Raw genomic sequence first — 57,671 nt, forward strand, 5'->3', positions numbered from 1 at the left:
TTGAAACTTACCCTTATGAACAGATTGGATGCCGAGGAACGAGAACTGATGCAGCAAATTCAAACGTATGAAGCTTGCACGATGGCCGTCTTAAACATGGCAAGCGATCAAATAAGGCCATTACATAAATTTGCAGTTCCGTCAGATAGCCGTAACACGCAACAAGAAAGAGCCGCGTAATCCTTACTTTCATGCTTACTATGAGCAAAAGCTGACAGCAGGAAAGACAAAGCAGCAAGCCATTGTGTGCATTATGCGTAAATTGGTCAACGTGGTCCATTACCTGATGCGAACGAAAGCAGCATACAGAATTCCGGAAGTATCCATAAAGCAAGCAGGATGATATAATGATAGATGGGCGGCAATTGGAAAACAGTTGTTGCCCTTTTAATTAGATGGGCCGCTTTATCAACTAGGATACGTATGAAGGGGATATTTCCAATCCGCTCAGTTTGAATCTTTATACGTATGCACATAACAATCCGTTAATTTATACTACCCAACTGGTCATAAAATTTGGCTAATTCATGGCACATTTAGTAAGCCGGAAACTTGGACACCGGAATTTAGAGAGTATATTGGTGGCTTCTATTATGAAGAGGTTGATACACACCGTTGGTCGGGTGACAATACTGACTCAGCTAGAAAAGAAGGCGCTAAAACATTAGCTACTGAAATTCTAAAATGGAGAGAAGAAAATCCTGATGAACCCATTAGATTGGTGGGGCATAGCCATGGAGGAAATGTTGCAATTATGGTAGCGAATCTTTTGGGTGAAAAGGACATAAAAGTTGAAACTCTTGTCACAATTGCAACACCAGTTAGAGGATATCAGCTTAAACAAGAAGTAGGGCAGCATCTTCATGTTTATAATGAACGTGATGGAGTTCAAGTTAATGGAGGTAGTATATGGTTACTAGGAAAGGCACATCGCACATTTGATGGAGCAGCCAATGTAAAAGTTGAGGTTGATAAAAAATATAATGGGATTGAGTCCCATTCAGTAATGCACTCTAATATAGATGTTTGGAAACAGTATATTCAGAAACTACTAGCAGATTTTTATGTAAAACCATAATTAATTCGTTAATTCGTTGGTATATACGGATTGTGATTAGCAGTCCGTATATACAATTACGAGTCATACATCATAAATAATTTTAAAGGGTAGTGAGTGCTATTGCTACAATTAATAAGAGTTATATGGGCATTAGTTATTTTGGTTAATTTATCTGCTGTTATGTGGTTTATACTTGGAACGACAGCAAATTTTCAACGGGGAATAGATTTAGTGTCAACAGTCGTTTTGGTTTACTTTGGAATCCCATCAATATTACTAATTATTTTATCGATTATTTTATTGTTCAAAAGGTGGCCTTCTTCATCATCGTGGAGCATAATAGGTGTTTTTATAATAATTATATGTATGTTATCATTAAGTTCTATATTATTTAAGAATGTAAATACGAGTGGTTGGTTAACTGAGAATATAACAACGGATACACTTCAAACAACAGCAGATGGTCAGTATGAATATCAACTTGAACTAATTAATTTGTTCCAAAAAAACAGCTACGCTCGGCTCTACTTAAAGAACGTTTCTACCGGTGAAGAAATACGTATTCCTTTGGAAATACCCGTAACTAATATTAGGGGGCTTTCTGAGGGAAAGGTAAATTACTGGATTGCGTTGGAAGCGACTTCTAAGAGAGATGTTTTTATCTTATATACGACATCAAAATTCCCTTTGCCGAATGAAAAATATGAAATCGATGTAAAAATAGGAAAAGCAATGAAGGTACAGTGAAATGCTATCCATGCGTCAGTTTAATGTAACTTGAAGTAAATATTTTACCACAATGCGACTAACCCACGCGTATTGTGGTTTCTTTTTGCCCGGACAATACAAAAAACACTCAATATGTTTACGCGGCGGAGGAAACTCTGGCTTGAGTGGATATTGCCTTGTATACAAATAAAAACGTGGGGTGAATAGGCAAGCAATGAAGAAAGCTAGACGAGGCAAGATTGGGAGTAAGCATGTCGGGGAAGATTAATGAGTTAGTAGAAGGGAAGAAACGCCCGTTATTAGACAAGATGATCGACGAAGGAAAATCAGCAGCCAAATGTGTGGAATGGTGTAAGGAAAATCGTCTTCCGTTGTCCATACCGACGATGTACGCTTACATCAAGTGGCGCAATGAGGCTATTGTGAACGGGCTGACCATAGAGCTTCTACAGCCCAACTAGGAGTTCATGGAGAAGAAAGCAGAGGGCATGAAGAAGGCCGGGAGAATGCAAATGGTACAGGCTTCAAGACGCCCATCAGAATCGTAATGAGGAGCGTGCTGAAGCTAAAGCGAAACTTGCTCGGCCTCTGGCAGAGCAGGAGAGCGCAAATCGCATCCGGCATGATCTTCAGTACGAACGTATGTACCATGCAGCTGCGTAATTCTCTCGATTCTATATGTCCAATCTATTGACAGTAGTCCAGTAACAAGTTAAAGCTTTAATAAAAATGGAGAATTACCACAAATATAATATGGCATAGAGAATTTACAAGAGAACAAGCGCATGAGGGGCAATTATCGCGCTATACATTAAACTCTCAAAGTTTTCGTTAAATCTTTTAAATCCAAATTATGGGGTTTTTGAGTCTAGGATTTTAACCTAACTGCTAAGCACGGACTCCACATGTGTTGGAAGCGACGAAAGAGAAATACTTACTAAACCCCCTATATACAGACATCATCTGCTAAAGGTATAATTTAGCAGGAAAATTTTCATGAGCCTATAGAACTAACTACAGTTTGATGTTTTGGGGGATAATTTTATGTACATTTCCGATCACAGCAAAAAATCGTTTTACATGATTTGTTTAAGCTTAGCAATAATCTTGATTTTCCTTCCTAATAGTGAGTCTAATGCTTCTACTAATGCTACGGAATATAACTACGATAACTCGGGGAGATTGGTATATACCGACACGAATAATGGAATGGCCATTATCAATCGCTATGATAATGCAGGCAATCTTATTATTAAAAAAGTAGTAAAAATCCCAAGTGTCGAAGCGCCAGCGGAAGTGAGTCTGTCCAACGCTTCGTATGACGTGTACGCGTACGGGATAGCAAAAGGCGCAACCTCTGTAAGCTTCCCAACATGGACAGAGGCCAACGGAGGCGATGATCTGGAGAATAGGCAAACATAACTATGAAACAGGCCTTTACTATAACGACGTATGGGTGGATGGCAAGTTTTTTGGCGGGGCGAAGACGATCGTCAAAGAAACTACGTCCTTACGGGCCCCGGAAAAAGTAGGGTTCAAAGCCGGTTTTTATGAGGTGGTCCTCGAAGGGGTCAGCGATCAAGTGCAGCGAGTAACGTTCCCGACGTGGACGGAAGCAAATGGACAAGACGATATCAAGCATGTGGAGGGCCAAAAGCAGGCAGACGGAACTTGGAAAGCGACAATTCCTTTCAGCGAACATAACTACGAGACAGGAACCTATACCACGCATGCCTATTGTTACGATCAGTACGGCAATAGTATAGGAATCTGGGGTGCGAGTATTCAGGTTTTACCTTAAATCTTCCTTTAATATTTCTGCGCTGGCTAGTTCACGAAAGTTATGTTTCTATCGAGTTAAAGTTGAAATAATATTCAAAACAACGGTAAACATTAAAACATTAAATAGCTCCCTGTCTCTAAACACGCAGCAGGAGCTACATAATGTTTTCATGATCCTTTAATTAATTTTTCGTATCGAAAATCTTAATTTATTTTCACCAATTTCCACTTTTGTGCGGTGGTTCCGTTATCACCCCATATTTGTACTAGTGTTCCATCGGCAGTACCGCCCTGCGAAACATCGAGTGCTTTACTGCTATTGGCATTAATGAACTTATAGGAACCATCGCCATTATCAATCAGACGCCATTGTTGCGATCCTGTACCATTATCACCCCATATTTGTACTGGTGTTCCGTCCGTAGTACCGCCTTGCGAAACATCAAGCGCTTTACCGCTGTTTACATTAATGAGTTTATATAAATCGCTTCCAATGTCATAAATGCGCCATCTTTGAGCATATGTACCATTATCATTCCATAATTGAATGCGCGTTCCATCAATAATGCTACCCCATGTAACATCAAGCGCTTTTCCACTACCAAGGTTAATTATTTTATATTCTGAACCATTGGGTATAGATTTAATCAGTTTCCACTTTTGTGCGGTGGTTCCGTTATCGCCCCATATTTGTACTGGTGTTCCATCGGCAGTACCACCCGACGAAACATCAAGTGCTTTACCGCTGTTTGCATTAATCAATTTATGGGAACCATCGCCAATGTCAATCAGACGCCATTGCTGCGATCCTGTACCATTATCACCCCATATTTGTACTGGCGTTCCATCCGCGGTACCGCCTTGCGAAACATCAAGCGCTTTACCGCTGTTTACATTAATGAGTTTATATGAATTATTTGCTGCATTACAAATCAACCATCTCTGAGCATTAGTTCCATTTTCATTCCATATTTGCACACGAGTTCCCTGAATAGTCTCGCCCGATGATACATCGAGGGCTTTGTTGCTACCAACATTTATGAGCTTATATTCTGAAGGTAAACAAATTAAATTAGTCTTACTTTCCAAATTCCCATTTCGATCAAATTGATAATTTATAAATTTCCCGTTGGAAAAGTCAGCTAATACTAGTTTTCCAGAGCCAGAATATACGTATTGAATTGCAGATGCTGTTTGAGTATGAACAAATAGCAAAACGCACAGAAATATAACTATTGTGATTTTTTTCATGAGACGTACCCCTTATTTATATTTGGTATAGCACATTCACTAGTTTAAACTAGATAGAACTTGTCTTCCATATTTTTCTGAATTCCTGTGATTTGTTTTCCACTAGACTTATATATTCGATTCCACAATCCCCATTCTAAAGATTTTACAAAGATGCTCACTTCCTGCAACCATTCATCCGAAGATACGTTAAAGACCACAAGCGGACTCCAAATCTAACGGATCCTGAATGCGAGGAGGATGGGGAGGACAACAGCGATGCTTCATGTACTAATTGTGGAGCCTTATACGGGTAAACGCGCGAGAATCAAAAAAATGGTGCAGGAGATGGGGCATATCGTCGTCGGAGAGGCCCGTGACCGGGAAGAAGCTCTAGGATTGATGGAGCAAGGATGGCCGACGCTTCTCCTGACCGATCTTATGCTCCCCCGGCTTGAGGGACTTGCCTTGGTAAGTCAAGTGTACGAACAGCGTATTCCCGTGGTAACGATTGTGCTGAGCGACTGCACGCGTTTTGACTACGTACGGCAGTCTATGCAAGCAGGCGCCATCGATTATTTGCTTAAGCCGGTGAAGGCCGAAGAGCTTAGGCGTGCGCTGCAGCGGGCGGAAGAGCGGGTGGGGTATTTCCATACCGCACATCGCGAGTTCGTTCAGGCGCAGCAATTTTTCGAGAGGCTGGACCTTCTCCAGCCGGGCGCGGTCATTCAGAGGCATGCCGAGATGATCCAAAGCATGCAAAGCTTCGAGGAGGGCCAGCAGGGGGAGCGGCTGGGCCTGTTTCGCATGCTTTATGCCAAATGGCACTGCGTTCTCAGGAAACGCGGGCTCAATTTCGACGAGCCTTTTTTATGGGAGGGCGAAGAAGAGGCTATCGCTTATTTTCAGAGGCTGTGCGAATTCTGGATCGCCCAGTCCGCCTCGCCGGCCGATAGCAGCGTGAAGCTGAATGTGAAGCGGGCCTGCGACTATATCCGGGAGAACTACCGGAGCGATCATACGCTGGTTGAGGTCAGCGAGCGCTTCGGGATGAGCGTCTCTTATTTCAGCGTGCAGATCAAGAAGTATACGGGTTATTCGTTCGTCAATTATTTGAACCGCATCCGGATCGAGAAGGCGAAGGAGCTGCTGCTGCAGCCGAACCTGAAGATTTACGAGGTGGCCGGCGAAGTGGGATACGACACGTTGCAGTATTTCAATAAAGTATTCAAGCAAGCCGTACATATGACGCCGGGAGAATACCGGAGAAGATTTGGGATTTGAGAGGACTTTTAAAGATTTCGTTAAGAAGAAAATCGGCTCAGAAACAATAAGATCGATTCATTACTTTTCCAGCCTTGCATATTATACTAGGACAGGTCGTTCAGGCGACCGGAATCCAGCGAGGAGGAAAAGAAACGAGATGAAACGAAAGACACGCAGTATGGCTTTGTTGCTCAACCTTTTTATCATGTTCTCTTTGGTTTCTCCTTTGGGACAAGCTTTGGCGGCGGACAGTCTCCAGGCAGCATTCGGACAAGTTCTGGATTCTCGCCAAATGGAGCTCGGTCCGGGTGCGAAGTACACCTGGCAGGATATGAAGCTGCCGCAGGGCTTGGAGAAAATTCATTCTGTCGAATTTGATCCGAAAAATAAAGCGCTCGACCTGCAGCCGGGCAAAACGAACGGCAAAGTATACGGGATGCAGGGCGTAACCAAAATGGCCGACGATGCCGACGCCCCCGGCAACCGGGTCATTGCGGCCATCAACGGCGACTTTTACGATATGGCGACCGGCGTTCCGCTCGGTTTGTTCATGGGGGACGGCGAGATTCTGACCAGTCCGCCGGAGAAATGGGGCTGGCTTGCCTTCGGTCTGAAGAACGACGGCACGACGATTTACGGCTTCAGCCCGGAGCTGACCCGGACGCTCACGATCGGGGGCAAGACGATCCCGATCTCTCACATCAACCGGATGCGGGAAAATACCGAAGCGCTCATGCTGTACACCGCTTCCTTCCATACTTCCACGATGACGAACGATCTCGGCGACGAGATTGTGCTCGATGTGCTGGAAGGCGAAGTGAAGAGCGGCAAGAGCTTGAAGCTCAAAGTGGTCGAGATTCATAAGGATAAAGGAAATACGCCTCTGAAGGCCGGACAAGTCGTTTTGTCCGCATCGGGTAGCCACCGGGCCGAACTGGCCGGACTGAAAATCGGCGACGAGGTGACAGCAAGCTTCGAGCTGGAGGACGACTGGAAAGACGTCAAGATGGCGATGGGCGGCGTCTTTATGCTGGTGAAGGACGGCGTGGCGCAAACTCACGAAGACAAAGCTTTGTACCCTCGGGTCGGAATCGGCACCAAAGCGGATGGTTCGATTATTATGATCGAAATCGACGGCAGAGCGCCGGGCTTTAGCGAAGGCGTGTCTTATGACGATCTCGCGAAGATCATGAAGGACATGGGCGCCGTGAACGCGCTTTGTCTGGACGGCGGCGGCTCTGCGACGTTCGTAGCGAAGCTTCCGGGAGAAACGAAACGGCAAATTCTGAACCGGCCTTCCGACGGCTCGGAGCGCAAGACGGCGAACGGGCTTCTGCTCGTGAACAAAGCGCCGGAAGGCGCCGCTTCCAAGCTGGTCGTGCAGCCGAACTTGGAGCGGGTACTGGCCGGCTCTTCCGTTACGTTCAAAGCGGCTGCCGTGGATGCAAACGGTCATCCCGCTTCGTTCGGCGGAACGCCGGAGTGGAGCCTGAACGCTCCTCTCGGAACGATCGATACCACAGGGAAGTTTACTGCGGGCAACCAACCAGGGATGATTGACGTGACAGCAACCGCAGGCGGATTAACGGGTAAAGGGCAAGTCGAAGTTGTAAACGAACTGACGGAGCTGAAGTTCTCCGATGCGGTGAAAACTTTCACATCCGGCGAAAAAGTTACGCTGAGCATCAGCGCTCTCCGCAACGGTCAACTCATTCGCGCGCAAAACAACAAGCTCGAATGGCGGGTAGAGGGGCCGATCGGCAGCATCGATGCGGACGGCACGTTTACCGCGACAAATGCAACGGAGCAGAGCGGCAAAATTTTCGTGAAATACAACAATGTTGAAGCGTCGATGGACGTCAAGGTCGGACTTCCGCCGGTCGTGCTGGAGGATTTCGAGAATGGCACAGGCAAATATTTGGTCGAATCCGGCGCACGTTACAAGACGATGAAGCTTAGCGAAGAAACGAATGAGGACTTCGTCCGTTTAGGGAATAAAGCGGCGAAGCTGGAGTATGATTTTACGGAAACAATCGGGACTTCCGGAGCTTATATCACAGCGAAAGATCTGGAAAGCAATATTCAAATTCCGGGCTATCCGGAGAAAATCGGCTTGTGGGTGTATGGCGACGGCAAAAAGCACTGGCTACGCGGACAAATCCGTGACGGTAACGGATCGGCCGTCGGCATTGATTACGTAGATCAAACGGTTGGCGTCGATTTTACGGGCTGGCGGTATTTGGAGGCCGTTGTGCCGAAGGGGCGTCCACTGCCGCTGCGCATGGATCAGCCTGTACGTTACATGGAAACGAAAAACGACAACAAGACGGCAGGTGTCCTCTACATCGACCAAATCCGGGCGGTTTACGGGCCGACCAATGACGATAAGGACCCACCTGTGCTGAAAGACTTCAAACCTGCGGAAGGCAGCACCGTCACGACGAATACGCCGAAAATAGAGGCCATCGGTGAAGACTATGGCTACGATCCGGTGAAACATCCGGGAACGACGCTGATCGACCCGGACAAAATCCGCTTCTACGTCGACGGTGTCTTGGTGCAGCATACGCTGTATCCTCCGAAAGGACAAATTCACTACACACCGAACGTGCCGTTGGCCGATGGTCTTCACTCGGCGAAGATCAAGATTAGAGACTTGTCCGGCAACGTGACGGAGAAGGAATGGACATTTACGGTAGATACGGGCTCATCGAAGATCGTCTATGACGCTCCGACAACTGTTTATGCAGGAAATACGTACACCGTCGATATTAAAGCGCTGAAAGCGGCGGATATTAAGGGCGGAACGATGGAATTCAGCTTCGATCCGGCGAAGGTTGATAGATTGCACGTGTTGAAAGGCGGCAAGCTGACGGAAAGCCAACTCGTCTCTACGGTAGACGAGGCCACAGGCGCCGTAAAATTGAATTTTAATGACATTTATACGGCAGGCTTGACCGATCAAGATCTGCTCGGCCAAATTCAGTACCGGATTAAGCCCGATGCCAAGGATGCAGTCAAGATTGCTTTTAAAACGGGAGCCATTACGTTTAAAGATAAAGGCGATATAAGCTTCGGCTTCTTCGGCTTGGCGGTGGAAGCGGCCATCAAGCATCATTTGCAGCTAAGCTGGGATGAGCACGGCGTCGTTCAAGGGATGCCTACCACGTTCAAGGTAGTCGGCGAGAACGGAACTCCGGTCGAAGGAGCGAAAGTAACCGTCATCGGCGGTACCGAAGTTGGTGTGACCGACGCTCAAGGTACGCTGATTACGGGGGCTCTTACTTCTGAAGTGAAGGAGTACCAGCTTCAAGCGGTCAAGGGCGACTCCTACAGTCCGATCTTGAAGTTTAAAGTCTCGAAGCTGGCAGGCAGCCCGGTTCCGAGCAACGTCAGCGTGACGATGGGAGCGGACACGACGACCTCCAAAGCCTTCACATGGCATACGGACCCGGCTACGGGTGATACGGTGGTTGAGGTCGTGAAGAAGTCGGAGTTTACGGATTTCAACGCGCCGAACGTGAAGCGGTTTACCGGCACCAGCTACTTGTTCAACACCACGGATACGGGAACCGTGCAAGTTCATAAAGCCGTTGCAAGCGGTTTGGAGCCGGGAACTCAATATATGTTCCGTGTAGGCGACGGCCACGGCAACTACAGCCCGCACGGGTCGCTTCAGACCGCGGCTGCCACGGGCGAGCGCACAAAGTTCATTTTCCTGGCAGATTCGCAGGCGTCGAACGAAGCGGGTTTCAAGCTGTGGGGAGATATTTTGAAAAAAGCGATGACGGATCATCCGGATACGGAGTTCGTCGTGCAGGGCGGCGACTTGGTCGAGGACGGCTTTAAGGAAAACGAGTGGAATATGTGGTTCAATGCCGCTCAAGGTATCCTGATGCAAACGACCGTTGTACCTGTCGTCGGCAACCATGAAGTGACCGGTACGCGGAAAACGGAAGATTACCTGGCTCATTTCAACCATCCGCAAAACGGGATCGACAGTCTCAAAGGAAGCAACTTCTCCTTTGATTACAAGAACGCTCATTTTGTGGTGCTGAACAGTGAATATGATTTTGAGCAGCAAAAGGAATGGATGCGCAAAGATCTGGCCGCGACCGACAAAAAGTGGAAGATTGTCGCGTTCCACCGCGGACCGTTCGGCAGCATGTACGACTCCGAGCATATCCGCAACACCTGGACGCCGATTTTTGACGAGTTCCAAGTCGATCTGGTCATGAACGGTCACGATCACGTATATGTGCGGACGTATCCGATGAAAGACAAGAAGCCGGTCGCCGATGGCGAAGGCACGACTTATATCGTCGGCGGGTCGTCCGGTCCGAAGTTTTACCAAGTATGGGCAAGAGATTGGCAGCGGGTGACGGACGGCGAGCAGGTACAGATGTACGTCGCTGCCGAGATCGACGAGGACGAGATGAAATTTGTCGTCAAAACGATCAACGACCGCGTGGTGGATCAGTTCAGGCTGCTCAAAATTCCGCCTCAATCGGTCGTGATCGATAACCCGAAGGTCAATCTGGCCGTGAACGAGAGCGTTCAATTAAAGGCTACCGTGCTGCCGGCCAATGCCAGCAATAAGAGCGTAACTTGGTCCGTTTATAGCTCTTCTGCGGACAATGTTGTTAAGGTGACCGCGGACGGCTTGGTGACCGCACAAAATTTAGGCAGTGCCGTCGTCCGGGCAACGAGCGTATGGAGCAACGTATATGCCGACAGCTTTATTATGGTGGATCGGCTGCCTCAGATTCGTGTGGAAGAAGTGCGGCTGGACCAAACGAGCGGCAAACTGAAAGTTGGGCAAGGGCTTCAATTGAACGCAACGGTTCTTCCGACGAATGTAACCCAATCCGTCTATTGGACCGTATATGGCGAATCGTCGAAAGGGATTGCCACCGTCAACGGCAGTGGTCTGGTTAAGGCGGCTGCGCCTGGAATAGCGACGATCCGTGCGAAGAGCGCAGTGGATGCGACGAAATTTGCGGACTTCCAGCTGACGGTGGAAGAAGCGGATAAGCCGACCAATCCGCCAGTGAGCGAGGTTTGGCTGGATCGCGAGGTCGCGACGCTGAAAGTGGAAGAAACGCTGCAATTGTCAGCAAAAGTGCTGCCGGAGAACGTGCTTAACAAAAACGTCATCTGGTCGGTGGACGATCCGGCGGGAGTCGCTAATGTCACCGACAAAGGTCTGGTTACCGCATTGAATCCAGGAACGGTATCCATTCGCGCGACCAGCCAGATGGACCCAACCAAGTACGCGAAGATGGTGCTGATCGTGAAAGAAGCGGACAGACCAGAGCCTGTCGTGGATGTCGCGGAAATTAAGCTGGATAAAGTAAAAGCGGAACTCAAAGCCGGAGAAAAGCTGCAATTGACTTCTACCGTGCTTCCGGAAAATGCAAGCAACAAATCGGTCACATGGGCGGTCTACGATGTGGCTTGGTCCGGGGTGGCTACCGTCACCGACCAAGGTCTTGTCACGGCGCTGAAGCCGGGATCTGCAATTATCCGTGCCGTCAGCCAGCAGAACCCTGAGATCTTTGCCAGCCTCGAACTCACTGTTAAAGAAGCGAACAACTCTGACGACTCGGATTCCGGAAGCTCCGGAGATTCTGGCACGCCAGTAACGTCGGGCAGCTCGGGCAATACCAATACGCAGCCTCCGGCCGTTACGCCGGGCAAGGCTACAGTAACGCAGGGCAGCATCTCTGTCGAGGCGAAGGTCGAAGCGGGAACCGCAAAAGTCGAGATTCGCGCAGAAGATTTGGAGCTTGCGCAGAAGGAAGCCAAGTCGGACTCAGACGGCGCTAAAGTGGTCCGTGTCGAGGTGAAAGGTGCCCAAAACGCGAACCACTTGGAAATATCGCTGCCTAAGAAATCGGTAACGAAGCCGGCGCCGGACAACAAGTTCGAGATCGTGACGCCTATCGGCAGCGTGACCGTGCCTTCGGACTTTCTGAAGGACAAGAACGTAGCGGATACCGACTTCGTAAGCTTGGTGATCAGCAAGGAGGACCCGTCTTCCATTAGCGAAGAGGCCCGGAAAGAAGTCGGCAGCCGACCGATCATCAATTTGGAGGTTAGAGAAAAAGGGGCATTCCGCGCATGGAACAACCCGGATACGGTCGTACGGATCGCCATTCCGTATAAGCCGACAGCGAAGGAGCTGGAGAAACCGGGCAGTATTGTCATCCGGTACCTCGATGCGGCGGGTCGTATTCTTCCGGTGCCGAGCGGCATCTACGATCCGGCAGCAGGAACGGTACGGTTTGAAGTGAAGCATTTTAGCAAATATGCCGTAGCGTTTGTCGATAAGACGTTTGCCGATATTGCGGCTTACGCGTGGGCTAAACCGTCGATCGAGGCTTTAGCGGCGCGCGACATCATCCAGGGCATGGATGCGAGCACGTACGCCCCGGCGCTGAACATGACGAGAGCGGACTTTGTCGCGATGCTCGTTCGAACGCTGGAGCTGAAAGCATCCGTGACCGGAAACTTCAAAGACGTGAACAGCGGCGATTATTATTACGAAGCGCTGGGCACGGCCAAGGAACTGAAAGTTATTGAAGGAACCGGCGACGAGATCTTTCATCCGAAAGAAAAAATTTCCCGCCAAGACATGTTTACGATCACGGCAAGAGCGCTGAGCACGGTCAGAAACATGAAAATGACCGCAAGTGCCGAGGCGTTAGCCGATTTCGCGGATCGTGCGAAGGTCGCAGCCTATGCGGCGGACAGTCTGGCCGGGATGGTCAAGGAAGGTCTGATCCAAGGCGACGGTCAGGCGCTGAACCCGGAAGGTAACGCCACGAGAGCGGAAGTCGCCGTGTTCATGTACCGCATCTTGAACAAGATTTACAAGTAAGCCGACATCGAAAAAGAGCCCAATCCGTACGCCGACAGCGTGCGGATCGGGCTCTTCTATTTTCAATAAGACTGCGGCCGATAGCGGCTACGGCTGCTTTGCGGCGGCGTCAATCATTTGCGGCGGCTTCACGCTGCGCAGGATGCTAACCTCGACGCGGCGGTTTTTCGCACGGCCGGCTTCGGTATCGTTCGTATCGATCGGCTGGTACTCGCCGTATCCGATGGAGCGGAAGCGCTCCGGACCGATTTTATCGTTTTCGAGCAAAATTTTCATGAAATTTAAAGCACGCTTGGCGCTTAAATCCCAGTTGGTTTCGAATGCCGCGGTTCGAATCGGCACATTATCCGTATGGCCGGCGACCTCGATCCGATAATCCGGATATTGGGCGAGCATACCGGAGATCGTGCCGGCAAGCTGCTTCGCCTCCGGCTTGACCGTGGCCGATCCGGACGAGAACAACGCGTTGTCGCGAATCGTAAGCATCAGGAGATCTTCGGTCAGCTTCGTTTCCAGTTGGGTGGACAACTGGTTTTCGGCTATGTACTTGTCCAATTTTTCTTTCAGCTGCTGGAGGTCAACTTGCTCCTTTGCCATTTGGCTGTTAAGCTGTTCCTGCTGCTTCTGCTGCTGTCCCGAAGTGTTCGGCGTCGCCGGATTAGTCGGCTGATCGTACTTCTTTTGGTCAATGTTCGGTTCCGTCGTCAGCGGAATGAGATTCGAGAAGTTAAATTGTCCTATCCCACCGGTAAAGGCGGAGTTGAACGATTGCATGATGGTCTGGTATTTCTTCTGGTCCGTCTGACTGGCGGCGAACAAAATAATGAACAGCGCAAGCAGCAGCGTCAGCAGGTCGGCGTAAGGAATCAGCCACGATTCGTCAACGTGTTCTTCGTGATGCTCTTGTCGTTTTTTACTCATCCGCTTTCACCGCATCGTCATTATTTTTTTCCCGCTGGGACGTCGGTATGAAGACCATAAGCTTCTGTTGGACGGCGGTTGCGGAAATGCCGGTCTGAATGGAAAGCAGTCCTTCCACCATCATCAGACGCAACTCCACTTCTTTCTTTGACTTTTGCTTCAGCTTATTTGCGATAGGGTGCCATAATACGTACCCCGAAAAGATGCCAAGCAGCGTAGCGACGAATGCGGCGGAGATCAAATGTCCGAGCGCCTCGATTTCGCTTAAGTTGCTGAGTGCCGCGATCAAACCGACCACCGCCCCGAGAACGCCGAGGGTCGGTGCGTAGGTACCGGCTTGTGTAAAAATTTGCGCGCCCGTCCGATGCCGCTCCTGCATCGTATGTATATCTTCCATTAATACGTCGTGAACGAACTCCTGATCGTTCCCGTCGATGATCATCCGCATCCCGTTGCGCAAGAACGGATCGGGGATTTCTTCCACCTTGCTTTCCATAGCCAGCAAGCCTTCGCGGCGGGTAATCGCTACCCAGTCCGTGAACATATCGATCAGTTCCATTTTCGAGATCGTCTTTTGCTCGGTAAACACAATTTTCATTAATTTCGGAAACAATTTCATCTCTTCCAGGGAAAACCCGATAAAGAGCGCTGCTGCCGTTCCGACGAAAATGATGAGGATCGCCGCCGGATTGACAAGTGCGGACAGGCTTGCCCCCTTTAATACCATGCCCACCCCTACTGCGATAATTGCGAGAATAATGCCGATGATTGTTGATTTTTCCACGCGAGGAACACCTTCCGCTTCTGTTTATTCTGGCACGATATGCCATTAGATGAGCAGTCACTATTTCGACATAAAATGACACAAATCCTGCCGAATCGACTTGGCGGAATTTAAATTTTTTTAGAATCTGGGAAATAGAAAGAGCCCCCCGTTTTCAACAAGAGAAAACGAGAGGCTCGTCGGGAGTTTGAAATAACAGATTATGGCTTCACCCGGCGTTCGCAGCTTCTTCGACAGCAGGCAGCGGAACCGTTTTGCGGCTTGCACGGACGTAGCTTAGAGAGACGAGCAGGGAAACGGCAGCGACCGCAGCCATGACCCAGAAGATGTTCCGGTAAGCGGCTTGCAGCGGAGCGGACGCTTGCCAGACGAGCGAAGCACCGGTGAGCGCCACGCCGAGTGCGCCGCCAAAGAACTGCGTCAGCTGCGCCATGCCCATCCCGCCGCCGATCTCATGCTTCGCCAGAATGCGCGACATTTCGTTCGAGACGCTCGATCCGATGGCGGACACCGACACACTCATCAGCATGTACGCTGCGGTGATGGCGTACAAGTACTGCGTGGAGAGCAGCGCGAAAACGAAGGTGGCGGCAAGCAGCGTCGTATGTCCGGCCAGAATAACCGGGGAATTGCCCACCCGGTCGATCAGTCGGCCGATCCGGGGGGAGAGCAGCGCGGTCAGAATCGCCCCGGGGAAAATCAGGAATCCGGTGACGGCGGAACTCTGCCCGTATAGGCGAATGATCACGAGAGGCATGAGAAACAACGTGGCAAAATGAAGCACGTAAGCCACAAATCCCATGACCGTCAGGTTCATGTACGGCCGGTTGCGCAGCAGCGAGGGCTGCAGGAAAGGCTGGTCGACCCGGTGAATTCGAATCCAGAAGGCGACCAGCGACAAAATTCCCAGCACCAGAGCCCACCAAGGATGCAGGGTCAGAAAGAGCAGCAGCCCGGTGACGCCGACGCCGATGAACAGGGCCCCCCATCCGTCAAATTGAATGCGGGAATACGGCTGCTCGGGCAGATTGCGGTAAAATACAGGGATCGTCAGCAGCACCAAGGCCGTTACGACGAACAGCGAGTTCCAGCTGAAATACTGCGTCATTGCGCCCCCGACAATCGGGCCGAGACCGAAGCCGAACGACGCCGCGGAAATAATGACGGACATCGATTTGCCCCTGCGCTCCAGCGGGATATACCGGGTAACGAGAACGATCCCGAGACCGGGTGCGGATGCCGCTCCGATCGCTTGGAGCAGGCGGGCGGCCAGCACGGCGTAGAAGTTGTGCGCCAGCAGGCCGATGACGGAGGCGATGCCGAGCAGCACAAGGCCGATGATCAGCAGCGTCCGTATCGGGACGAAGTCGGTCAAGCGGCTGTACGTGATGGACGAAATGGCGAATAAGATCGAGTAGCCAGTCACGATCCACGAAGCGGCTGTCGAGGTCAGCCCCAGATCATGGGCTAGGGTCGGCAGTGCGACGTTGAACATGGTCGTGTTCATGACGACCAGCAGGACGGTGAGACCCCACAGGGGGATTATTAGCGATTCCCGAAACGACGGGCTTGCGGCCTCAGGCTTCATAATAAATGGCAGCCTCCTTATGAGAAATGGAAGTGAATACTTTTCGAATAATACTATTCTAGAAATAGTATTTGTGCTAAAATATATATCACACGCACGGATGTTGTCAACGGGGTCTTTGTTAAATTTTTCTTTTGTCTCATGTATAGTGTAGTATGGAAAGAAGAGAACGATTTTAAGGTGGGTCGCTTATGCCTTCGAATTCCATGAATACGTTGTGGCACAGCCTTCTGGATATGAACCGCAAGCTGAACCAGACGCTGTGTTTGCTCAGCTCGGCGGAGGAGGTTCCGCCGTCCGCGGTGGCGCTGATCTTTAAGCTGGAGCATAAGGAATCGATGAAAATCAACAAAATTGCCGAGGTACTGGGCATTACCATCGGCGCAGCCTCCAATCTCATTGACAAGCTGGAAGAAAAGCAATGGGTGGAACGGGTGCGCTCCGAAGAGGACCGGCGCATTATGAATGTCCAACTCACGAAGCAGGGGAAGGAACAATTGCTTCACTGGAGGCAACAGTTTTCCGAGCACGCGGATGTTATTTTTGCGCAGGTGCCCCTGGAGGAGCTGGATCATTTTAGCGAGCGGGTTGTTCGTTTAAGCCAACACTTAAGCGATTACAATCGCCGCTTGGAGAGCGGGCGCTCCCGCAAGGACGGGTAACAGCAGGGAGGGAAAACATCGGATGAAGCATGTCGTGGCGATGTGGGGCACGAATTGCCGCTCGGAAGAGGAGCTTGCTGCTTTCGCCCGGCTGGGATATACGGAGGATGGGGATGCTATCCCGTCCGAATTCATGAGCAGCACCGGGTTGTCCTGGATCGATGAGGATTTTATGGAGGTTCATCTGCTGCCGGATGAGGAGAGCCGTGAGGCGTTTGTGCAATATTTGAAGCAGGATTATGCCTCTGATCCGGACCGGTTTGCGCCGCAGGTCCCGGATTCGCTTGGGGAGAGCATGGCGCCGTACCCTTCGGTAATCGTGCTCCATGGCAACGATTCGCGGTATGGCTCCGTTAACGAAGTGTTGTTTTCATTGGCCGAGAGCGGCTCAGAGGTCGGACAGCAGCCTGTCCCGCTTATTGCGAAAATCGTTTACGAAACCGAAGAGAGGTAACAGGGGATTAAGGGATGAACGAAACCGTGGAGTCGATCGAAAAAATTAAAAGCTGCTTGAAAAGGCCGGCCGTCGTGTTCGAAATCGGCGGCTTTCGTCCGCCGGAGGACCCGCTTGCGCCTTGGTTCGGCAAGGTAACGGTCGCCGCACACGACGAAAAGTGGCCGACGCTTGCAGACGGGACGCCGATGTGGGCTTTGGGCCAAGTGAACTTGTCCACGCTGGATTGCGTTCCCGAGGCGCTCAAGGACGTAGCGTTTCTCGCGATCTTTTTCGGGCCCAAGCATCCGCAGCAGGAAGACCCGAACGGAACGAACTGGCTGATCCGTACCTACGCATCGTTGGAAGAGCTGGTGCCGTTAGAGCAGATGAAGACGAGCTCGCATTTGAAGCCGTTTCCGATGCGGCCGGGTGAGCCGGTCGAAGACTATCCCGTCTGGGATGGGGGAGACATTCCGGAGGACATCTCGGATTTGATCCTACGGCTGGAAGACGAAGGCAAGATTGAGGGCTACCATGATCTGATTGAGCTGCATGGCGGCTTTAAAATCGGAGGCCACCCTTGCTTTATCCAGCCCGGCACGTCGGTTAGCGAGTCGTTCGAGTTCGTGCTGCAGATCGATTCGACCGAAAAAGGCAACCTCATGTGGGGACACGACTCCGGCTGCGCTTACTTTTTCCGGGACCCGCGAACGAACGAATGGTGCATGACCTGGGACTGTTATTGAGCAGCCGCGGGATGCGGAAACATACACAAAAATAGCCTGATCCTATGCCACAGTAAGTCGGATAGGACAGGCTATTTATGCATATTGGAATGGTTCCATTTTGTCGTAACCACACCCTCCATTTTCCAGTAGGGCTTAGGGCTAGTAACCGGTTTCAACTTGTGCCATAATTACTAGCAAACGATTGTTCGGGGGGCCCGGGGGACATGGCGAACTGGATACACAAGCTTAAGAACAACCTGCTGGGAACCAGCCTACAAACCAAGCTGCTATTGGCGGTATTGCCGCTTGCCATTATTCCGCTCGCTGTTTTGGGAACGTTTTCATATAACAAATCGGCGCAGGTCGTACAGCAGCAGGTATGCCAGACCATTCTGGAAAGCTTGTCGCAGGTGAATTACAGTTTGGACTATTTTGTAAAAGATATCGAGCAGCTCACGATGTACATCTACAGCAGCCGCGATATTCAGGACGTGCTGTCCAAGCCGGCGGACCGGCCGCTTGCGGAGAAGCACCAGGACAAGCGGAAGGTGGGCGAGGTGCTAGACACGTTTCTCGGCTTCAAAAACTGGGACATTGCCATTTATTTGCTGGGGGAAAACGGGGACCGTTATTTTACCGGCGATCTGTTGCCTGGCGCTTACGACGATTACAACGCCTCCTGGGGGCTTTTCCGGAAAATGAGGCTTGCGGGCGGCAATGTCGTCTGGGATACGCATTACAGCATGAAGAAGACGGACGATTTCGGCATCGTGCTCAGCAGCGGCCGGCTCTTGAAGCGGATCGATACGAATGCGCCGCTGGGCTATCTGGTCGTGGACATGATGGAAAATGCGCTCGCGGACAAGTACAAAAAAGCCCATTTACAGCCGGGCGGGCAGATGCTGCTGCTGGACCGCAACGGCTATATCATCTCAAGCACGCCGTCCAAGCACAAGGTCGGGACGAAGCTGGAGGAGCCGTTTGTGGACCGGGTGCTGGCGGGCGGCAAAGGCTTCTTCGAGCAGGCCGGCGAAGGAACGCCGCCCGTCATGGTCGTGTACGACACGTCGGAGGTGACCGGCTTCAAGTTGGTGAACGTGCTGCCGGTGGCGGCGCTGACGAAGGAAAGCAGCAGCATCCGAAATCTGACCTTGCTGGTCATCGCGGTCGGCGCGGCCGTTTCGTGCGTGCTGGCCTATCTGCTTTCCGTGAACATCACCCATCCGCTGCGCAAGCTGAAATCGCTGATGCGTACGGTGGAAACGGGCAATCTGGACGTTGCCTTTCCGACGAAGTACAAGGACGAGGTCGGGCAGCTCGGCCGCAGCTTCAATGCGATGGTGCATCGCATCAAGCAGTTGATCGACGAAGTGTACAAAAAGCAGCTCATGCTCCAGGAAGCGGAGATCCGGGCGATTCAGGCGCAGTTCAATCCGCATTTTCTGTACAATGCGCTCGATTCCATCAACTGGATGGCCCGCATTCATAAGCTCGATCACATTAGCCGGACGGTCGTTTCGCTCGGCGAGCTGCTCCGGTTCAGCATCCGCAAAGGGCAGGCGCTTATTCCCGTACACGAGGATATGCAGCAAATCCGCAATTTTCTTACGATCCAGCAGATGCGCTACGGGGACAAACTGGAGGTGCATATCGAGCTGGACGAGGAGGTCGAGCGGCTCTACACGCTGAAGCTGATACTGCAGCCGATTGTGGAAAATGCGATCACGCACGGGCTTGAGATGAAGCGGGGCCCGGGGCGGCTCTTGATTATCGGCAAGGTGGTGGGGGAGCGGGTCCGCTTTGAAGTGCGCGACGACGGCGTCGGCATCCCGCAGGAGAAGCTCGAACGCATCACGTCGGGGCAGTTTGTGTCGGCCGACGAGCGGAAGACGGGGATCGGCTTGGAAAATGTAAAAAAGCGGCTGCAGCTCTACTTCGGAGACCGCTATGTACTGAGGATTAGCAGCCGGCCGCAGCAGGGGACGACAACGACGATCGAGATTCCGATCATTCGGACGCCGGGGGAGGATACGCATGTATAAGGTGCTCATCGTGGAGGACGAATGGCTCGTTCGGGAAGGGCTTAAGCATACGATTGACTGGGAAGACGTCGGCTGCCGAATCATGGGCGAAGCGTCCGACGGCGAAATGGCGCTCCGGCTGATGGAGGAGGAGACGCCGGATATCGTGCTCACGGATATTCGGATGCCGGAGATGGACGGCATTCAGCTTGCCGCGGAAATTGCGTCCCGGTATCCGGGGATGAAGGTCGTATTTTTGACCGGCTTTGATGAATTCGCGTACGCCCAGCAGGCGATCAAGCTGGGAGCCGCGGATTACGTGCTGAAGCCGACGAATCCGGACGAGCTGACGCAGCTGATGGGGCGCATGGCGGCCAAGCTGGACGAAGAGCGGCAGCGGCGTACGGAACGGGAAAGGCTGGAGCATAAGCTGGCGTTCGGCCAGCCGCTGATCGTCGAGAAGATGCTGTACGACTTGATGCTGGACCATGCGGGAGCGATGGAGCAGGAGCTGTTTCTGGAATATGCAGCCGAGCAAGGGGAGGTATTGGACGCGTTCCGCATCGCCCTGCTCTATGCGGAGCCGTCCCCAGGTAAATCTGCGCCACCGGGCGAGTTGTACCGGAGCATCGCAGCCTGGAGCTCCGGTCTATCGCCGTATCCGCTCGTGCGCATGAACGACGCCAAATATGCGCTGCTGCTGGACCGGGAGACGGAGCGCGCGGAGCTGCACCGGCTGTTGGACTTGGCCCGTTTCAGCGCGTCACAAGCGACGCAGCGGCAGTTGATGCTTGGGGTCAGCGGGCGGCACAACCGGCTGGATCAAGTGCCGGCTGCGTTCCAGCAAGCGACGCACGCCTTGGTAACGTCGTTCTTCTGGGGCGGGGAACGGATCGCCTGGTTTGAGGATACGGAGCGGCTTGCGGCGGAGGTGCCGGCGCTGCCCGGTTTGCTGGAGGAGCTGATCGAGGCGGTCAAATGGGGGAGGGAAGCGTCCATCCGGGCGAAAAGCCAAGCTTGCTTCACCTGGATCATGCAGCAGCACCCGACGAACGAGCTGGAGGCGAGAAAGGCGTTCTTCGGCTGGATCGTATCGCTCTACACCATGCTGCTTCACGAGGACGAGCTGCGGCTCATCGTGCAGGATTCCGCGCTTCTGTTAACCTCTCTGGACCGGACGGTCCGGCTGGAAGACGGACTGGAACGGCTGAACGGGATGCTGCTTTCCTGGAGCGTGCGCTATCAGGAACAAACGAAGCCGCAATCGAGAAGCGGCTTCGAGGAGATCGAGGACTACATTGGGCGGCATTACGCCGAAGACATCACACTCCAGAGCATTGCGGAGCGCTGCAATATGAGCGAGAGCTACTTTAGCCGTTTGTTCAAAAAGCAGGTCGGCACGAGCTTCGTCGATTATTTGACCGGGTTGCGGATGCGCCGGGCGAAGGAACTGCTCACGAACCCGCGGCTGAAAATATACGAGGTCGGGCTTCAGGTCGGCTATCAGGACTCGCGCTATTTCAGCCAAATTTTCCGCAAATATACCGGGGAGACGCCGACGGAGTTCCGCAAGCGGCTCGGTATCCCGAACGTTCCGATCTGAGTGCTTCGCTTGGCAGCTTGAGGCCGCCGGACGCCCATGTCTCCGGCAGCCTCGTTAATCTGCCGATAATAAAAAGCTGCTTAGCTGTGTTCCGAGCTTGCCGCTCTTCGCGGCCAAGGAGATGGATCTTTTAAAATCCGCAATCGGCAGAGCAAAAAGGTTAAGATGGCCTATGTTCTTGGCCACGAGTTCAGGCACAATCGCAAATCCCATGCCAGCCATAACATAGCCAAATATAAAGTCTCCGAAGGATACCTCATTCACGATATGGGGCTTGTGCCCAAGCGCCTCCATTTGCCCATGAATATGGTTTCGCGTATCGCATGGAGCTTGATGGACAATGAGCGGCTCCCCGCACAGATCGGAAAGGGTCACGGTTGTTTTCGACCGAAAACGATGGTCTACTGAAAAAACCGCATAATAACGTTCCGTAAACAATTCGCAATGCCACACCGAATCGTCGGTATACAAGCTATCCACCAACACGGAATCCAGTCTTCCTTCCTTCAACGATTGTAAAAGGTCCCCGGATGTGTTTTGAATCATTAACGTATGAGAGCGTTGTAAGGCTTTTATTCTTGAAGGCAGGTAATAAGTAGCCAGACTGGGAAGACTACCCAACGCCAAGTGATCCGTCTGCCGATATTGTTGCAGCTCCCGGCGAATCGAAGCCAGATCGGAAATGACCGGAACAATTCTCGTATAGAAGCGTTCGCCCGCTTCGGTAAGCTCGATCCCGCCGGACGTTCGATAGAACAAGGTCACATCCAGATCATGCTCCAGATTCCGAATGTGCTTGCTTAAGGCCGGTTGCGAAAGATTGAGCTCTTTTGACGCCTTGGAAAAGCTTTTTAACTTAGCCGCTTCGGCAAAACTGTGCAGCCACTCCGTATTCATCGATCTATCCTCTCCCATAACGATACGTTATATCCCTATAGCATAATGATTGTTCTGTATGCATTGAAGGTATGGTACCTTTTTATAGTGATCCGATCTTCTTCATCATAACATAACGTTATAGGGTTCGGTCTACGAGTAATTCAATCCACTATAACGGATCGGTGTATAAAAGGAGGATAACGATGAACAAGGTTCTGCTTCTTACCATAGGCATGTTTGCTCTTGGATTTGACGCTTACGTGGTTGCAGGCTTGCTGCCCGATATCGGCGCGACGTTTCACAAAAGCGATTCCCAGGTGGGACAAGCCGTTAGCGCTTTTACTTTATGCTACGCGCTGGCGGCTCCCATCTTTGCGACGCTGTTGGCGGGAAAGTCCGTTCGGAAGAGCTTAATTTTTGCGCTTGCCGTATTCTCGGTCGGAAATGCAGCTAGCGCTCTCGCTCCTAATTTTTCCTTGCTGCTTATCGCACGGGCTGTGGCGGGGATCGGAGCCGGTCTGTTTTCCCCTTTGGCTTCGGTTGCGGCGGCATCTCTGGTTCCCACGCAAAAACGCGGCCGGGCGCTCGGGATGATCCTGGGAGGAATGAGTACAGGAACGGTGGTAGGCGTTCCAATCGGGTTATTCGCTGCCGAGAAAATTGGCTGGCAAGGAACGCTTTGGCTCATTACCGTCATTGGTCTTGGCGCCATGATCGGGATTTTATTGTTTTTTCCGAACTTTTTGGCCGCGGCTCCGCCGTCCTTACGCCAACGTGCCGCGATGCTGACCGATAAAAAGGTATTGGCGATTGTCGGGATTACCTTTCTGGCCAGTATTGCGAGCTTAGGTCTTTACACGTATATCTCTTCCGTCTTGTATGAAATCGGTAGGATTGCCAATACCGCTCCCTATCTGTGGGCTTGGGGGATAGGCGGGGTTGCGGGAAGCTTTACCATAGGATTTCTGATCGATCGAACGGGCCGTCCGGCGCGGCTCATGGCTGTGCTCCTGTCCATCCTGGCCTTAGCCATGTTCGGCATCCCCTTCGCGCTTAACATCCCGGCACTGGGCTTTCTCCCATTTCTGTTGTGGGGAGCGGCCGCATGGGCTTCGTTAGCCCCGCAGCAGCATGCCTTGCTCCATGCACAGCGCGATCACGCTGAAGCGGTTGTGGCCCTAAACAGCTCGGCCAACTATTTAGGTAGCGCCGTGGGATCATTTGCCGGAGGCGTTGCTCTGTTCGGGGGTTTTCGTCCGTCCTTTCTTCCTTTTGCCGCGGGAAGCGTGATCTTACTGGCCATTCTCGGCCAATTAAGAATACTCGCGTCTGCACGTGCGGACGCGGCCAAGTCTACTCCTGCGCACCGATAAACCGTCCATATTTATGGACGCAGAGTGTCGAGAAAGTGGTCTCCAAATAGAGAGGAACATACGAAGGTGGGGTATGCACTGGAGGAGCGATAGCGTTCGCCTTTGTCCGCGGGAAATATCCGCTGCGAAGCGGCTTCAAATCAAAATTTCCTGCGGACAAGAGTGACCGGAAGTGGATGCCCCACCCCCTCGCTAACCTCTATCATCCCATTTCTCGACAAGCTCACCGTCCATACTCATGGACGGTTTTTCTGCTATGCGACAAAATTAGTGCAAAAAATTAAACAAAGAAGAAATTTCACCGCATTGAGAGCGTTTACTTTAGCGATTATAGTTAATAACAAGAACAAGAACAAGAAATCCGGCGGGACACATCAAGCGAAGCAGACGAAAGCGCTTTTTTACAAAAGCAAGGTCCCGTTGTCCCGGATTTCAAGCCATATCAAATATAAAACGGAGGGGTTCTACAGATGAAAAAAGCGTTTACGGGCATTCTCGCCTCGCTGCTTCTGGTCACGACGCTGGCAGGCTGCGGCACGGAGCAGGCGGCACCGCAAAACACCGCATCAGGAGATACGGGCACGAAAAACGAAGCGAAAAAAGGAGGCAAGCTGACGCTGTACTCGCCTAACGCCGCCGAAGTCAATAACCCGATCATCAAGGAATTCCAGGACCGTACCGGCATCGAGGTGCAGCTGATCTCCGGAGGCACGGGCGATCTGCTGAAGCGGGTGCAGGCAGAAGCGGTTTCCCCGCAGGGCGACGTGTTCTGGGCCGGCGGCGCCGACTCGCTGGAGGCGTACAAGAAATTTTTCGAGCCGTACAAAACGAAAGAAAACGACAATCTGCTGCCGGAGTACGTCGACAAAAATGGCGTATGGACACCGTTCGCCGCGCTGCCGATGGTCATCATGTACAACAAAGAGCTCGTGAAGGCGGGCGAAGAGCCGAAGAGCTGGAACGATCTGCTCGATCCGAAGTGGAAGGGTAAAATCGCTTACGCCGATCCGGCCAAATCCGGCTCGTCGTATACGCAGCTCGTGACGATGCTGACCGCTTTCGGCAAAGACGACAAGGGTTGGGACTTCGTCAAGAATTTCGTGAAAAACTTGGACGGCAAAGTGCTGTCGGGCTCGGGTCTCGTGTATAAAGGCGTCGCGGACAAAGAGTTCGCGATCGGCATTACCCTGGAAGAAGCGGCGCTTCGTTACGTGGAAGGCGGAGCCAAGGTAGGCATCGTATATCCGTCCGAAGGCACGTCCGCCGTACCGGACGGCGCGGCGATCATCAAGGGCGCGCCGAACATGGAGCAGGCGAAGCAGTTTATCGATTTCCTCGTCGGCAAAGACGTGCAGTCCCTGATTCAAAAAGAATTCAAGCGCCGCTCCGTCCGCAAGGACGCCGAGCCGATCCAAGGCATCGTCCAAACGAAGGACATCAAGCTGGTCAACTACGACTTCGACTTCGCCGCGAGCAAGAAGGACGACAATATCAAGCACTTCTCCAAAATTATAACCGGCGCGGAATAACGCAATCCGCCTATGTTCTAAGGGTGCCTTTGACGATCGTCCGACGAGGCGCCCTTTTTTTCCAAAGAAACGGAGGCTCGATCCATGCAAAAGATCGTATTTGACCATGTCACCAAATATTTCGGCACGCACAAAGCGGTCAACGACGCTCATTTTACGATAAACGAAGGCGAGTTTTTTACCCTGCTCGGTCCGAGCGGCTGCGGCAAAACGACGCTGCTGCGCACGATCGCCGGCTTTTATCGCCAAGAGGAGGGCGGCATTTACTTCGGAGACAAGCTGATCAACGACGTGCCGACCCATCAGCGCAACATCGGGATGGTGTTCCAAAACTACGCAATTTTCCCGCACATGACCGTGTTCGAGAACGTGTGCTACGGGCTCAAGGCGCGCAACGTCCCGAAAAAGGAAATGGAGGAGCGCGCGATGGAAGCGCTTGAAATGGTGCAGCTGGCGCACCTGCGCGACCGCGTTCCTTCGGATATGAGCGGCGGGCAGCAGCAGCGGATCGCGCTTGCCCGCGCAATTGTCATTCGTCCGGGGCTGCTGCTGATGGACGAGCCGCTGTCCAACCTGGACGCCAAGCTCCGGGTCAAGATGCGCTCCGACATCCGGCGGCTGCAAAAGGAGCTGAACATCACGACCATCTACGTGACCCACGATCAGGAAGAAGCGCTGGCCGTCTCCGACCGGATTGCCGTCATGAGCGAAGGCGTCATCCAGCAGATCGCTTCTCCCGAAGACATCTACTCGTATCCCGCGAACAAGTTCGTGTCCAATTTTATCGGCACTTCGAATTTTATCGAAGGTCATTGCTCCGGCTATAACGAGGCGGCGCAGGAAGCGAGCCTGCGGCTGTTGGAGACGCATTGGAGCCAGAAGCTGTCGAGACCGTACGAGGGCAAAGTGCTGTTCTCGATTCGCCCCGAACGGATCCGATTGCGCGGCGAAGAGCCGGGAGAGCGTCTGGTCCGGGGGACGATCGACAGCGTGACGTTTCTGGGTGAGAAGGTCAGCTATACGGTCCGGCTTTCCAACGACTCCGTCATCGAAATTCAGGAGCATGCGATCGAGCCGCACCGGATGAGAAAAGCGCATCAAACCGTGTACGTCGATCTGCAGCTCGACAAGGCGACTTTGTTCGACGAATCGGGCAAGGAGGTTTTGTACCGTGCAGCCTACTAATGCCGCCCCGGCACTGCGGCCCAATCCGTTCAAACGCCTGCTTCAACCCAAGCAGTGGGATTTCTGGACTTGGGTCACGGTGATCGTGTACGTATTTCTGCTGGCATTCATTTTGTACCCGCTCGTGTCGTTGTTTTGGAACAGCTTTTTCAATGACAAAGGTGATTTTTCTCTAGAAAACTATGGAAATTTCTTGAAGCTAAAATATTACTACGGCTCGCTATGGAACAGTTTGAAGGTGTCGGCGCTGGCGACGGTATTCGCGATTCTCGTCGGGGTTCCGCTTGCGTACGTGACGGCCCGGTATAACGTCAAATTTAAGGGTTTGATCCAAATTCTCGTCATCATGTCGCTGCTGTCCCCGCCGTTCATCGGCGCCTATTCGTGGATCTTGATGCTCGGGAACAACGGCTTCATTACCCGGTTCCTGCAGGATATCGGAATTCCGTTCCAGTCGGTGTACGGCTGGAAGGGCATCGTGTTCGTGTTTACGCTGCAATTTTACCCGCATATTTACCTGTACGTGTCCGGCGCGCTCAAGACGATCGACACCTCGTTGGAGGAGGCCGCCGAAAGCTTGGGACGTGGCGCGTTCCATCGGCTGATGACCGTGACGCTTCCGCTTATTTTCCCGACGCTGTCGGCCGGGGCGCTGATGGTGTTCATGGCTTCGTTCGCCGACTTCGGCACGCCGATGCTGCTGGGCCAAGGGTTCAAGGTGCTGCCGATTCTCGCGTACGAGCAGTTCATCAGCGAAATGGGCGGCAATCCGGCGATGGCGAGCACGCTCAGCGTGATCCTGATCTTCTGCTCGACGACAATCTTGTTCGTACAGCGGTATTTCGTCTCGCGTAAAAATTATTCGATGACCGGCATGCGCACACCGAAGGTTCAGTCGCTGAAGACGCTGCCGAAGTGGCTGCTCACCTTCGGGGCGCTGCTGGTGGCCTGCATTTCGATCATTCCGCAGGCGACGGTCATCGTGACGTCGTTCATTAAAACGAAAGGGCCCGTGTTTCACCCCGGCTTTAGCTTGAACAGCTACAAGGAAATTTTGTACCGGGTGCCGAAGGCGATCGCCCATACGTACAGCTTTTCGCTGATTTCCATCGTCATTATGATCGTGATGGGCATGCTGGTAGCTTACGTGCTCGTCCGCCGCAAATCGAAGATTACCGCGATGCTCGACGGGATCCTGATGATTCCTTACGTCATGCCGGGCACGGTGCTCGGGATTAGCTTGATTATCGCTTTTAACAAGCCGCCGGTCATTTTGACGGGGACGTGGGTCATTCTGGTGATCGCCTATGTGATCCGCAAGCTGCCGTATACGATCCGCTCCAGCACCGCCATCCTGACGCAGCTCGACAAGAGCGTGGAAGAAGCGTCCATCAGCCTCGGCGTGCCGCCGATGAAGACGTTCTTCAAGACGACGGGACGAATGATGGCGCCGGGCGTCATGTCCGGGGCGATTCTGAGCTGGATTACGACGATCAACGAGCTGAGCTCGACGGTCGTGCTGTACACTGGGGCGACCGCAACCATTTCGGTCACGATCTACAGCGAAGTGTTCACGGCGAATTACGGCACCGGCGCGGCGCTCGCTTCGATCCTGTCCATCAGTACGTTAATCTCGCTGCTGATCGCCAGCAAGCTGAGCAAAAAAGGGCTTCAGCTGTAATTGACGGGTGCCTGATTTCCGAAGGCATGTTCGTGATACAATGGAAGTAAGAAGCCGCTCGTATCAGGAACTGGAGGAATCGCCATCATGAAGCTGCGTACTTGGCCGGTTCGGCTTGTCCTCGGATGCATCGCCGCAGGCGCTTTGGTTTACGGGTTCACTCACGGAAAGCTGTCGGAGGACGAAGCGAAGCCGCCGGCCCCTCCCGCGTCGCTGTCGATCTGGGTATACAGCAAAGGCTGGGAGGACATGGTTCACGCCTTCGGGCAACGCTACCCTCATATCGATGTCCAAATCCGCTCGTTTCGTTCTTACGAACAGCTGTACACTGAGCTGCTTGCGTCGATATCGGCCGGCGCGGCTCCGCAGCTTGCAGAAATCCATAGCTTCTACGGTATCGCCCAGCTAGCGTCCACTGGTGCGGCGCTGCCCGTGGGGAATGTGTTGACCGCCGGGAAGCCGGCATTTCTTCCGGCCTTTTCCGCCGCGTTCCGGTATCGGGACGAGGATTGGGCCGTCCCTTTCGGAGGCAGCGTGCCTGTGCTTTACTACCGGGAGGAGCCTTTCAAGCGGCTGGCCGGGCGTGCCCCGGCGTTAAGCACCTGGGAGGAGGTCCGGCAGACGCTGTCGCTCGTCAAGGAGCCTCCGGGCGAAGAGGTGTCGAAGGGCTACGGGACGATGACGGTCGATAAAGAGCTGCCTTGGTATTTGGCGAGTATGAGCTACGCCCCGAAGGAGTCCGGCGGGCCGGCCGCGGAACGTACGCGAAGCGCGCTGGAGCTGTGGCGGAATTTGACGCACGAATCCAAGCTGATGAAGCCTTTGCAGCACGATAGGGCTGCAAGCGATTTTATTAACGGCAAGGCCGGCATGTACGTCGGCTCTTCCGATAAGCTGCCCACGATCGAACGCTACATCGGCGGGAAGTTCTCGTTCGATCTGGCAAAGCTGCCCGCTTGGAAGCAGGAGGCGCTTTTGCCCGGCGTGCATGGGCTTGTGGCATTGAAGAGCGACCCGGTGCGGCTGCAAGCGGCGCAAAGCTTCGTGCAGGAAATCACGGCTCCGGAGGCGCAGTCGGCCTTGTGGAATACGGTGGGACTGATTCCGGCGCGTGAAGATGTGATCGGAAAGCTGGAGGAGGAGTCCGCCTTGAGCGAACGGCTGCGGCGGATCTTGAGCTGGCTCCCTTCCTTGGCCGGCCGCGCGCCGCGGGACGACGATTACGAGCGGTGGAAACGGACGGAACACATGCTGGAGCAGATCGAGCTGAACCCGCAGGAGCCGGTGGCGGACGTCGGAATGCTGTACTAAAGCCTTACCACTATAAGCAGAGGATCGGGTGGAGGAGACTATGAACATACAAACGTTAACCCTGAAGGGAACTGCCGAATGGAACGAGGACGCGCTGGTCGTTAACCCGGGCGTATCGATGTACGGGGTGCTTGACGGAGCGACCTCTCTGCATCCGTTCCGCGGGCCTAACGGGGAAACCGGAGGATATTTGGCTTCCCGGACGATTCAGCAGTATCTGGAATCGCTGCAGGCCGAAGACTTGGCGGGCATCGATTTGAAGGAAGCGGTCGTTCAAGCGAATGTCCGTCTGAGGGGAAAAATGAAGGAAGCGGGCATCGATCTGACCGATCAGGCGGCGCTGTGGACCAGCGCGCTGGCGGTTGTCCGGGTTCACGACCGTTATATCGATTACGCGCAGGTAGGGGATTGCATGATCGCCGCCTCCTACGCCGACGGAACGATCCGCACCGTATCCCGCGACCAGGTCGCGCACATCGATTACGAGTCCAAGAAGATTTGGGAGGAAGGCCTCCGCAGCGGCGTCCAGACGCGGGAAGAGTTGTGGGAGCTGGTGAAGCCGCACATTCGCGGCAACAAATCGCGGATGAATACGCTAAGCGGCTACTCCGTGCTTAGCGGGCAGCCCGAGGCGAACGATTTCATCGAATACGGGCGGATCAACCGCATCCAGCTGCAATCGATTCTGATCGTGAGCGACGGACTGTTCCCGCCGAAGACGAGCGCTCAGCCGCCGGCCGACGGCATCGGCGAACTGGTGACCCTCATCAAGGAAATGTCGCTGGAAGGGTATGCGAAATGGCTGATGAATTTGGAGGCGGAGGACAAGGAATGCCGCAAATATCCGCGGTTCAAAGTATCCGACGACAAAACGGCGGTTCTGATTCGCTTTGATAATGAATAGCACATAGAAGACGGGCGATCCTCTGGGACCGCCCGTTTTTTTATTGCCCGGGGTTTTTCATGAACGCAGCATCGATTTACCAGAAGAAGTCATCGTTCTCTCTATTGAATCCGAAGGCCATTGAATACAATGAGGGGGAAGAACATTCTCAAATCGCTATCCGCATTTCGGGGAGGAGCCTTATGAAGCTTTCGTTAAGCATGTGGAGCTTGCATCGTACGGTGAGGGCAGGCGGTTGGACGGTCATCGATTTTTTGTCGTTTTGCCGTAAGGAGGGCATCGATTCGGTCGAGCTGCTGAACGTATTTTGGCAAAATCAGGCTCGGGAGCTTGACGAAGTTGTTCGTTACACCCGGGAGAACGGCATCCGGGTCGTCAGCTATGCGGTCGGTAACGATTTCGTCAGCGCCTTGGAGGAAGGGCGGTCAGCGGCCTTGCGGGAAATTACGGACGCGTTCCCGGTGGCGAAGGCGCTCGGCACGTCCGTCGTTCGCGTCTTCTCCGGCAGTCTGCATTCGGAAAACGACTACGACCAGGCGCGCGGCTGGATCATAAACGGCCTGTCCGAAGCGGCGAAGCGGGCGGAAGAAGCCGGGATTACGCTCGCTCTGGAAAACCACGGCCAGTTGGCCGGGAGAGGCGGGCAGGTGAAAGACATCATTGAGCAAGTCGGGTCAAAAGCATTACGCTCGACGTTCGATACGGGCAACTTTCTGCTGGTCGACGAGCATCCTTTACAAGCGATCGAGCCGCTGCTGCCGTATATTGCGCATGTCCATGTCAAGGATTTCAAGCGGCATCCGGAAGGAAGGTATCAATCGCTGGGCGGCCAGACGTTCGAAGGCGCCGTGGCAGGCGAGGGCGATACGCGTCTGACTTCGCTGATCGAACGTCTCGAAGCGTCCGGTTATGCCGGGGCGTACGTGCTGGAGTACGAAGGGACAGGCGATGAAGCCGTGGGCATTCGCGGAAGCTATGCTTTTGCAGATGAGTACAACCGTACGCATGGGGAGGGCAGGCCATGATCCGAGAGCGGGAGGCGGAGATCGTCGTCATCGGAGGCGGAACCGGCGGATGTGCGGCGGCATTGGCCGCGGCCAGACTCGGGAAGCGCGTGATCATGACCGAGGAAACGGAATGGATCGGCGGACAGCTGACGAGCCAGGCGGTGCCGCCGGATGAGCATCCGTGGATCGAGCAGTTCGGCTGTACGCGCAGCTATCGGCAGTTCCGGGACGGCGTGCGCAGCTATTACCGGCGGCATTTTCCGCTGACGGCCGCAGCGCGGTCGAATCTTCTGCTGAACCCCGGTAGCGGCGGTGTCAGCCGGTTGTGCCACGAGCCGCGGACGGCCCTCGCCGTGCTGCAGCAGATGCTCGCTCCGTTCGTTCACAGCGGGCAGGTAACGATTTTGATGCGACATATGGCGGAGAACGCCGAAACCGACGGAGACCGCGTCTTGTCAGTGACGGTGCGCTGCCTGCGGACCGGGGATCGCACCGTGCTGACCGCCTCTTATATCATCGACGCGACCGAGTGCGGAGATGTACTGCCGCTGGCGGGAGTCGAGTACGTGACCGGAGCGGAGTCCCGCAGCCAGACCGGCGAGCCGCACGCTTTGGACGGAGCGGCCGACCCGCTCGATATGCAGGGCTTCACCTACTGCTTCGCGATGGATTACTTGCCCGGCGAAGACCATACGATTGCGAAGCCTTCTCAATATTCGTTCTGGCGCAACTACCGGGCCGACTTCTGGCCGGATAAGCAGTTGAGCTGGACCGGCGTGCGCCCGTCTACGCTGGAGCCGGTCACTTACGAGCTGTTCCCAGGCACGGAGCGCTATTCGCTGTTTCAATACAGGCAGATCGTCGATAAAACGCATTTTGCCGAAGGTACGTACCGCAGCCATGCGACGCTCGTCAATTGGCCGCAAAACGACTATTGGTTGGGCCCCGTCATCGAGGTGAGCGAGGAGGAGCGCCGGCGCCATCTGGAGGGCGCCAAGCAGCTCAGCCTGTCGCTGCTGTACTGGCTGCAGACGGAAGCGCCCCGGCCGGACGGCGGGCAGGGCTACCCGGGCTTGCGCCTGCGTCCCGACATCGTCGGCACGGAGGACGGACTGGCGATGTATCCGTACATTCGCGAATCGCGGCGCATCCGGGCCGAATTTACCGTGCTGGAGCAGCATGTCGGCGCCGATTGCCGCCCCGGCGGCCAAGCGGCGGCGTTCCACGATTCGGTCGGTATCGGGGCCTACCGTATCGATTTGCATCCGAGCACGGCCGGACGGAACTATATCGACATCTCGTCGCTGCCGTTTCAAATTCCGCTCGGCAGCCTGATTCCGATCCGCGTGGAGAACCTGCTGCCCGCCTGCAAAAATTTGGGCGTCACCCACATTACGAACGGCTGCTACCGGCTTCACCCGGTCGAGTGGAATATCGGGGAAGCGGCCGGCGCTCTTGCCGCCTATTGCATCGACAAGCGCATCACCCCGCGGGCCGTCCGCGGAAACGCGCAGCAGCTCTCGGCGTTCCAATCGCTGTTGACCCGAGAAGGCGTGGAGCTGGTTTGGCCATCGGTGCACGCCATTTAGCCGAGTGGGTAAACCTTATTTGATCACAAAACGAGGTGTAGTGTCATGAGCAACAAAATCCGCATTGCTATCATCGGAGCGGGCTCGATCTCGGAATTGCATCTGCAATCGTACCGGAACAATCCCCGAGCGGAACTCGCAGCCATTTGCGACCTTAACGAAACCCGGGCGCAAGCGAAAGCGGAAAAATACGGCATTCCGCACGTCTACACGGATTACCGGGAGCTGCTGTCCCGTCCCGACATCGACGCTGTCAGCATCTGCACGTGGAATAACGGCCACGCGCCGATCAGCATCGCAGCGCTCGATGCGGGGAAGCATGTGCTCTGCGAGAAGCCGCTTTGCAAGACCGTGGAAGAAGCGTTAGCCGTCGAGCAGGCTGTGCGCCGCAGCGGGAAGACGCTGCAGGTCGGCTTTGTGCGCAGATACGGTGCCAACACGCGTATCGTCAAGCAGTTTGCGGACAACGGGGAGCTCGGCGACATTTATTACGCCAAAGCGTCCTGCATCCGCAGACTGGGCAACCCGGGCGGCTGGTTCTCGGATATCGAGCGTTCCGGCGGGGGACCGCTGATCGACGTAGGCGTTCACGTGATCGATCTGTGCTGGTATATGATGGGCAGACCGAAGGTCAAGTCCGTATCCGGCAATACGTACCGCAGGCTCGGGAACCGCTCCAACATCAAAAACCTCGCGTTCTACAAGGCCGCCGATTACGACGCCGGGCACAACGATGTGGAGGATTTGGCGAACGCCTTGATCCGCTTCGAGAACGGGGCGTCCCTGCTTGTGGACGTCAGCTTCGCCCTGCATGCCAAGGAAGACGAACTGACCGTCAAGCTGTACGGCGAGAAGGGCGGCGTGGAGCTGGAGCCGAAGCTGGCGATCGTTACGGAGCGGCACGACACGATTTTGAATATCGTCCCGCAGATCAACAACTTGTCGTTCGATTTCGCCTCCGGCTTTCAGGATGAGATCGATTATTTTATCGAGGTATGCCGGGGCACGAAGGAAACGATCAGCCCGGTGGAAGACGGCGTCGAGATGATGAAGATGCTGTGCGGCATTTACGAGTCCGCCGCCCAAGGCGCCGAAATTCGATTTTAACTATCGCTGAGCAGCACAAGCGAAAAGCCCGCCTGTAACCATAAAAGGTCGGGCGGGCTGTTGTGCGGCGTTTACTTGCGGCTGCTTTTGTACCATTCGTTGGCCGCTTTGATCATGTCGCTGCCGCCGCTTGCTCTCCACTGCTCCAGAAACTTGTTGTAGGTTTCCAGCGGCTCGGCCCCGGTGACGTACTTGATGAAGGCATCCTCGGCCTGTTTTTGCAGCTTCTGCGAATGTTTCGAGATGTCCGCCATCGGCGGGGCGTAGGTCAGCGCGTCGTGGTACAGGATTCCTTTTGCATTCGCTTGGTACGCTTCGTAATTGTTCTGGACGAACTCGTTCTTGCGAACGCGCGCTTGCCAGTACGCCTCGTAATTTTTCTCGTCCGTTCCCGTCAAAAAGTCGCTTCCGAAGTTCCATTCGTCGTTGAATTTGGGCAGAATCGGATAGTACTTGCCATCCTTCACTTCATGGTGTACCCCTTCCCGGCCGATGGCCAGCCCCTTGAATATCTCCTTCTCCAGCTTGAGGTCCAAATATTTCATCGCTTCCTCTTTATTCGGAGACCACTTCGGGATGGCAATAAACCACGGAATGCCACCGGTGCCGACCTGCGCTGCTTTTCCGTTGTCCCCTGTCAGATAAGGCAGGATGCCGATCTTGGCGTCCGGGAAGTTTTTGGCCAGCGTGTTGTTGAGATTGGCGGCGTCCCACCACCCGGACCGGAACATGAACGCCTTGCCGCTCGTAAACTTCTCCAGCAGCTTGTTCGGCTGGTTGATTGCCCATTCCGCGTCGAGCAGCCCCTCGGTGTACAGCTTCTTCATGAACGCGAGATAGTCCTTGGTCTTCGGGTCTTCGACCATATGGACAATTTTGCCGTCGCGCACGCTCCAGTTCGTGCCCGGACCGTAATACCAACCGAAGGTGGAGCCGATCTCCGCCTGGAACGGATCTTTACCTCCGGTTATCGGGATGACGTTCTTCTTCTCCTTGACCGTCTTCAGCACGGCGTACAGCTCGTCGCGGGTCGTCGGAGGCTTCAGCCCCAGCTCATCGAGCCAATCCTGCCGGTACACGAGCGCCGTGCCGGTCGCCACGCCCGAGCTGCCTTCCGGGATGGCGTACAATTTGCCGTTCAGTCTGGCGCCGTTCCACGAGGCCGGGCCGATGACTTCCTGCATGTTTTTGCCGTACTTCTTGATTAAGTCATCCAGTGGCTCCAGCGCGCCGGAGGAAGACAGCTTGGCGTACTGGTTCGCGTTGAGCTTCATGATATCGTAGGGCTCTTTGTTCGCCATGAGCAGGTTCAGCTTTTCGTCGGCGTTTTCGACCGGCAGCATATCGTACTTGACGTCGTAGCCGGTTTTTTCCTTCAAGTATTTGCCGACCGGGTCGTTATTCGGATCGAACCGGTTGTATTGCAAAAGCTGGCGCAGCTGCGGCTTCCCGGTGCCCGATTTAGCCGGTTCGGGGGCTGGGCCCCCGCCGCTGCAGGCAGTTGCGATGGAAGCGAGTACGGTCACGGACAGGATGGCAGCCAGTTTCTTGGTCATCGAAGAACCTCCCTTGGATGGTCATGGTTGAAGTAAAAGCATAGTTCACTACGGTTATTCCTTGACCGAGCCGACAAGAACGCCTTTAACGAAATAGTTTTGCAGGAACGGGTACACGAGCAGGATCGGCACGGTCGCGAGCAGAATCGAGGCCGCTTGAATCGCTTGCGGCGACGTGTTCATGGCCGCGTCCACGTTAAGGTGTGCGCCGAGCTGCAGGAATGTGTCGCTGGAGGAGACGAACAGCTCCTTCAAATACAGCTGCAGCGGCTTGTTCTCCGGGGTGTTGATGTAGATCAGCGAAGCGAAGTAATCGTTCCAGAACGCGACGGCGTAGAACAGCGCGATCGTCGCCAGCACGGGCAGGGACAGCGGCAGCGTGATGCGCCACAGGATCGTCAGATTGCCCGCCCCGTCGAGCTTCGCCGATTCCTCCAGACTGTCGGGCAGGCTCTCGAAATAATTTTTAATGATGAGCATGTTATAGACGCTGATCATGGCGGGCAGGAACAGCACGGGCAGCTTGTCGATCAGTTGCAGGCTTTGCATCAGGAGATAGGTCGGAATAAGCCCCCCGCTGAACAGCATGGTGAAAATGTACATCAGAATGAACCATTTTCGGCCGTGCAGCCGGGGTTTGGACAGCGGGTAGGCCGCCAGCGTCGTCATGAACAGCGCCAGCAGCGTCCCTGCGACCGTAACAAACACCGAGACTTGAAACGAGGCGAGGAACAGCGATTGGCTCATGACGTACCGGTACGTGCCGATCTGCCAGTCTACCGGCAACAGCGTGACGCGCCCGGAGACGACGGCTTCCTCGCTGCTCAGCGATTTGGCGATCAGATTCAGGAACGGGAACATCGTGGTCAAGCCGAGCAGTACGAAGAACGCGTAGTTCAGCGCCGTGAACGCCCGCCCGGCGGGCGAAGCCGACATGCTGCCGCGGCGTGGGCGTTGGCGGAGTGCGGACTTTGCAGTGTGTGACATTTTGATCATGAGGCTCCTCCTTTTACCAGATGCCGCGCTTCAAATATTTTCGCGCCAGTCCGTTGCCGGCGACGATCAGCACGAAGGCGATGACGGATTCGAACAAGCCGACCGCCGTGGAGAAGCTGTAATCCTGCTCCCCGAGGCCGATCCGGTACACGTACGTTCCGATAACGTCGGCCACGTGGTAGACGCTCGGGTTGTACATGACGAGAATCTGCTCGGTCCCCGCCTCCAGAATCGATCCGAGCCGCAAAATGAACATGAGCAGGATGATCGGCACGAGGCCCGGCAGCGTAATGTGCAGCGTCTGCTTCCATTTGTTCGCCCCGTCCATCTTGGCCGCTTCGTACAGCTGCGGGTCGATGCCGGTCAAGGCGGCCAAGTAGACGATCGTGCTCCAGCCGACCTCCTTCCAGCCGGCGGAGGCGACGAGCACGGAGCGGAAGACCTCGCCGTCCAGGAAAAACTTCACCGGCTCCCCGCCCAGCAGGGCGATCCACCGATTCACGATCCCTCCGTTCACCGATAGCAGATCGATGAACAGTCCGCTGACGATCACCCAGGACAAAAAGTGCGGCAGGTAGACGATCGTCTGAATGGTACGCTTGAACAGCATATGCTTCAGTTCGTTCATCAGAATGGCGACGATAATCGGGAGCGGGAATAAAAAAACGATTTTGTATACGGAAATGAGCAGCGTATTGCGGAACACTTGCAGGAAGCCGGAGGAGGTCAGCAGCTTCTCAAAATGCTTGAAGCCGACCCATGGGCTGGCGCTCATGCCGTCGAAGATGTTGAAGTCCTTGAACGCGATGACGATGCCGTACATCGGCGTATATTTGAACAACAACAGAAACAGCAGGCCGGGAACAAGCGCGGCATACAAATCCCAGTCTTGGCGGACATCGGCCCAGAGCCGGGCCCGTTTGATTTTGCCGGTTCGCACGCGGTGCGGCACCTCCTTAATTCGACGACGGTTTGCGGTGCGGGAAGCTTGATTTCAGTGTACCGGGGGGAGGCCTGGGAGGGTAGAAGAGGGCGATGACCTTTTTTGGTAGTTTGATTGTTTTTTGACGGAAGGCAAACGGAAACGGCGCTTCGCTATGGCAGGTTGTCATATAAATACCAAATAAAGTAATTATATTCCCTTATATGGAATTATTTGAATCTTGTAGACTTAAAGTGGAAATCCCATTTAAAGCCAAGGAGAGTGGTTTGGATGAAGAAAAGGTTTGTTTTATTGGCTGTCGCGGCTGCCGTCATGGCGGTGTTCCCGACGGCGATAAGCGCCAGCGATGCACCGGGGCGTGCGAAAAGCGGAGGGGAGCCGGTGTCGATCGACATGAGCGGGGCGGAAGTGACGGACTTTACGAGGACGGCAACGGCTGCAAAAATCGACGAGGTGCTGGCCAAGGCCCGCCAGGCGGGGATGGAGAGCGTACAAGCCCATGGCTTGCAGAGAAGCGCGGCAGCTGCTGGACATACGGTCGATTACACGTTAATCGACGGGGATACCGCGTATTTCTATGAGAAGAGCCCGACGCAGGCGAAGGAGAAGGTCTACGTCTACGAAGCTGCAGCTTCGGAAGCGGGCGGCGACGCCGACAAGCGGCTTGCGGCAATGGCGGGCAACCTTCCCGATGGCATCGGAGGCCGGGCGATCGTCAATGGGAACGGCTCGTACCTTAACGCGACGGTGCGCTTGGCGGCGTCGAATCAGCTGACGGGCGCACCTTCGGGGGCAACGTACACTTACGCCGGGTTTAGCGGCACCTCCGGCAGCCAAGGGGTAGAAACCGATATGGGCTTGCAGTACAGCAATGCGTACAATAATCAAAAATGGCTGCCCGTGCTGTCCGTATTTAAAGGCTCCAAGCAATTCGGAACGTTGGTGCCGCCCTATAATCAGGTGCAGTATAAGAACGGGTATAAGCCCGGTACGGATGTGAACCTGACGGCTTACCGGAACTCGAACGGCAGCGTGCGGCTGTCGCTCAGCGGGTATGCCATTTGCTCCGACATGAGCTGCTCTTCCCAAACGGATACGTACCTCACGGCGGTTGCGGAAGTAGCGAATATCAATGTCTCCAGCGTAAGTAAGTGGAAAATGTTAGCTACTCTCGCCGGTTCCGAAAGCGTGACGGGAAGGAACTATGCCGAATTCAAAAATGTGAATGTGGACGGGGCGGCGCGGACTCCGGTCAAAGATGTGGAGGATTATGCGACGGTCGTCGTTTCCGGAAACAATGTGACGATTAACGTTTCCAGATAACGCCTGATTTTTGCGATACTTGCGGAATCGAATCGAACAAGCCCTTGCCGGGGGCTTGTTCGATTTTTTTTGTTCCGCTGCCGGTTCACGGCTCAGGGCTTCATCTCTCCCGGTGTGACGCCCCAATATTTGCGGAAGACCTTCGTAAAATAGCTCACGTCCCGGTATCCGGTCAGCATGGCGGCGTCGTATACCTTGGCGCCTTTGAGCAGCGCGGCTTTGGCGGCATCCATCTTGCGCTCCAGCACGTACGTAGAGAACGGCTTCCCGGTTTCCTGCTTGAACAGCCTGCTCAAGTAGGACGAATTGACATACAGCCGGTCCGCGACCGTATGCAGGGTGAGCTCGGAGTCCAGCTCCTTCTCGACGATGTCCAGGATCGTCCGGACCGTATCATGGCTAATGCATTGGCGCTGGTTCTGCACGTAAGCGGCGATATGGCGGACGGTGCGGCTCAGCCATGCCTGGATCTGTTCCTTCGTCGTCAGCAGCAGCGGATTGTGGAAGAACACGTAGTCGTCTCCGGTCACTTCCTTGACCCGCCAGCCTTGGCGCTGGATCGTCCGGGTCAGCAGGCTGACGAAATAAAGCACATGCTCGTGCACGTCATCCACGGACACGGCCCGGTCCATTCCTTCCGTCCACAGCGCGGAAGCCAGCTCCTCCGCTTTGCCCGGATCGCCTGTCTCCAGCGCAATCTCCAGCCCCTTCTCCAAGGTCGGCTGCATCGTAAGCGCGGAAGTTCCTTCCGGCTCCTCCCGGTACGGAATCGCGATATCCCGCCCGTACACTTTGCGGCACAGCAAAGCTTTGCCGGCTTGAGCGTACAGCTTGTGCAGCTCCTCCGGGCCGCCGGTCGCCCCGCAGATGCCCGCGCTCGCCGTGAGCTTAAGACATTCCTTCACTTTGCCGAGCAGCCGGGTGACGGTCGTATGCGCATGCAGCAGAACGTCGTTCGGGTCCTCCTCCGGCCCCGCATCGAACAGGATGACGGTACGGCCTTCCGGATCGGTAAAGCTCCAATGCCTGGACCGTTGAAGCAGCTCGCTTACGATGCTGTGAAGGGAAAATAAGAGGAGCTGCCGGTCCTTCGGGCCGAAGCGCGTTTCCGCTTCGGGGAGCGGGTCCATATCGAGCACGGCGACAGCAAGCTGGCGGTCCGGCTTCAGATCGAGATGCACGTCCTTGCCGTACTGCACCGCTTCGCGCAGGCTGTAGGCCCCTTCCGCCCATCGCCGGAAGAAGCTGCTGCGCAGCTGCGGCAAATGCTGCCGCCATTTCTCCTGCAGCATCGCCTGATTGCTGATCCGCTCCAGCTCCTGCCGAAGCTGTTCGGCCGCTTCCAGCACCGCTTTCAGAATTTCTTCGTCCCCGGCGGGCTTCAGCAAATACTTCATCACCCCGACGTCCATCGCGGCTTGTGCGAATTCAAAATTATCGTGCCCGCTCAGGATGATCAGTTTCACCAGCGGGTCCAGCTCCTGCAGCTTGCGGGCCAGCGTGATGCCGTCCATCTGCGGCATTTCGATATCCAGCAGCACGATATCCGGCTTCTTGCGTTCGAAGAGCCGCAGCGCTTCGAGCCCGTTCTCGGCCGTGCCGATCACTTCGATGCCATGGTCCTCCCACGGAATATGATGCATCAGGCTGTTGCGCAGGCGGATTTCGTCTTCGACAATGAATAAGTTCATGCCAGCTTCACCTCTTGGTGCAGACCGGGATGGGGAGGCTCCAGCTCGTGATTCTCCTTGCACTTCTCCAGCGGAAGAATCAGCGTCGCGGTCGTGCCCTGGCCCTCCGCGCTGCCTATTTGCAGTTCGGCCCGTTGGCCGTAAACGATGAGAATGCGCGACATGACGTTGCGCAGGCCGAACAAGTCCTTGGGGTTGCACTGCCTGTACGATAGCGCCCCCGATTCATAGGCGGCCAGCTTGGCCAGCTCGCTGCGGATATGCTCCAGCCGCGCCGGGGGAATGCCGGTCCCGTTGTCCTGCACGGTCAACACCAGACAGCCTTCCTCCACGCGGCTGGCGATGAGCAGACGGCCGTCTCTGCGCTTTTCCAGCCCATGAAGAATCGCATTTTCCACCAAAGGCTGCAACATCAGCTTCAGCACGGGGACGTCCTTGCTTTCTTCGGACAGCTCATAGCTGACTGTGAACGAATCGAGAAAACGGAGCTGCTGCACCCGGATGTAATAGTGCAGGTGTGTGACCGTTTCTTCCACGGAGAACGTTTCTCGTCCCTTGCTTAGGCTGAGCCGGAAGAAGTTCGATAAATTCAGCACCATTTCGCTGATTTCGTCGGCGTCGTAATTTTTGGCGGTCCAATAAATCGAATCGAGCGTATTGTAGAGGAAGTGCGGGTTGATCTGCGACTGTAAAAATTTCAGCTCCGTGTTGGCGAGCTGCAGCTGCTGCTCGTAGTAATTTTCGATCAGGTGGCGCTGCTCCTCGACCATCTTGTTGAACGCCCGGGTCAAGTAACCGAGCTCGTCGGCCCGGTTGTTCTCCAGCCGGACGTTAAAATTGCCGCTTCCGACCCGCTTCATTCCCTTCAGCAGACGCTGCACGGGAGAAGCGATGCCGCTGTACACCCCCCAGGAGATGAGGCAAGCGAGCACGATGCTGACTCCGATAATAATGTAGGTATATGTCCGGTTCAGGTTCGTTTCCCGGTACAATTCTTCCTTCGGCTGGGTCAGCACGAGCGACCATTTGTAGTAGGCCGAATCGACCTTCGTCGAAATCACGGACCCGCTTCCGCTGTCTTCGTCCACGCCACTCCGCATCCGGCCGGCACTTTCCGTTCCCGTCACAAGTTGCCCCATATCGTTATATAGAGCGATTTGCGCTTGAGGCGACGGCAGCAGCGACACGAGCAAGTCGAGCAGCTTGTCTTTGTTCAAAGTAATAATGAGCAGATTCGGCACGCGGTCCGGGTTGTTGAGGTCCATCGTACGGACCAGCGAAATACTGTCCGTATTCAGGACGGAACCGAACGTCTGCCGTCCCGGAAACTCCATGTCGGGCATGATGTAGGTAATGGCGGTGCCTCCGGCTTCGGCCAGCTCCTGCAGCCTCAGCACCTGAAGCGGATGCTCGATCACCTTGCCTCCGTTAGCGGTATTAAGCAGCATTCGGGAGGAAGCGTGATACAACGAAATTTGGGAAACCATCGGGCTGATCGAGGTGATGCTTGAGAGCTCCTTGATGACCTCGTAAAAATTGACATACGATTGCGCCGTCAAACTCGGCCCCGTTTCGTTCAGCAGCTTCAGCAGGTTGTTGTTCGTAGCGGCCAGCGTCGAGATTTGCTCCACATTTTGCAGCGTGACGTCAATATAATCCATCGAAGAGGTCAGCGCACCCTTGGTCCGTTCCTCGGTTTGCTCAAGCAGAATGCGCTGGAAACGGAAGTTGGCGAACAGACTGACGATGACGAGTGGGACCAGCACGAGGACGAAATACACGGTGAGGCGGAGCTGGATTTTTTCCGTATACCGCTTGTACAACCAAGGCCACAGTCGCATCAACGCACCACCTCCCGCTGCTTTTGGTACCACTCGTTGACTTCCTTCGTGATTTCGTCGCCGCCCTCCCGCCTCCACCAGTCGGTATACGACTCGAACCGGTCCAAAGGAATGACGCCGACGATCATTTTGATGTATACGTCACGGAGCGCAGACAGCTTCTTCTTGTACTTTTCCATGGCGGGGGTGGGGGGACCCTGAAATTCGTCCCGAATGATATTCCGCTCGACCGCCTGAACGTTTGAGTACAACTGGAAGCGGGGGCCGAGCGAATCGAGCCGCTCCTTCAATAAGGCGGGGGAAGGCAAATCGACGAGCGAGGAGTACATGCCCCGGTACAGATGCTTGTCATGCTCCGTGAAGTCGGTCACGATGCGCCCGTCCCGCTCGCTCCAGACTTGGTTCCGGAAGCCGAGCTTCAGCTCGCGGTTGCCTTCCCCGGCGATGAAGTTCAGCATTCGGATGACGGCTCCGGCCCGGAGGCTGTGGGCAGGAACGACTTGATACTGGCGGATCAGCGAAGTTTCGTACGTGCCCTTGTGGCCTGCCGGTCCGACAGGGTAATCAAGGGGAATCCATTCGGCCTGCGGGTCGTTTTTCCGGTTCAGCTCGATCGTCCCGCGCGTGTCGTACCAGGTTGCCGACAACAGCCCGACTTGGCCGGAAGCGACCTTTTGATAGAGGCTCCAATTTTTGTTGATCGGAAATTCGGGATCGAGGAGTTGTTCGGCATACAAGCGATGGAGAAAAGTAAGCGCTTCCTTCGTTTCGGGCAAAATGTCCGCATACACCAGCTTGCCGTCCCGTTCCAGCCATTGGCCGAGCTGGACGCCGAACGCTCCGAAGAAAGGGGAGGACCGTCCCAAATTTTCGATGAGGGTCAGCCCGTGCGTCTCGGGCTTGCCGCTGCCTGCCGGGCCGCTGCGGGCAAACGCCCGAATGACCTCGTAATATTGCTCCAGCGTTTGCGGCGGCTTCAGGCCAAGCTTGTCCAGCCAATCCTTCCGCGCGTACATCAGCTCGGTGCCGCGTATTTCGTTGATGCTGGGAATTGCATAGATGTTGCCGTTGAGGGTGACTTTATCCCAGGCCTCCTTCGGGATGCCCGCCTTCAGCGCGGAGCCGTAGCGGTCGATCCAATCGTTCAGCGGCTGGAGGAGGCCGCTCTTGGCATAGTTGGCGACCCAGACGTCGCTGAACACGCTCAGCATATCCGGAGGATTGCCGGAAGCCATAAGCGCGTTCAGCTTCACTTCGTATCCTTCGGAAGGCGGCACCATGACGCGGATATCCAGATTCGTCCGCTCTTTGATGTAGTCGAGATACGGGTTCCGGTTCTCGTTCAGGCCCTTCGGGAACGTAAGCCCCAAGCTGTTCAGAACGACGGAGACCGGCTCCGGCGGGTCGGCTTCCGGAGAGCCGGCCCGGTAACATGAAGTCAGTCCGACGATGCTAAGGATCGATGCGAGCAGCAGGGGGCAACGAATCCGTTTTGCATTCACGGCCATCTACTCCTTTGGAAAAGGTGGTTTGGCTTTTTTACTTGCTTATCCCTTGCTCCGAAGCACGCTTTTGACCGCCTCTTGCCAGATGTCCTCATAGTTGAATTTGAAGCCGATCATCATAAAGTTGCCGATGTTGTCAATCACCATCGTCAGCATATGCGCCTTGGCTGTAATTCGCTCGTCCGGAACGACGCCAAGCTTCGCGCCGTGTGTCAGCAGCTCCTCGAACCCGCTGGCGAATCCTTCAGTCACCGCGTGGAACCGCTGCTCGTACTTCGGTTCGTTGCGGGAGCCCCGGATCAGGTATTCGTTCAGGATGCGGGGGAAGTATTCGTCCTGCCGCTGGTCTTCGATCATCCGGCAGCCGTCGGCCAGCAGCTTCGCTTCGAAGTTGTCTTTCGTATAGTCCTGAATGGAAAAGGATTTCGAAAAATCGATTTCCATCGCGATTTCATCGAAAAGAACGTCGATCAGCACATCTTTGGAAGGAAAATGATAGTAGATCGCGGGCTTGGAAACTCCTACTTCTTTGGCGATCATGGACAGGCTTGTTTTGTCAAACCCGTGCTCCGCAAAAAGCCGGTAGGCGGTTTCCAAAATTTTGGCGTAGGTTTCGTTGATAACAATCACTCCGTCAAACGTTTTGTTGTAAAATACCCCAAAAATTCCTAGTTACCAAATACTTCTGCATCCTCGTGCTAAATCCCTCCTTTTCGCATGAGGGACATTCTGCCTGCCGTACAACAAAACAAACAAGCCCTCTTCGAGAAGCCGGGGAACCGGATCGAAGAGGGCTATGGCAGCCGGATTCGGGCAAGCTTACCAGAGCAAAATCAGCGTCAAGTTCGACAGCGCAAAAGCGAACACGACGTAGTCGCGCAGGCGGAACCGATATACACGGATCGGCGTCCGTCCGGTATCGCCTTGGTAGCAGCGGGACTCCATCGCGACGGCCAGATCTCTGGCGCGCAGGATGGAGAGCACGAACAAGGGCAGCAGCATCGGCAGGACGCCCCGGAAGCGGGCGGCTACCCCTTTGCGGTGGAAGCCTCCGCCCCGGGCCGTCTGCGCTTTGCGGATTTTATCGAACTCGTCCAGCAGCAGCGGGAGGAAGCGAAGGGCGATGGAGAACATCATCACAGCCTCGTGCACCGGCACCTTCAGCTTCTTCAAGGGACTGAGCAGCAGTTCCAGCCCTTCTGCAAGCACAATCGGCGAAGTCGTTCGCACGAGTAGCGACAAGAGCAGCACGATCCCGGCGATCTGCTCGCACATAACGACGCCTTTCACGGCGCCTTCCGCCGAAAACGTGACAAAGCCGATCGTGATCCACGTATCCCCCGGAACGGGTGTGAGGAAGGCTTGGTAAATCATCGTAGACGTAAAAAACAGCAGCAGGGACAAAACAGTCAGCGCCAGCACGCGCCAAGAGAGCTTGGCAACGCCCCAGAGGACGATGAGCAGCGCGAGCTGGGCGCTTTTCAGGAGCAGGTGGTGGTTCAGCAGCAGACTGAGGCCGAACAACAGCACGGCGACGATCTTCATGCGCGGGTCCCAGCGCTCCAGCCACGAGTCTCTTTTTTGGTAGATCAAATCGCTTGATGTGGACATAGGTCAGGCGCTCCTTAGGAAAGGTAAACTGGATGGGATCGCTCCGCATACCTTCGCGCGATCCGTTGAGCGGTCTCTTCGACCGATTCGGGAAGGACCGGGCCGTCTCCAAGCATTCGGCGTACAGCCAGCGCCGGAGGCTCCTCCCAGTCGAAGTCCGCCAGAAGCTGCGGATCGGATAACAATCTCGCTGGATGCCCATCGGCCAGAAAGCGGCCATCCTTCAGCGCGATGAGACGGGAAGCGTGCTCCAAAATTTCGTCCAACTGGTGGCTGACCCACAGAATTGTCATCCCGTTCTCCCGGTTCAAGCGGTGTAGCAGCTCGAATAGCGCTTGACGCGAAGACAGATCGAGACCGGCCGTCGGCTCGTCAAGAATAAGCACGTCCGGCTCCAGCACGATGACGCCGGCGATGGCGACACGCCGCTTCTCGCCTCCGCTCAGCTCGAACGGACTCCGGCTTGCGAACGCGTCATAGTCAAGGCCGACCGCGGTCATTGCAGCCCGGACCTTGACCTCCTTCGCTTCGGGCGTCAGCCCGGCGTGCTGCAGGCCGAAGGCGATGTCCTCGAACACCGTTGCCGCAAACAGCTGATGCTCGGGATACTGAAAAATGTACCCGACCCGGTCGAACCGCTCCGGACGCTTGGCGGTATGCGGATTGACCCTGTCCAGCAGCAGTTCGCCCTCGGTCGGGGACAGAAACCCCTTGAGCAGCTGCGTGAACGTCGACTTCCCCGAGCCGGATTTGCCGGCAACGGCCAGCATCTCGCCCTTGTCGATCGCCAGCCCGATCTCTCGGAGCACCGCCGGGACCGAGGAGGAAGCCTCTTTTTTGCGCCGCCGTTTGCCATAGCCGCCATAGGCGAACGACACGTTCTTCAGCTCGATGCGCATAGCAGCTTCCTCCATTCCTCGGGGCCGGGCGAGTCGGAAACGGGAACGCCCAGTTTACGCACCGCCAGCGCTAGTCTGCGCGGGTAAGGCAGCTCCAGCCCGCAGCCGGAGAGCAGCTCTTCCTGCGTCCACAGCTCCGCGGGCTTCCCGACGGCCTGAACGCCGCCTTGCCGGAACAGCACCCAGCGATCTGCTTCGAACACTTCCTCCAGATGGTGGGTGATGTAGATCAGCGTAAACGGATGCTCGCGACGAACCTCGTGCAGCGTCTCCACGAACTGCTTCCGGGAGACGGGGTCCAGCATCGAGGTCGCTTCGTCCAGAATCAGGCAGCGGGGGGCGAGCGCCAGCACGGAAGCCAGCGCCAGCTTCTGCTTCTCTCCGCCGGACAGCTGCGTCACGAGGCGGTCTTCGTCGGCGTCGAGCCGGACCGCGTTCAGCGCCCAGCGAATCCGGCGCTGCATGTCCTCTTGCGGCCAGCCGATGTTCGATAGCCCGAAAGCGATGTCCTCGCCTACCGTCAGGCCGACCTGCTGGTCTTCCGGGTTTTGAAATACGATTTGGACGCGCCTGCGGATGGAAGGGACCGCTTGAGGGTCGGCAGTATTGTCGCCCTCGACAAGGATCGAGCCTTCCGTCGGCAGCTCGATGCCGTTCAGCAGCCTCGTTAGCGACGATTTGCCGGAGCCGTTCGGGCCGAGGAAGGCGACGAATTCGCCGGGCTCAAGCTCCAGGCTGACATCGCGAAGCGCCCAAACCGGCGGTTCGCCGCCGGTATAAGAAAACGATACGTTTCGAATTGAGATCATAAGTCGTAGTCACTGCCTTTCCGAAGTGGCGACCGGGCCGTAGACGCTTTTCTCGTCGGCGGGATCGAACAAGCCGTCCTCCGTATTCGGAATTTGCCAGAAGAAATCGATATGCACGCCTTTTTCCGCCGCCAGCGCCAAAAAATCCTGCATGAAGACGCCTTTGCCCGGATCGCAGGAGGGGCTTCCGCTAATGCCGAGCCCGCCTGCAATCGTGTAGCCGTGATCCTGATACACCTTCAACTGCTCGACGAACGGCAGCAGAATGTTCCGGTTGTGGGCGTGAAACTCCGGCGTGTCGTACTCCTCCACCGTCATCGGGGGCCGCTCCGGCCCGAGAAACGTGAACTCGGGGCAGGGCAGCTGCACGATGCCGTATCCTTGTTCATTCGCCCAATCGACCGCCGATTTCATCACGCCCGGACTCCGGGCTTCCTCGGCGACGACGGCGTTCTGGTTCAGCACGCAATGGGATGCGACGATGATTTTTTTACTGCGCTGCATGGGGAGCCCCCTTCGTTCCGCGTTTGGCCGGCCGCTTGAGGAGCGACTGCGGAATGCCTTGGATCACGTAGTAGACGAGCAGGGCTGACAAGATTTTATCAATTAAATTTTCAGCCAGACGGGGGAGAAACGCCGATGCGAACAAGCTGCTGCCGGCTTGCTTCAGCCACAGTACCGCAATATCCTGTACGCCGCCCGTCAATCCGCCGAATACGCCGATCGCGATGACCGTTCCGATGGTGGGGCAGACGATGCCGAGCAGGAAGCCGGAGACAAGCGCCGACCGCAGCGTATATCCGAATTTTCGCGCGGTATAGCCGACGATCAGCCCGACGGTGGCGTTCACAAGCGCAAAAGGAATCGACGAATAGCCGGATGTCACGCCCAAGACCAGGTTGGTCAGAATGCCGACCAGCGCGCCCCAGAACGGGCCGTAGACGGCGGCGATAAAGATCGTGCCGATGACGTCTAGGAACAGGAACGGAATTTTCAGGCTTCCGACGACCGTTCCCGCAATGACATTGATCGCCACGGCCAAAGCGCCGAGCGTGATGATTAACGTTTTTTGATTCATGCCGAACGACCTCCAAGGATTCATAAAATAAATACCGGACTTTCTTCGATCCATCTTCGATCAGAAGGTCTTGCTTTATTCAAAGAATCCGATTCCCCCTTTGTACATAACGAGAAACGCATGGGAGCGCAGGTTTGAAGCGAAATGAACTTCCGGCTGCGGCTCTGACGCAGATTCTACAGACGAGTCGAACAACTTAAAACCAAGTAAATTCATCTACTTAGTTTAGTATCATTGTAGTGCTTTTCGTTCGGTTGTCAATGATGATAATTGGATGCAGTTGAAGAAAGTGGGACTTTGACTTTGCCTGCTTCCCGGGGCCGTTATTATCTATATTCCGCCGGCGGACAATTATCCTAAACGAAACCTTCCCTTGACCGACCCGGCTTCCAAAGATAACCTATTCAAGTACCTTTTTTATTTATTTTCCGTGACCAAGGAGTACTCTATGAGATTTCGGGATTTCCATCCAAACGTTAAACTTCGTATTATAATGAGCTTTTTGACCGGGGCGCTCGGCAGTATGGTCGTTCCGTTCATGTCCGTTTATTTTGCCAAAACGCTCGGGGCGACGGCCGCAGGTTTCGTGGCGATTTTCAATATCATGGTGGGGCTCGTCTTCGCCATGCTGGGCGGCTATTATGCGGACCGGGTCGGACGCAAGCGCATGATGCTGATCTCCGAAGCGGCAATCGCCGCGGCTTATTTGGTCATGGCTGCCGTCAACTCGCCCTGGTGCCAATCGCCGGTCGCGACGCTCGTCATGACGGTTGTCGTCAGCGCGAGCTGGGGGCTGCACAAGCCCGCCATCGAGGCGATGCTGATCGATGTGACGGAGCCGCATGCTCGCCAAGCAATGTACCGGATTTCGTATTGGACCAACAACCTGTCTGTTGCTGCGGCCGGAATGATCGGAGCGGTTCTGTTCGCCGATTACTTGTTCGAGCTGTTCCTCGCTGTTGGGCTCATGACGTTTGTTTCCTTCGCCGTCACCTGGGTCTTTATCACCGAAGCATGGAAACGGCCCGAAGGCGGCCCAACCGGGGCGGCGGAGCCGAAGAAAGGCAAGCTATGGGCTAACTACCGGCAGGTGCTGCGCGATAAAGTGTTTATGGTGTATGTCGGAGCCTTTGTGCTTCTCTACTCCGTGGAGATTAATCTGGTCGACTATATTGCGATTCGTCTGGAGAAAGAAATGCGGTTGACGCCGTGGCTGCCATGGACGGACTGGCAGATTGACGGCATGGAAATGCTGGGGGTGCTGCGGACCGAGAATACGCTGCTTGTCGTTCTATTGTCGCTTATGATCGCGTCGCTGATCAGGCACCGCTCGGATTCGCGGATCATGTACGCGGGGCTCGTGCTCAGCATCGCCGGATACAGCTTTCTCGCGTACAGCAACCAGCCGGTGCTGCTCGTGCTGATGATGTTCGTCGCGACGGTCGGCGAGCTGATTTACGTTCCGCTCAGCCAGGCGCTTCTGGTGAACATCGTACCGGATCACGCGCGCAGCTCTTATATGGCGATTAACGGCATGGCATTCCGGGGAGGCATGATCCTGGGCGGAGTGAACATCATACTCGGAGGCGTGCTGCCGGGCTGGGGGATGGCAGTCGTAATTTTCATGACCGGGGTGGCAGGGCTGCTGATGCTCCGTTCCGTGATGCCGGTGCTGAATCAAGGGAGCACCTCATCGAAGGACAATAGCTCTGGTAACGGCCGCGGTACCGTACACCTGTCGAACTGATTATGATTCAAGCGCCGGCTGCATATCCTGTTGAGGGAAAGCCGCTCGGATCCCCGGCCGCGCAGGGCATGTTTACAATTGGAAAAAATAGATGCCAAGTGCCAATTTATAGTCTAGAATATAGGGTGAGAAAAAGCCGCTCACCCGCGATCGTTTAATGAACCTCCGGGAGCATTGCTTGAGGCGCGGCGAATCACGACCAAGAATTCGTCCCGGAGGGGATTATGAAAAAAACATGGTTTTACCGCTTGTTGTTCTCCTATTTTCCGATCTTTTTCAGCTTGACTTCCGTTTTAATTCTGCTCGCCTTTTTGTTCGTTAGCGACCTCTCCCGAAAAGAAACGATGAACGCAAACCAGATGTACGTGAGGCATGTGATCCAGATGATCGACCACTCGCTGCGCGAAACGGACGGCATGCTGATCCATGAAATCGAGACGAACGACAAGCTCCGCACGTTTTTTCAAAGGAACGCCGGTTCGCAAAATTATTTCTCCACATATGAGGTTTCCAAAAAAATAAACGAGCTCGTCACGTTTAACACCTTTATCGACTCCGTCTATTTGTACCGTTTCTCGGACGGCATGGTAATCAGTCCCGCCGTGTTCGTTCCGCTCGAAAAATTCGGAGACCGTACCTTCCTGACCGGGCATCTGGATTCGCGCATCCCCTATACGTTATCCGAGCGAAGAATCTATTCGGACGCCCTCGATCCGGAGAATCGGCCGCCCGCGTCGGTCGTTTCCATCGTAAGAAGATATCCGCTGCTGACCGGGGAGCAGGGAGTCGTCGTCATTAACATCGCCGTGCGGGAAATTCAAAAAATGCTTGCCAGCATGTCGAGCTCCCAAGTCAGCTTTGTGGAAATTAAAGACCGGAACGGCAATCTCATCACCGATCCGCTTCCTGAGAATAAAGGCAAGGAAGGAACTGTACTGTCGCGCTTCGTATCCGATTATACGGGATGGTCGTACGAAGGCGGGGTATATGATAACCACTTGTTCCGCTACGCTTCGGTCTTCTCCTATCTTTGGATTGTTTCGGGCTTCGTCGTTGTGGCGGCAGGTACCATCTGGATGGCTTACGTGACAAGGCGGAATTACAAGCCGATCGAATCGATCATCTCGCGGATCAACGTGTATTCCATGCACAAGAGCAGCAAATTGACGAGGAAAGCGAAGGACGAGTTCAATTTTATCGAGCAGGCGCTGGATAATTTGATCGAGCAGTCGAATACGTACCAGAAGCTGCACGAAGAGGACGTGATTTACCGGCGGCGGCATTTTTTCCTGCAGCTGCTGGAAGGCCGGCGGCCTGCGAACCCGCGGGATTGGGCGACGGAGCTGGAGCTGTTCTGGACACGATCCCCTGGGGAAAGCATCGGTCTGGCCGTATTTGAAATTGACAAATATTCCGCGATGAAGGAACGATATTCCGTACGGGACCAATACTTATTGAAGTTCGTCCTGAACAGCGTGGTCAAAGAAATTGCCGAGCCGCTGCCGGTAACGGTATGGCCGGAGTGGACGGCAGATCACCGGCTGACGGTGCTGTTTCAAATGGTGGACGCGCAGAACGGAGACGAACAGTTTATCGCATCGCTCGCCGAAAGCGTGAGGGCATGGGTGGAAAAAAATCTGGACTACACCGTCACCGTCGGCGTCGGGCCGTGCATGGCGCAGGTGGACGATATTCCGCATTCGTATGCCGGTGCTTTGGCGGCACTGGCCTACAAATCGAGCCTTGGCTTGAACCTTGTCATTCCGCACAATGAAAGGGGATTGAAGCTGCAGGGAGAGCCGTACCGTCATTTGCAGCTGATCCGCTCTCTGGCGCAAGCTTTCCGGGCCGGGGGAGAGGACTGGCGTTCGATCTACAGCCAGATTTTTTCGGAGGTCAAGGATGCGCTCTTCTCCCGGGAAGAGCATGTCAATCTGATGAATTACTTCATCTACCATTTGTATCGCGAGATGATGGAGTTTCCGCCGAATGTCCGGGAGATCTGGAAGACGGAGACGCTGCCTCGGCTCAACCAAGTGCTGCATACGTTCGATCTGGTCGATGAGGTGGAGACCCAATTTCTCGATATCTTAACGGATACCGAAAAGAAAATCCGGCTTCTTCAGGAGAGCCGCAGCAAATATACCGTTATTCGGGAAGTGAGAAGCTATATCGAGCGGGAATATGCCAACCCGGATCTGTCCCTTAATCTGCTCTGCGAGGAATTCGGCTTGAACGGCAAATATTTAAGCCGTCTGTTCAAGGAGGCATTCGGGGTAAAACTGGTGGATTACTTGGTCGGCGTCAAGGTCGAAAAAAGCAAAGAGCTGCTGGAAAATACGCAGCTGTCTTTGCAGCAAATTTCCGGTGCGGTCGGATACCTGCACGTCATCTCGTTTATCCGCGCGTTCAAAAAAGTAGAGGGCACCACCCCCGGCGAATACAGGAAAAAACACGGAAAAAGCCTTTCGTGACGGAAGGCTTTTTCCGTTTGGCATATGGTGCGAAATAGGCTTATCGCTCCTTTTTCCTTTAGGCTAACGGGGTGAATCTTGTAGATTGATTTTCCAGTTCGGATAGCGCTACATTGAGCATACATTCCCCGCGGCTTCACCCGGAGGAATACAAGTACATTAGGCGGAGAGGAAGTCGATCGATGAACAAAAAGGGGCGGAATCGAGGGGTAGTGTTAAGCGTGGCCACCGTACTAGCGGCGGGAGCGCTGGCAGCCGGATGCAACAACCAAGACACGTCTGAGAAGAAAGGGGCCGAGGCCCATCAGACGGAACCCAAGAGAGGCAGCATTACGGTTTCCATTTACGACCGGAATAACATTCCGCCGGAGGAAGGGAATTGGGACAAAAACCGCTGGACCGAATGGATTAACAAGCACGGGCCGGTCGATGTCAAATACGTTCCGGTTCCGCGTTGGGAATCTTTGCAGAAATTCAATGCCCTGTTCGCCAGCGCCGCCGCTCCGGATTTAATTCTGGAGTATGATACGAATTACCGGAATCAGTGGTACGCCCAAAAGCTGCTGATGCCCTTGGACGAACTGATCGACAAGCACAGCACGATTTACAAGGAGCTGATGAGTAAGGTTCCGCTGCTCAAGAAGCTTGGCACCAAGGACGACGGGAAGCTGTATGAAATCGGCAGAGTCACTCCCCTGATGACGAACCACGCGATTTATATTCGCGAGGACTGGCTGCAAAAGCTAAAGCTGGAAGCGCCCAAAACAACGGAGGAGCTGCTGCAGGTTGCCAAAGCGTTCGCCAATCGAGATCCGGACGGCAACGGAAAAAAGGATACGTTTGGCGTCAACTTAAGTGGAAACGGTTTCACGATCGTGAATCACATGTTCGGCCACGGTCTGAACGATTGGGACATCCAGGGCGATCGCGTTGTGCATGAATGGGATCGTCTGAAGGCGTCCGTTGCGTTCCAGAAAGCGTTGTTCGATGCAGGTCTGGTCGACAAAGACTTCCTGACGGATAAAAACGGGGAGAAGGCGAAGCAGGATTTTCTGAGCGGCAAATTGGGCATGTATTTGCATCAGGGCCTCAGCAGCAGCGATTACGACACGTTTAAGAAAAACAATCCGGACGGGAACATCGCCATACTGCCGCTTCCGAAGAGCGAGTTCGGCCAGTTTAGCCCGGTCCTGGGGGCTCCGGTGCAAATGGTGGCGGCCGTGAACGTCAAAGCGGCGGACCCGAAAGCCGTCATCCAGTATATCGATTTCATGGTTAAGCCGGAGAACGCTATCGTCATCAAGAACGGCATCGAAGGGGTGCATTGGCGCAAAGGAAGCAACGGCTGCCCGCAAAAAATCGATCCGGAAAAAAACAAAAAGGAAGTCTATACCGCCGATCTGAACATGCTGACCTCGGAGGTGCTGTTCGGTAAATGCGCCTTCGGGGATTCCATAGAAAACCCGTCGGCAACCGATAAGGCGCTCAGCGATTTGAACAGCCAGGCGAAGAAGGCCTACATCAGCAAGGAGCGTCCGGTTCCGTCCTTAAATGCGACGACTTTGCCGCTGCTTCCCGACGCGTTGTCGATCGTCGTTAAAAATGTAGAGAAGCAGATCGGAACGGGCGTCGTCCGCGGCGACATTTGGATGAAGGCGATCGTGAACGGTCCCGGCTTTACGGCGGATCAGGGGCTCAGAGAAGCGAAGGCCGTTTGGGAGCAGGCCGGAGGGGCGAAGGTGGACGAATTTTATGCGAAATGGTATGCGGACAACAAGAACGCACTGTTCCTCCTGGACGATTTGTACGCCTTCGACGAGCAGATTCAGCAGTTTAACCGGGGAAGAACCGAACCGTGAAAGCGTGGAAAGGGGATGATCCTATCCAAAAGCAGACGCTGTCGTATCCGATGAAGCCTTCTGAAGCCCATACTTCTGTCCGCAGGCTCCAAAGAAAAAGGCTGAAGCAAAATGTTCCGTTAATTTTGATGTTTATTCCGGTCATCGCCTTTTTTGTGGCCTTCCGGTATATTCCGATTCTCGGCAATGTGATCGCGTTTAAGCAGTATAACCTGATGCAAGGCATCTGGGGGAGCCCATGGATCGGTCTGGACAATTTCAAGATCATATTCAGTAACCCCCAAACCATTCAGATCGTGAAAAACACCTTTCTGCTGAGCTTCTTCGGTATTGTGATCGGGTTTCCGTTCCCGATTCTGGTCGCGGTCATGCTGAACGAAGTGCGCAGGATGTGGTGGAAGAAGACGGTGCAGACGCTATTGTATTTGCCGCACTTTTTCTCCTGGGTCATTATCGGGGGGATCGTCGTTACGCTGTTCGGGTCTCAGGCCGGCGTCGTGAATGCGCTGCTGGAGCAATGGACGGGCGCGAAGTATCCGTTTCTGTACCAGGCCGGCTCCTGGCTGACGATCTTTTTCGGCTCGAGCGTTTGGAAGGAAGCCGGCTTCGGGGCCATTATTTATTTGGCCGCGATGAGCTCGATCGATCCGCATCTGTACGAAGCGGCGAGCATGGACGGGGCTTCGAAGCTAAGACAAATTTGGCACATCACCCTACCCGGCATTGTTCCGACGGCGACCATCATGCTGATCCTTTCGATGGGGCGCGTCATGGATGTCGGCTTCGATCCGATCTACAACCTGCAGAACGCCGTCGTGTCGGACGTATCGAACGTCATCAGCACGTACATTTACACGATCGGGATCCAAAACGGGCTTTACAGCTTGACGACGTCCATGGGACTGTTCGAATCCGTGATCGGGCTCATTTTGGTCGTCGGCGCAAACCGGATCGCCAGAAAATTCAACCAATCGTTATGGTGAACGAACAAGGAGGGCGACGATGAAGCTATCGTACGGAGAAAAAATATTTTACTGCGTGAACAATCTGCTGCTGGTCGTGGCCGGTCTTAGCTGTCTGCTGCCGCTGCTTAACATCGTCTCGATGTCCTTCAGCGACTATTCCGCCATCGCCTCGGGCTTCGTCGGGATCTGGCCTGTCGGGTTCAGCCTCGACTCCTACAAAGCTCTGATCGACGGGACGCCGATAGTCAATTGCTTTAAAAATAGCGTCGTCATCACGGGAGTCGGCGTCGTCCTGAGCATGGTCTTCACGATCTTGGCCGCCTTCCCGCTGTCGAGAGCGTACTTTTATGCAAGAAAAGCGTTCACGCTGGCTATCGTGTTCACGATGCTGTTCGGGATTCCTACCATTCCGGCTTTTTTGGTGAACCGCTCCTTGGGCATTATCGATACGTACTGGGCGCTCTGGCTTCCCGGCTTGATCAGCGCCTACAATTTGATGGTGCTAAAAACGTTTTTCGAGAACGTGCCGGCCGAAATTGAAGAGGCCGCCCGGATCGACGGCTGCGGCGATTGGCGGCTGCTGATGCAGATCGTCCTGCCCCTGTCGATGCCGGTGCTGGCGACGCTGACGCTGTTTTACGGTGTCGGCTACTGGAATGCGTTCCAGGGCTTGTTAATTAACATTAACGATCCCGCGAAGTACAATTTGGCCGTCATGGTGCAGAACATGATCGCGAATCAGTCGCTGCTCCAAAGCTTGAACAACCTGCAGCAGCATGAGCTGGAGCAGTTAATTACGCCCGAATCGATCCGGTCGGCGGGGGTGGTTGTGATGCTTGTTCCGCTGCTGCTGGTATACCCCTTTATGCAGAACTATTTTGTCAAAGGGGTCATGATCGGCGCGGTCAAAGGATAAGGATGTAGGGAAAGGGGGCTGGCAGTTTGGGCAACAACGGCAGGGCTGCTGAGGGAACCCCGAAGGGAGAAAGTGCATATTTTGCAGAGGGGGTTCATCAATTGAAAGCAAAGAGATGGAACAAAGCCAGTGTGACAAGCACTGCCGCCGTTCTTGCGGCGGGTATGCTTGTGGCGGGCTGCAACGGCAGCAGCGTGCCGGACGATAAGGCGGGTCAGCAGGAAGGAAAGAGAGGAAGCCTGACGGTATCGATCTACGACCGGAATAACATTCCGCCGGAAGAAGGGAATTGGGACAAGAACCGCTGGAGCGATTGGATCAACAAGAACGGTCCGGTTCAGGTCAAATATGTTCCGGTTCCGCGCTGGGAATCTTTCCAGAAGTTTAACGCCTTGTTCGCCAGCGCCGCGGCTCCGGATTTGATCCTGGAATATGATACGGGCTACAGAAACCAGTGGTATGCCCAGAAGCTGCTGATGCCTTTGGACGAGGTCATCGATAAATACAGCACGACGTATAAAGAGCTGATGAAGCAGTTTCCCCAGTTAAAAAAGTTGGCGACCAAGGACGACGGGAAAATTTACGAAATCGGCAGAATTTCCCCGCTTACCGCAGGGCACCGCGTTTACATTCGCGAGGACTGGCTGCAGAAGCTGAACCTCCAGGCTCCCAAAACGACGGAAGAGTTTTTTAACGTAGCGAGGCAGTTCGTGGAACAGGACCCGGACGGAAACGGCAAAAAAGATACGTTCGGTCTCAATTTGAGCGGCAATGCCCCCGCGATCATTCAGCATATGTTCGGGTTCGGAGAAGTCCAGTGGCGCTTCGAAAACGACAAATTCGTGCACGAATGGGACCGTTTGGCCGCGGCGGTTGCTTTTCAGAAAAAGCTGTTTGACGCTGGCTTGGTCGACAAAGATTTCCTGACGGATAAAAACGGGGAGAAAGCGAAGCAGGATTTCCTCTCCGGCAGGCTCGGCATGTATTTGTTTCAGGATTTCCCGAGCGAGAAGGATTACGATACGTTCAAGAAAAACAATCCGAACGGCAAGCTTGCGATCCTGCCGCTACCGAAATCCGAATTCGGCCAGTTCAGTCCGGCGGTCGGCAGCCCGATTCAGATGGTCGGCGTGCTGAACGTCGCAGCCAAAGACCCGAAATCGGTCATGCAATATATCGATTTTATGATTAAACCGGAAA

General features: G+C 54.6%; 44 protein-coding genes and 2 pseudogenes (1 of these 46 running past the window's edge). 29 read left to right on the forward strand and 17 right to left on the reverse strand.

Going from position 1 to position 57,671, the window contains the following annotated elements:
- The 6 genes and pseudogenes from PEL01S_RS34945 to PEL01S_RS21695 all read left to right on the forward strand — a co-directional run.
- A pseudogene (locus tag PEL01S_RS34945) lies at window positions 1-180 on the forward strand (hypothetical protein); the annotation flags it as partial.
- Window positions 131-343: pseudogene (locus PEL01S_RS35845) on the forward strand (IS110 family transposase); the annotation flags it as partial. The pseudogenes PEL01S_RS34945 and PEL01S_RS35845, both read left to right, overlap by 50 nt.
- Before the next feature lie 234 nt (window positions 344-577).
- Complete coding sequence (locus PEL01S_RS21680; protein WP_255320150.1) at window positions 578-1,078, forward strand: esterase/lipase family protein; 501 nt, start codon at window positions 578-580, stop codon at window positions 1,076-1,078.
- Window positions 1,079-1,174: 96 nt separating this feature from the next.
- Complete coding sequence (locus PEL01S_RS21685) at window positions 1,175-1,807, forward strand: hypothetical protein (protein WP_255320148.1); 633 nt, start codon at window positions 1,175-1,177, stop codon at window positions 1,805-1,807.
- Between the two features lie 1,026 nt (window positions 1,808-2,833).
- Window positions 2,834-3,211 (forward strand): hypothetical protein, encoded by a 378-nt coding sequence (locus tag PEL01S_RS21690; protein ID WP_127461809.1) that lies wholly within the window; start codon window positions 2,834-2,836, stop codon window positions 3,209-3,211.
- Window positions 3,186-3,590 carry a GBS Bsp-like repeat-containing protein gene (locus PEL01S_RS21695; protein ID WP_127461810.1) on the forward strand — a complete coding sequence of 135 codons (405 nt, stop codon included), beginning with the start codon at window positions 3,186-3,188 and terminating at the stop codon, window positions 3,588-3,590. The genes PEL01S_RS21690 and PEL01S_RS21695 overlap by 26 nt, the downstream gene beginning before the upstream one ends.
- Before the next feature lie 185 nt (window positions 3,591-3,775).
- Here the strand turns inward: PEL01S_RS21695 and PEL01S_RS21700 are convergent, their stop codons facing one another.
- Window positions 3,776-4,822 carry an RICIN domain-containing protein gene (locus tag PEL01S_RS21700; RefSeq protein ID WP_127461811.1) on the reverse strand — a complete coding sequence of 349 codons (1,047 nt, stop codon included), beginning with the start codon at window positions 4,820-4,822 and terminating at the stop codon, window positions 3,776-3,778.
- A 258-nt stretch (window positions 4,823-5,080) separates the two neighbouring features.
- On the opposite strand from PEL01S_RS21700, the gene PEL01S_RS21705 reads away from it, so the two are divergent.
- Window positions 5,081-6,085, forward strand: coding sequence for a helix-turn-helix domain-containing protein (locus tag PEL01S_RS21705; protein WP_127461812.1), 1,005 nt, complete (start codon window positions 5,081-5,083; stop codon window positions 6,083-6,085).
- 139 nt (window positions 6,086-6,224) lie between these two features.
- Window positions 6,225-12,950 carry an Ig-like domain-containing protein gene (locus PEL01S_RS21710; RefSeq protein WP_127461813.1) on the forward strand — a complete coding sequence of 2,242 codons (6,726 nt, stop codon included), beginning with the start codon at window positions 6,225-6,227 and terminating at the stop codon, window positions 12,948-12,950.
- Window positions 12,951-13,037: 87 nt separating this feature from the next.
- On the opposite strand, the gene motB is transcribed toward PEL01S_RS21710, so the two are convergent.
- The 3 genes from motB to PEL01S_RS21725 form a co-directional block, all read right to left on the reverse strand.
- Window positions 13,038-13,871 carry a flagellar motor protein MotB gene (gene motB, locus PEL01S_RS21715; protein ID WP_063187203.1) on the reverse strand — a complete coding sequence of 278 codons (834 nt, stop codon included), beginning with the start codon at window positions 13,869-13,871 and terminating at the stop codon, window positions 13,038-13,040.
- Window positions 13,864-14,655: a flagellar motor stator protein MotA gene (motA, locus tag PEL01S_RS21720; protein ID WP_063187205.1), complete on the reverse strand. Its 792-nt coding sequence runs from the start codon at window positions 14,653-14,655 to the stop codon at window positions 13,864-13,866. Before motA ends, motB begins: the two co-directional genes overlap by 8 nt.
- Window positions 14,656-14,863: 208 nt before the next feature.
- Window positions 14,864-16,243: an MFS transporter gene (locus PEL01S_RS21725; RefSeq protein WP_127461814.1), complete on the reverse strand. Its 1,380-nt coding sequence runs from the start codon at window positions 16,241-16,243 to the stop codon at window positions 14,864-14,866.
- 191 nt (window positions 16,244-16,434) lie between these two features.
- On the opposite strand from PEL01S_RS21725, the gene PEL01S_RS21730 reads away from it, so the two are divergent.
- The 5 genes from PEL01S_RS21730 to PEL01S_RS21750 all read left to right on the forward strand — a co-directional run bounded on the left by PEL01S_RS21730 (window position 16,435) and on the right by PEL01S_RS21750 (window position 21,693).
- Entirely contained in the window at window positions 16,435-16,905 is a 471-nt protein-coding gene (locus PEL01S_RS21730; protein ID WP_036677889.1) for a MarR family winged helix-turn-helix transcriptional regulator, read from the forward strand.
- 22 nt (window positions 16,906-16,927) lie between these two features.
- Window positions 16,928-17,359 carry an immunity 22 family protein gene (locus tag PEL01S_RS21735; RefSeq protein ID WP_127461815.1) on the forward strand — a complete coding sequence of 144 codons (432 nt, stop codon included), beginning with the start codon at window positions 16,928-16,930 and terminating at the stop codon, window positions 17,357-17,359.
- Window positions 17,360-17,373: 14 nt separating this feature from the next.
- Window positions 17,374-18,087 (forward strand): DUF1963 domain-containing protein, encoded by a 714-nt coding sequence (locus tag PEL01S_RS21740; RefSeq protein WP_127461816.1) that lies wholly within the window; start codon window positions 17,374-17,376, stop codon window positions 18,085-18,087.
- 206 nt (window positions 18,088-18,293) lie between these two features.
- Entirely contained in the window at window positions 18,294-20,111 is a 1,818-nt protein-coding gene (locus tag PEL01S_RS21745; RefSeq protein ID WP_127461817.1) for a cache domain-containing sensor histidine kinase, read from the forward strand.
- Window positions 20,104-21,693 (forward strand): response regulator transcription factor, encoded by a 1,590-nt coding sequence (locus PEL01S_RS21750; RefSeq protein WP_127461818.1) that lies wholly within the window; start codon window positions 20,104-20,106, stop codon window positions 21,691-21,693. Before PEL01S_RS21745 ends, PEL01S_RS21750 begins: the two co-directional genes overlap by 8 nt.
- 54 nt (window positions 21,694-21,747) lie before the next feature.
- Here the strand turns inward: PEL01S_RS21750 and PEL01S_RS21755 are convergent, their stop codons facing one another.
- Window positions 21,748-22,590, reverse strand: coding sequence for a LysR family transcriptional regulator (locus PEL01S_RS21755; protein ID WP_127461819.1), 843 nt, complete (start codon window positions 22,588-22,590; stop codon window positions 21,748-21,750).
- 185 nt (window positions 22,591-22,775) lie between these two features.
- Between PEL01S_RS21755 and PEL01S_RS21760 the strand changes: the two genes are divergently transcribed.
- From PEL01S_RS21760 to PEL01S_RS21800, 9 genes are all read left to right on the forward strand, one after another.
- On the forward strand, window positions 22,776-23,945 hold the full coding sequence (locus tag PEL01S_RS21760; protein ID WP_127461820.1) for an MFS transporter: 1,170 nt from the start codon (window positions 22,776-22,778) through the stop codon (window positions 23,943-23,945).
- Between the two features lie 470 nt (window positions 23,946-24,415).
- Window positions 24,416-25,474: an ABC transporter substrate-binding protein gene (locus PEL01S_RS21765; RefSeq protein WP_063187220.1), complete on the forward strand. Its 1,059-nt coding sequence runs from the start codon at window positions 24,416-24,418 to the stop codon at window positions 25,472-25,474.
- A gap of 84 nt (window positions 25,475-25,558) precedes the next feature.
- Window positions 25,559-26,659: an ABC transporter ATP-binding protein gene (locus PEL01S_RS21770; protein ID WP_063187222.1), complete on the forward strand. Its 1,101-nt coding sequence runs from the start codon at window positions 25,559-25,561 to the stop codon at window positions 26,657-26,659.
- Window positions 26,646-28,340 carry an ABC transporter permease gene (locus PEL01S_RS21775; RefSeq protein WP_082867209.1) on the forward strand — a complete coding sequence of 565 codons (1,695 nt, stop codon included), beginning with the start codon at window positions 26,646-26,648 and terminating at the stop codon, window positions 28,338-28,340. The genes PEL01S_RS21770 and PEL01S_RS21775 overlap by 14 nt, the downstream gene beginning before the upstream one ends.
- A gap of 87 nt (window positions 28,341-28,427) precedes the next feature.
- A complete protein-coding gene (locus PEL01S_RS21780; protein WP_127461821.1) occupies window positions 28,428-29,651 on the forward strand; it encodes an extracellular solute-binding protein in 1,224 nt (407 codons plus the stop codon).
- A gap of 40 nt (window positions 29,652-29,691) precedes the next feature.
- Window positions 29,692-30,555, forward strand: coding sequence for a protein phosphatase 2C domain-containing protein (locus PEL01S_RS21785; RefSeq protein ID WP_127461822.1), 864 nt, complete (start codon window positions 29,692-29,694; stop codon window positions 30,553-30,555).
- 182 nt (window positions 30,556-30,737) lie between these two features.
- Window positions 30,738-31,580, forward strand: coding sequence for a sugar phosphate isomerase/epimerase family protein (locus tag PEL01S_RS21790; protein WP_127461823.1), 843 nt, complete (start codon window positions 30,738-30,740; stop codon window positions 31,578-31,580).
- Window positions 31,577-33,151, forward strand: a complete 1,575-nt coding sequence (locus PEL01S_RS21795) for an FAD-dependent oxidoreductase (RefSeq protein WP_127461824.1) — start codon at window positions 31,577-31,579, stop codon at window positions 33,149-33,151. Before PEL01S_RS21790 ends, PEL01S_RS21795 begins: the two co-directional genes overlap by 4 nt.
- A gap of 45 nt (window positions 33,152-33,196) precedes the next feature.
- Window positions 33,197-34,258 carry a Gfo/Idh/MocA family protein gene (locus PEL01S_RS21800; protein ID WP_127461825.1) on the forward strand — a complete coding sequence of 354 codons (1,062 nt, stop codon included), beginning with the start codon at window positions 33,197-33,199 and terminating at the stop codon, window positions 34,256-34,258.
- A gap of 71 nt (window positions 34,259-34,329) precedes the next feature.
- Here the strand turns inward: PEL01S_RS21800 and PEL01S_RS21805 are convergent, their stop codons facing one another.
- The 3 genes from PEL01S_RS21805 to PEL01S_RS21815 all read right to left on the reverse strand — a co-directional run bounded on the left by PEL01S_RS21805 (window position 34,330) and on the right by PEL01S_RS21815 (window position 37,750).
- Entirely contained in the window at window positions 34,330-35,814 is a 1,485-nt protein-coding gene (locus tag PEL01S_RS21805) for an extracellular solute-binding protein (RefSeq protein ID WP_127461826.1), read from the reverse strand.
- Window positions 35,815-35,868: 54 nt separating this feature from the next.
- Window positions 35,869-36,750: a carbohydrate ABC transporter permease gene (locus PEL01S_RS21810; RefSeq protein ID WP_371860722.1), complete on the reverse strand. Its 882-nt coding sequence runs from the start codon at window positions 36,748-36,750 to the stop codon at window positions 35,869-35,871.
- Between the two features lie 73 nt (window positions 36,751-36,823).
- Window positions 36,824-37,750, reverse strand: coding sequence for an ABC transporter permease (locus PEL01S_RS21815; protein WP_127461828.1), 927 nt, complete (start codon window positions 37,748-37,750; stop codon window positions 36,824-36,826).
- A gap of 273 nt (window positions 37,751-38,023) precedes the next feature.
- Here PEL01S_RS21815 and PEL01S_RS21820 point away from each other — a divergent pair, with 273 nt between their 5' ends.
- Window positions 38,024-39,076: a YrpD family protein gene (locus PEL01S_RS21820; RefSeq protein ID WP_127461829.1), complete on the forward strand. Its 1,053-nt coding sequence runs from the start codon at window positions 38,024-38,026 to the stop codon at window positions 39,074-39,076.
- Window positions 39,077-39,168: 92 nt separating this feature from the next.
- On the opposite strand, the gene PEL01S_RS21825 is transcribed toward PEL01S_RS21820, so the two are convergent.
- The 9 genes from PEL01S_RS21825 to PEL01S_RS21865 all read right to left on the reverse strand — a co-directional run bounded on the left by PEL01S_RS21825 (window position 39,169) and on the right by PEL01S_RS21865 (window position 48,510).
- Window positions 39,169-40,767, reverse strand: a complete 1,599-nt coding sequence (locus tag PEL01S_RS21825) for a response regulator (protein ID WP_127461830.1) — start codon at window positions 40,765-40,767, stop codon at window positions 39,169-39,171.
- Window positions 40,764-42,608, reverse strand: coding sequence for a sensor histidine kinase (locus PEL01S_RS21830; RefSeq protein ID WP_127461851.1), 1,845 nt, complete (start codon window positions 42,606-42,608; stop codon window positions 40,764-40,766). The genes PEL01S_RS21825 and PEL01S_RS21830 overlap by 4 nt, the downstream gene beginning before the upstream one ends.
- Window positions 42,608-44,116, reverse strand: a complete 1,509-nt coding sequence (locus PEL01S_RS21835; protein ID WP_127461831.1) for an extracellular solute-binding protein — start codon at window positions 44,114-44,116, stop codon at window positions 42,608-42,610. The genes PEL01S_RS21830 and PEL01S_RS21835 overlap by 1 nt, the downstream gene beginning before the upstream one ends.
- A 39-nt stretch (window positions 44,117-44,155) precedes the next feature.
- Window positions 44,156-44,743: a TetR/AcrR family transcriptional regulator gene (locus PEL01S_RS21840; RefSeq protein WP_174806987.1), complete on the reverse strand. Its 588-nt coding sequence runs from the start codon at window positions 44,741-44,743 to the stop codon at window positions 44,156-44,158.
- Window positions 44,744-44,932: 189 nt separating this feature from the next.
- Window positions 44,933-45,724, reverse strand: coding sequence for an energy-coupling factor transporter transmembrane component T family protein (locus PEL01S_RS21845; RefSeq protein WP_127461832.1), 792 nt, complete (start codon window positions 45,722-45,724; stop codon window positions 44,933-44,935).
- A gap of 14 nt (window positions 45,725-45,738) precedes the next feature.
- Window positions 45,739-46,623, reverse strand: coding sequence for an ATP-binding cassette domain-containing protein (locus PEL01S_RS21850; RefSeq protein ID WP_127461833.1), 885 nt, complete (start codon window positions 46,621-46,623; stop codon window positions 45,739-45,741).
- Window positions 46,608-47,432 (reverse strand): ATP-binding cassette domain-containing protein, encoded by an 825-nt coding sequence (locus PEL01S_RS21855; RefSeq protein ID WP_127461834.1) that lies wholly within the window; start codon window positions 47,430-47,432, stop codon window positions 46,608-46,610. Before PEL01S_RS21855 ends, PEL01S_RS21850 begins: the two co-directional genes overlap by 16 nt.
- A gap of 9 nt (window positions 47,433-47,441) precedes the next feature.
- Window positions 47,442-47,936, reverse strand: coding sequence for a CD3072 family TudS-related putative desulfidase (locus PEL01S_RS21860; RefSeq protein WP_127461835.1), 495 nt, complete (start codon window positions 47,934-47,936; stop codon window positions 47,442-47,444).
- Window positions 47,923-48,510 (reverse strand): CD3073 family putative ECF transporter S component, encoded by a 588-nt coding sequence (locus PEL01S_RS21865; protein ID WP_164824305.1) that lies wholly within the window; start codon window positions 48,508-48,510, stop codon window positions 47,923-47,925. Before PEL01S_RS21865 ends, PEL01S_RS21860 begins: the two co-directional genes overlap by 14 nt.
- A 448-nt stretch (window positions 48,511-48,958) precedes the next feature.
- On the opposite strand from PEL01S_RS21865, the gene PEL01S_RS21870 reads away from it, so the two are divergent.
- The 6 genes from PEL01S_RS21870 to PEL01S_RS21895 all read left to right on the forward strand — a co-directional run.
- Window positions 48,959-50,257: an MDR family MFS transporter gene (locus PEL01S_RS21870; RefSeq protein ID WP_127461837.1), complete on the forward strand. Its 1,299-nt coding sequence runs from the start codon at window positions 48,959-48,961 to the stop codon at window positions 50,255-50,257.
- A 224-nt stretch (window positions 50,258-50,481) separates the two neighbouring features.
- The gene (locus PEL01S_RS21875; RefSeq protein ID WP_127461838.1) at window positions 50,482-52,731 is read left to right on the forward strand and encodes a helix-turn-helix domain-containing protein; all 2,250 of its coding nucleotides are present in this window, start codon (window positions 50,482-50,484) and stop codon (window positions 52,729-52,731) included.
- 221 nt (window positions 52,732-52,952) lie between these two features.
- Entirely contained in the window at window positions 52,953-54,590 is a 1,638-nt protein-coding gene (locus PEL01S_RS21880; protein WP_255320149.1) for an extracellular solute-binding protein, read from the forward strand.
- Window positions 54,587-55,573: an ABC transporter permease gene (locus tag PEL01S_RS21885; RefSeq protein ID WP_127461840.1), complete on the forward strand. Its 987-nt coding sequence runs from the start codon at window positions 54,587-54,589 to the stop codon at window positions 55,571-55,573. Before PEL01S_RS21880 ends, PEL01S_RS21885 begins: the two co-directional genes overlap by 4 nt.
- 19 nt (window positions 55,574-55,592) lie before the next feature.
- Window positions 55,593-56,471 (forward strand): carbohydrate ABC transporter permease, encoded by an 879-nt coding sequence (locus tag PEL01S_RS21890; RefSeq protein ID WP_127461841.1) that lies wholly within the window; start codon window positions 55,593-55,595, stop codon window positions 56,469-56,471.
- 101 nt (window positions 56,472-56,572) lie between these two features.
- On the forward strand, window positions 56,573-57,671 hold the 5' portion of the coding sequence (locus tag PEL01S_RS21895; RefSeq protein ID WP_127461842.1) for an extracellular solute-binding protein. 548 nt of this gene lie beyond the right edge of the window; 1,099 of the gene's 1,647 nt are visible here — the first part of the coding sequence; it begins with the start codon at window positions 56,573-56,575; the stop codon falls past the right edge of the window.

The sequence above is a fragment of the Paenibacillus elgii NBRC 100335 genome (genome assembly GCF_004000865.1).
GTDB classification, from domain to species: domain Bacteria; phylum Bacillota; class Bacilli; order Paenibacillales; family NBRC-103111; genus Paenibacillus_G; species Paenibacillus_G elgii.

What these genes read in the sequence shown, in the direction of transcription:
- PEL01S_RS21690 (WP_127461809.1), top strand. Translation starts at nt 2,834, where the DNA reads ATGTACATTTCCGATCACAGCAAAAAATCGTTTTACATGATTTGTTTA.
- PEL01S_RS21695 (WP_127461810.1), top strand. Translation starts at nt 3,186, where the DNA reads ATGATCTGGAGAATAGGCAAACATAACTATGAAACAGGCCTTTACTAT.
- PEL01S_RS21700 (WP_127461811.1), bottom strand. Translation starts at nt 4,822, where the DNA reads ATGAAAAAAATCACAATAGTTATATTTCTGTGCGTTTTGCTATTTGTT.
- PEL01S_RS21705 (WP_127461812.1), top strand. Translation starts at nt 5,081, where the DNA reads ATGCTTCATGTACTAATTGTGGAGCCTTATACGGGTAAACGCGCGAGA.
- PEL01S_RS21710 (WP_127461813.1), top strand. Translation starts at nt 6,225, where the DNA reads ATGAAACGAAAGACACGCAGTATGGCTTTGTTGCTCAACCTTTTTATC.
- motB (WP_063187203.1), bottom strand. Translation starts at nt 13,871, where the DNA reads ATGAGTAAAAAACGACAAGAGCATCACGAAGAACACGTTGACGAATCG.
- PEL01S_RS21725 (WP_127461814.1), bottom strand. Translation starts at nt 16,243, where the DNA reads ATGAAGCCTGAGGCCGCAAGCCCGTCGTTTCGGGAATCGCTAATAATC.
- PEL01S_RS21730 (WP_036677889.1), top strand. Translation starts at nt 16,435, where the DNA reads ATGCCTTCGAATTCCATGAATACGTTGTGGCACAGCCTTCTGGATATG.
- PEL01S_RS21735 (WP_127461815.1), top strand. Translation starts at nt 16,928, where the DNA reads ATGAAGCATGTCGTGGCGATGTGGGGCACGAATTGCCGCTCGGAAGAG.
- PEL01S_RS21740 (WP_127461816.1), top strand. Translation starts at nt 17,374, where the DNA reads ATGAACGAAACCGTGGAGTCGATCGAAAAAATTAAAAGCTGCTTGAAA.
- PEL01S_RS21745 (WP_127461817.1), top strand. Translation starts at nt 18,294, where the DNA reads ATGGCGAACTGGATACACAAGCTTAAGAACAACCTGCTGGGAACCAGC.
- PEL01S_RS21750 (WP_127461818.1), top strand. Translation starts at nt 20,104, where the DNA reads ATGTATAAGGTGCTCATCGTGGAGGACGAATGGCTCGTTCGGGAAGGG.
- PEL01S_RS21755 (WP_127461819.1), bottom strand. Translation starts at nt 22,590, where the DNA reads ATGAATACGGAGTGGCTGCACAGTTTTGCCGAAGCGGCTAAGTTAAAA.
- PEL01S_RS21760 (WP_127461820.1), top strand. Translation starts at nt 22,776, where the DNA reads ATGAACAAGGTTCTGCTTCTTACCATAGGCATGTTTGCTCTTGGATTT.
- PEL01S_RS21765 (WP_063187220.1), top strand. Translation starts at nt 24,416, where the DNA reads ATGAAAAAAGCGTTTACGGGCATTCTCGCCTCGCTGCTTCTGGTCACG.
- PEL01S_RS21770 (WP_063187222.1), top strand. Translation starts at nt 25,559, where the DNA reads ATGCAAAAGATCGTATTTGACCATGTCACCAAATATTTCGGCACGCAC.
- PEL01S_RS21780 (WP_127461821.1), top strand. Translation starts at nt 28,428, where the DNA reads ATGAAGCTGCGTACTTGGCCGGTTCGGCTTGTCCTCGGATGCATCGCC.
- PEL01S_RS21785 (WP_127461822.1), top strand. Translation starts at nt 29,692, where the DNA reads ATGAACATACAAACGTTAACCCTGAAGGGAACTGCCGAATGGAACGAG.
- PEL01S_RS21790 (WP_127461823.1), top strand. Translation starts at nt 30,738, where the DNA reads ATGAAGCTTTCGTTAAGCATGTGGAGCTTGCATCGTACGGTGAGGGCA.
- PEL01S_RS21795 (WP_127461824.1), top strand. Translation starts at nt 31,577, where the DNA reads ATGATCCGAGAGCGGGAGGCGGAGATCGTCGTCATCGGAGGCGGAACC.
- PEL01S_RS21800 (WP_127461825.1), top strand. Translation starts at nt 33,197, where the DNA reads ATGAGCAACAAAATCCGCATTGCTATCATCGGAGCGGGCTCGATCTCG.
- PEL01S_RS21805 (WP_127461826.1), bottom strand. Translation starts at nt 35,814, where the DNA reads ATGACCAAGAAACTGGCTGCCATCCTGTCCGTGACCGTACTCGCTTCC.
- PEL01S_RS21810 (WP_371860722.1), bottom strand. Translation starts at nt 36,750, where the DNA reads ATGTCGGCTTCGCCCGCCGGGCGGGCGTTCACGGCGCTGAACTACGCG.
- PEL01S_RS21820 (WP_127461829.1), top strand. Translation starts at nt 38,024, where the DNA reads ATGAAGAAAAGGTTTGTTTTATTGGCTGTCGCGGCTGCCGTCATGGCG.
- PEL01S_RS21825 (WP_127461830.1), bottom strand. Translation starts at nt 40,767, where the DNA reads ATGAACTTATTCATTGTCGAAGACGAAATCCGCCTGCGCAACAGCCTG.
- PEL01S_RS21830 (WP_127461851.1), bottom strand. Translation starts at nt 42,608, where the DNA reads ATGCGACTGTGGCCTTGGTTGTACAAGCGGTATACGGAAAAAATCCAG.
- PEL01S_RS21835 (WP_127461831.1), bottom strand. Translation starts at nt 44,116, where the DNA reads ATGGCCGTGAATGCAAAACGGATTCGTTGCCCCCTGCTGCTCGCATCG.
- PEL01S_RS21845 (WP_127461832.1), bottom strand. Translation starts at nt 45,724, where the DNA reads ATGTCCACATCAAGCGATTTGATCTACCAAAAAAGAGACTCGTGGCTG.
- PEL01S_RS21850 (WP_127461833.1), bottom strand. Translation starts at nt 46,623, where the DNA reads ATGCGCATCGAGCTGAAGAACGTGTCGTTCGCCTATGGCGGCTATGGC.
- PEL01S_RS21855 (WP_127461834.1), bottom strand. Translation starts at nt 47,432, where the DNA reads ATGATCTCAATTCGAAACGTATCGTTTTCTTATACCGGCGGCGAACCG.
- PEL01S_RS21860 (WP_127461835.1), bottom strand. Translation starts at nt 47,936, where the DNA reads ATGCAGCGCAGTAAAAAAATCATCGTCGCATCCCATTGCGTGCTGAAC.
- PEL01S_RS21865 (WP_164824305.1), bottom strand. Translation starts at nt 48,510, where the DNA reads ATGAATCAAAAAACGTTAATCATCACGCTCGGCGCTTTGGCCGTGGCG.
- PEL01S_RS21870 (WP_127461837.1), top strand. Translation starts at nt 48,959, where the DNA reads ATGAGATTTCGGGATTTCCATCCAAACGTTAAACTTCGTATTATAATG.
- PEL01S_RS21875 (WP_127461838.1), top strand. Translation starts at nt 50,482, where the DNA reads ATGAAAAAAACATGGTTTTACCGCTTGTTGTTCTCCTATTTTCCGATC.
- PEL01S_RS21890 (WP_127461841.1), top strand. Translation starts at nt 55,593, where the DNA reads ATGAAGCTATCGTACGGAGAAAAAATATTTTACTGCGTGAACAATCTG.